50 protein-coding genes, 2 tRNA genes and 1 riboswitch (2 of these 53 cut by a window edge) are annotated in these 57671 nt (G+C 35.1%); of the genes, 13 read left to right on the forward strand and 39 right to left on the reverse strand.

Annotated elements, in window-relative coordinates:
• The 3 genes in view from fusA to rpsL are tightly spaced (at most 21 nt apart) and all read right to left on the reverse strand, a layout consistent with a single transcriptional unit that may run on beyond the window.
• On the reverse strand, nucleotides 1-919 hold the beginning of the coding sequence (gene fusA, locus F5ESL0225_RS06385) for an elongation factor G (RefSeq protein WP_122048092.1). Its footprint begins 1175 nt before the window's first position; 919 of the gene's 2094 nt are visible here — the first part of the coding sequence; its start codon is at nucleotides 917-919; its stop codon lies beyond the left edge, outside the window.
• Nucleotides 920-940: 21 nt separating this feature from the next.
• Nucleotides 941-1411: a 30S ribosomal protein S7 gene (rpsG, locus tag F5ESL0225_RS06390; RefSeq protein ID WP_090092325.1), complete on the reverse strand. Its 471-nt coding sequence runs from the start codon at nucleotides 1409-1411 to the stop codon at nucleotides 941-943.
• 14 nt (nucleotides 1412-1425) lie between these two features.
• Nucleotides 1426-1833, reverse strand: coding sequence for a 30S ribosomal protein S12 (gene rpsL / locus F5ESL0225_RS06395; protein ID WP_090092326.1), 408 nt, complete (start codon nucleotides 1831-1833; stop codon nucleotides 1426-1428).
• Nucleotides 1834-2013: 180 nt separating this feature from the next.
• Between rpsL and F5ESL0225_RS06400 the strand changes: the two genes are divergently transcribed.
• On the forward strand, nucleotides 2014-2700 hold the full coding sequence (locus F5ESL0225_RS06400; RefSeq protein WP_122022140.1) for an A24 family peptidase: 687 nt from the start codon (nucleotides 2014-2016) through the stop codon (nucleotides 2698-2700).
• Between the two features lie 48 nt (nucleotides 2701-2748).
• Here the strand turns inward: F5ESL0225_RS06400 and rpoC are convergent, their stop codons facing one another.
• The 5 genes from rpoC to F5ESL0225_RS06425 form a co-directional block, all read right to left on the reverse strand.
• On the reverse strand, nucleotides 2749-6411 hold the full coding sequence (rpoC, locus tag F5ESL0225_RS06405) for a DNA-directed RNA polymerase subunit beta' (RefSeq protein WP_122048093.1): 3663 nt from the start codon (nucleotides 6409-6411) through the stop codon (nucleotides 2749-2751).
• Between the two features lie 15 nt (nucleotides 6412-6426).
• Nucleotides 6427-10068, reverse strand: a complete 3642-nt coding sequence (locus F5ESL0225_RS06410; RefSeq protein ID WP_122048094.1) for a DNA-directed RNA polymerase subunit beta — start codon at nucleotides 10066-10068, stop codon at nucleotides 6427-6429.
• 209 nt (nucleotides 10069-10277) lie between these two features.
• A complete protein-coding gene (locus F5ESL0225_RS06415; RefSeq protein ID WP_122022143.1) occupies nucleotides 10278-12773 on the reverse strand; it encodes an ATP-dependent Clp protease ATP-binding subunit in 2496 nt (831 codons plus the stop codon).
• Between the two features lie 583 nt (nucleotides 12774-13356).
• A tRNA-Pro gene (locus F5ESL0225_RS06420) sits at nucleotides 13357-13430 on the reverse strand.
• Between the two features lie 43 nt (nucleotides 13431-13473).
• A tRNA-Gly gene (locus F5ESL0225_RS06425) sits at nucleotides 13474-13545 on the reverse strand.
• 155 nt (nucleotides 13546-13700) lie between these two features.
• Between F5ESL0225_RS06425 and F5ESL0225_RS06430 the strand changes: the two genes are divergently transcribed.
• Nucleotides 13701-14513, forward strand: a complete 813-nt coding sequence (locus F5ESL0225_RS06430; RefSeq protein ID WP_122048095.1) for a DUF2785 domain-containing protein — start codon at nucleotides 13701-13703, stop codon at nucleotides 14511-14513.
• 144 nt (nucleotides 14514-14657) lie between these two features.
• Here F5ESL0225_RS06430 and F5ESL0225_RS08455 read toward each other — a convergent pair whose 3' ends face one another.
• The 16 genes from F5ESL0225_RS08455 to pth form a co-directional block, all read right to left on the reverse strand.
• Nucleotides 14658-14792 carry a site-specific integrase gene (locus F5ESL0225_RS08455; RefSeq protein ID WP_233551660.1) on the reverse strand — a complete coding sequence of 45 codons (135 nt, stop codon included), beginning with the start codon at nucleotides 14790-14792 and terminating at the stop codon, nucleotides 14658-14660.
• A gap of 190 nt (nucleotides 14793-14982) precedes the next feature.
• Nucleotides 14983-15147: a hypothetical protein gene (locus F5ESL0225_RS08365; protein ID WP_158592404.1), complete on the reverse strand. Its 165-nt coding sequence runs from the start codon at nucleotides 15145-15147 to the stop codon at nucleotides 14983-14985.
• Nucleotides 15148-15168: 21 nt separating this feature from the next.
• A complete protein-coding gene (locus F5ESL0225_RS06440; RefSeq protein WP_233554106.1) occupies nucleotides 15169-15936 on the reverse strand; it encodes an ABC-2 family transporter protein in 768 nt (255 codons plus the stop codon).
• A complete protein-coding gene (locus tag F5ESL0225_RS06445) occupies nucleotides 15933-16688 on the reverse strand; it encodes an ABC-2 family transporter protein (RefSeq protein ID WP_122048096.1) in 756 nt (251 codons plus the stop codon). The genes F5ESL0225_RS06440 and F5ESL0225_RS06445 overlap by 4 nt, the downstream gene beginning before the upstream one ends.
• Nucleotides 16675-17622, reverse strand: coding sequence for an ATP-binding cassette domain-containing protein (locus tag F5ESL0225_RS06450; RefSeq protein ID WP_122022148.1), 948 nt, complete (start codon nucleotides 17620-17622; stop codon nucleotides 16675-16677). The genes F5ESL0225_RS06445 and F5ESL0225_RS06450 overlap by 14 nt, the downstream gene beginning before the upstream one ends.
• A gap of 641 nt (nucleotides 17623-18263) precedes the next feature.
• Complete coding sequence (lysS, locus tag F5ESL0225_RS06460; RefSeq protein ID WP_122022149.1) at nucleotides 18264-19802, reverse strand: lysine--tRNA ligase; 1539 nt, start codon at nucleotides 19800-19802, stop codon at nucleotides 18264-18266.
• A gap of 20 nt (nucleotides 19803-19822) precedes the next feature.
• A complete protein-coding gene (dusB, locus tag F5ESL0225_RS06465) occupies nucleotides 19823-20845 on the reverse strand; it encodes a tRNA dihydrouridine synthase DusB (protein WP_122048097.1) in 1023 nt (340 codons plus the stop codon).
• Nucleotides 20846-20951: 106 nt separating this feature from the next.
• Nucleotides 20952-21575 (reverse strand): histidine phosphatase family protein, encoded by a 624-nt coding sequence (locus tag F5ESL0225_RS06470; protein WP_122048098.1) that lies wholly within the window; start codon nucleotides 21573-21575, stop codon nucleotides 20952-20954.
• A gap of 117 nt (nucleotides 21576-21692) precedes the next feature.
• Complete coding sequence (gene hslO / locus F5ESL0225_RS06475; RefSeq protein ID WP_122048099.1) at nucleotides 21693-22559, reverse strand: Hsp33 family molecular chaperone HslO; 867 nt, start codon at nucleotides 22557-22559, stop codon at nucleotides 21693-21695.
• Between the two features lie 45 nt (nucleotides 22560-22604).
• Nucleotides 22605-24785, reverse strand: a complete 2181-nt coding sequence (gene ftsH, locus F5ESL0225_RS06480) for an ATP-dependent zinc metalloprotease FtsH (RefSeq protein WP_122048100.1) — start codon at nucleotides 24783-24785, stop codon at nucleotides 22605-22607.
• A gap of 86 nt (nucleotides 24786-24871) precedes the next feature.
• Nucleotides 24872-26131, reverse strand: a complete 1260-nt coding sequence (gene tilS, locus F5ESL0225_RS06485) for a tRNA lysidine(34) synthetase TilS (RefSeq protein ID WP_122022153.1) — start codon at nucleotides 26129-26131, stop codon at nucleotides 24872-24874.
• A complete protein-coding gene (locus tag F5ESL0225_RS06490) occupies nucleotides 26121-26486 on the reverse strand; it encodes a S1 RNA-binding domain-containing protein (RefSeq protein ID WP_122022154.1) in 366 nt (121 codons plus the stop codon). Before F5ESL0225_RS06490 ends, tilS begins: the two co-directional genes overlap by 11 nt.
• Nucleotides 26483-26869 carry a septum formation initiator family protein gene (locus tag F5ESL0225_RS06495; protein WP_122022155.1) on the reverse strand — a complete coding sequence of 129 codons (387 nt, stop codon included), beginning with the start codon at nucleotides 26867-26869 and terminating at the stop codon, nucleotides 26483-26485. Before F5ESL0225_RS06495 ends, F5ESL0225_RS06490 begins: the two co-directional genes overlap by 4 nt.
• A gap of 79 nt (nucleotides 26870-26948) precedes the next feature.
• Nucleotides 26949-27191, reverse strand: coding sequence for an RNA-binding S4 domain-containing protein (locus tag F5ESL0225_RS06500; RefSeq protein WP_118896006.1), 243 nt, complete (start codon nucleotides 27189-27191; stop codon nucleotides 26949-26951).
• Between the two features lie 16 nt (nucleotides 27192-27207).
• Entirely contained in the window at nucleotides 27208-30699 is a 3492-nt protein-coding gene (gene mfd, locus F5ESL0225_RS06505) for a transcription-repair coupling factor (RefSeq protein WP_122048101.1), read from the reverse strand.
• Between the two features lies 1 nt (nucleotide 30700).
• Nucleotides 30701-31267 carry an aminoacyl-tRNA hydrolase gene (pth, locus tag F5ESL0225_RS06510; protein ID WP_090092376.1) on the reverse strand — a complete coding sequence of 189 codons (567 nt, stop codon included), beginning with the start codon at nucleotides 31265-31267 and terminating at the stop codon, nucleotides 30701-30703.
• Nucleotides 31268-31495: 228 nt separating this feature from the next.
• On the opposite strand from pth, the gene cbpA reads away from it, so the two are divergent.
• Complete coding sequence (cbpA, locus tag F5ESL0225_RS06515; protein WP_090092378.1) at nucleotides 31496-32203, forward strand: cyclic di-AMP binding protein CbpA; 708 nt, start codon at nucleotides 31496-31498, stop codon at nucleotides 32201-32203.
• Between the two features lie 45 nt (nucleotides 32204-32248).
• Here the strand turns inward: cbpA and alr are convergent, their stop codons facing one another.
• The 7 genes from alr to rbsK all read right to left on the reverse strand — a co-directional run bounded on the left by alr (nucleotide 32249) and on the right by rbsK (nucleotide 39108).
• On the reverse strand, nucleotides 32249-33394 hold the full coding sequence (gene alr / locus F5ESL0225_RS06520) for an alanine racemase (protein WP_122022158.1): 1146 nt from the start codon (nucleotides 33392-33394) through the stop codon (nucleotides 32249-32251).
• Nucleotide 33395: 1 nt separating this feature from the next.
• Complete coding sequence (acpS, locus tag F5ESL0225_RS06525; protein WP_122022159.1) at nucleotides 33396-33749, reverse strand: holo-ACP synthase; 354 nt, start codon at nucleotides 33747-33749, stop codon at nucleotides 33396-33398.
• A gap of 75 nt (nucleotides 33750-33824) precedes the next feature.
• Complete coding sequence (locus F5ESL0225_RS06530) at nucleotides 33825-35324, reverse strand: DEAD/DEAH box helicase (RefSeq protein ID WP_122022160.1); 1500 nt, start codon at nucleotides 35322-35324, stop codon at nucleotides 33825-33827.
• A gap of 9 nt (nucleotides 35325-35333) precedes the next feature.
• Nucleotides 35334-36701 carry a UDP-N-acetylmuramoyl-tripeptide--D-alanyl-D-alanine ligase gene (gene murF / locus F5ESL0225_RS06535; RefSeq protein WP_122048102.1) on the reverse strand — a complete coding sequence of 456 codons (1368 nt, stop codon included), beginning with the start codon at nucleotides 36699-36701 and terminating at the stop codon, nucleotides 35334-35336.
• Nucleotides 36702-36821: 120 nt separating this feature from the next.
• Complete coding sequence (locus F5ESL0225_RS06540; protein WP_090092385.1) at nucleotides 36822-37070, reverse strand: type B 50S ribosomal protein L31; 249 nt, start codon at nucleotides 37068-37070, stop codon at nucleotides 36822-36824.
• A 181-nt stretch (nucleotides 37071-37251) separates the two neighbouring features.
• On the reverse strand, nucleotides 37252-38160 hold the full coding sequence (locus F5ESL0225_RS06545; protein ID WP_122022162.1) for an L-lactate dehydrogenase: 909 nt from the start codon (nucleotides 38158-38160) through the stop codon (nucleotides 37252-37254).
• A 36-nt stretch (nucleotides 38161-38196) separates the two neighbouring features.
• Nucleotides 38197-39108 carry a ribokinase gene (gene rbsK, locus F5ESL0225_RS06550; protein ID WP_122048212.1) on the reverse strand — a complete coding sequence of 304 codons (912 nt, stop codon included), beginning with the start codon at nucleotides 39106-39108 and terminating at the stop codon, nucleotides 38197-38199.
• A 210-nt stretch (nucleotides 39109-39318) separates the two neighbouring features.
• Here rbsK and F5ESL0225_RS06555 point away from each other — a divergent pair, with 210 nt between their 5' ends.
• Nucleotides 39319-40620: an APC family permease gene (locus F5ESL0225_RS06555; RefSeq protein ID WP_122048103.1), complete on the forward strand. Its 1302-nt coding sequence runs from the start codon at nucleotides 39319-39321 to the stop codon at nucleotides 40618-40620.
• Nucleotides 40621-40811: 191 nt separating this feature from the next.
• On the forward strand, nucleotides 40812-41435 hold the full coding sequence (locus tag F5ESL0225_RS06560) for a hypothetical protein (RefSeq protein WP_122048104.1): 624 nt from the start codon (nucleotides 40812-40814) through the stop codon (nucleotides 41433-41435).
• Nucleotides 41436-41700: 265 nt separating this feature from the next.
• Here F5ESL0225_RS06560 and F5ESL0225_RS06565 read toward each other — a convergent pair whose 3' ends face one another.
• From F5ESL0225_RS06565 to F5ESL0225_RS06580, 4 genes are read right to left on the reverse strand one after another with little or no spacing between them, the layout of a single operon-like run.
• Entirely contained in the window at nucleotides 41701-42186 is a 486-nt protein-coding gene (locus F5ESL0225_RS06565) for a PTS glucose transporter subunit IIA (RefSeq protein ID WP_122022166.1), read from the reverse strand.
• A gap of 15 nt (nucleotides 42187-42201) precedes the next feature.
• Nucleotides 42202-42993, reverse strand: a complete 792-nt coding sequence (locus F5ESL0225_RS06570) for a DeoR/GlpR family DNA-binding transcription regulator (protein ID WP_147440877.1) — start codon at nucleotides 42991-42993, stop codon at nucleotides 42202-42204.
• A gap of 29 nt (nucleotides 42994-43022) precedes the next feature.
• A complete protein-coding gene (locus F5ESL0225_RS06575) occupies nucleotides 43023-44396 on the reverse strand; it encodes a PTS transporter subunit EIIC (protein WP_122048105.1) in 1374 nt (457 codons plus the stop codon).
• Between the two features lie 33 nt (nucleotides 44397-44429).
• Complete coding sequence (locus F5ESL0225_RS06580; protein WP_233551944.1) at nucleotides 44430-45383, reverse strand: sugar phosphate isomerase/epimerase; 954 nt, start codon at nucleotides 45381-45383, stop codon at nucleotides 44430-44432.
• Nucleotides 45384-45749: 366 nt separating this feature from the next.
• Here F5ESL0225_RS06580 and rpe point away from each other — a divergent pair, with 366 nt between their 5' ends.
• The 5 genes from rpe (at nucleotide 45750) to F5ESL0225_RS06605 (ending at nucleotide 50159) form a co-directional block, all read left to right on the forward strand.
• The gene (rpe, locus tag F5ESL0225_RS06585) at nucleotides 45750-46400 is read left to right on the forward strand and encodes a ribulose-phosphate 3-epimerase (RefSeq protein WP_122022170.1); all 651 of its coding nucleotides are present in this window, start codon (nucleotides 45750-45752) and stop codon (nucleotides 46398-46400) included.
• 2 nt (nucleotides 46401-46402) lie between these two features.
• The gene (rpiB, locus tag F5ESL0225_RS06590; RefSeq protein WP_122048106.1) at nucleotides 46403-46897 is read left to right on the forward strand and encodes a ribose 5-phosphate isomerase B; all 495 of its coding nucleotides are present in this window, start codon (nucleotides 46403-46405) and stop codon (nucleotides 46895-46897) included.
• 67 nt (nucleotides 46898-46964) lie between these two features.
• Nucleotides 46965-47981, forward strand: a complete 1017-nt coding sequence (locus tag F5ESL0225_RS06595) for a LacI family DNA-binding transcriptional regulator (RefSeq protein WP_122048107.1) — start codon at nucleotides 46965-46967, stop codon at nucleotides 47979-47981.
• 504 nt (nucleotides 47982-48485) lie between these two features.
• The gene (locus tag F5ESL0225_RS06600) at nucleotides 48486-49355 is read left to right on the forward strand and encodes a hypothetical protein (protein WP_122048108.1); all 870 of its coding nucleotides are present in this window, start codon (nucleotides 48486-48488) and stop codon (nucleotides 49353-49355) included.
• 21 nt (nucleotides 49356-49376) lie between these two features.
• A complete protein-coding gene (locus F5ESL0225_RS06605; RefSeq protein ID WP_122048109.1) occupies nucleotides 49377-50159 on the forward strand; it encodes a helix-turn-helix domain-containing protein in 783 nt (260 codons plus the stop codon).
• 154 nt (nucleotides 50160-50313) lie between these two features.
• Here F5ESL0225_RS06605 and guaA read toward each other — a convergent pair whose 3' ends face one another.
• Nucleotides 50314-51870: a glutamine-hydrolyzing GMP synthase gene (gene guaA, locus F5ESL0225_RS06610; RefSeq protein WP_199716452.1), complete on the reverse strand. Its 1557-nt coding sequence runs from the start codon at nucleotides 51868-51870 to the stop codon at nucleotides 50314-50316.
• 181 nt (nucleotides 51871-52051) lie between these two features.
• A riboswitch (purine riboswitch) is annotated at nucleotides 52052-52149 on the forward strand.
• Nucleotides 52150-52223: 74 nt separating this feature from the next.
• Between guaA and F5ESL0225_RS06615 the strand changes: the two genes are divergently transcribed.
• Complete coding sequence (locus F5ESL0225_RS06615) at nucleotides 52224-52802, forward strand: xanthine phosphoribosyltransferase (RefSeq protein ID WP_118896033.1); 579 nt, start codon at nucleotides 52224-52226, stop codon at nucleotides 52800-52802.
• Nucleotides 52802-54091, forward strand: coding sequence for a nucleobase:cation symporter-2 family protein (locus F5ESL0225_RS06620; protein WP_122048110.1), 1290 nt, complete (start codon nucleotides 52802-52804; stop codon nucleotides 54089-54091). The genes F5ESL0225_RS06615 and F5ESL0225_RS06620 overlap by 1 nt, the downstream gene beginning before the upstream one ends.
• A 175-nt stretch (nucleotides 54092-54266) precedes the next feature.
• Here F5ESL0225_RS06620 and F5ESL0225_RS06625 read toward each other — a convergent pair whose 3' ends face one another.
• From F5ESL0225_RS06625 to F5ESL0225_RS06630, 3 genes are all read right to left on the reverse strand, one after another.
• Nucleotides 54267-55844 (reverse strand): ABC transporter ATP-binding protein, encoded by a 1578-nt coding sequence (locus tag F5ESL0225_RS06625; protein WP_122048111.1) that lies wholly within the window; start codon nucleotides 55842-55844, stop codon nucleotides 54267-54269.
• Nucleotides 55845-56081: 237 nt separating this feature from the next.
• Nucleotides 56082-56255: a hypothetical protein gene (locus tag F5ESL0225_RS08370; protein WP_158592405.1), complete on the reverse strand. Its 174-nt coding sequence runs from the start codon at nucleotides 56253-56255 to the stop codon at nucleotides 56082-56084.
• A gap of 60 nt (nucleotides 56256-56315) precedes the next feature.
• Nucleotides 56316-56876 carry a hypothetical protein gene (locus F5ESL0225_RS06630; RefSeq protein ID WP_122048112.1) on the reverse strand — a complete coding sequence of 187 codons (561 nt, stop codon included), beginning with the start codon at nucleotides 56874-56876 and terminating at the stop codon, nucleotides 56316-56318.
• A gap of 117 nt (nucleotides 56877-56993) precedes the next feature.
• Between F5ESL0225_RS06630 and F5ESL0225_RS06635 the strand changes: the two genes are divergently transcribed.
• Nucleotides 56994-57671: the 5' portion of a C69 family dipeptidase gene (locus F5ESL0225_RS06635; protein ID WP_122048113.1), read on the forward strand. The gene runs 738 nt beyond the window's last position; the window shows 678 of its 1416 coding nt (coding positions 1-678); its start codon is at nucleotides 56994-56996; its stop codon lies off the right edge, out of view.

Genomic DNA, 57671 nt, shown 5'->3' on the forward strand with positions numbered 1-57671 from the left:
CACCAGCAATTAATTCAACTTCTTCACCAGATTTAGGATCATGAGCAACATAAGGTTTTACATCTAGTGGTGATGGCAAGTAATCAACAACACCATCAAGCATCATTTGTACACCCTTGTTCTTAAATGCTGAACCGGCAAATACTGGGAAAGCTTTCAAATCTAGCGTTGCCTTACGAATAGCATCTTTTAATTCTTCAATGGAAATTTCTTCACCATTAAGGTATTTATCCATGATGTCGTCATCAACATCAGCTACTTGTTCAATTAATTCAGCACGACGCTTTTCTGCTTCTTCTTTGTATTCATCTGGAACTGGAATTGTTTCCCATTTAGCCCCAAGCTTGTCTTCATCATAAACATCAGCTACCATGTCGATTAAATCAATGACGCCTTCAAATGTTTCAGCAGAACCAATCGGCATCTGCACAGCTAAAGCATTGGCGTTTAAACGTTCATGTAAAGATTTTACAGACTTATCAAAGTCCGCACCAATCTTGTCCATCTTGTTAATGAAAACAATTCGAGGAACACCGTAAGTTTCAGCTTGGCGCCAAACATTTTCAGTTTGTGGCTCAACACCAGCTTGAGCATCAAGAACAGTTACCGCACCATCAAGAACCCGAAGGGAACGCTCAACTTCAATTGTAAAGTCAACGTGTCCTGGGGTATCAATAATGTTAATTCTGTAGTCATTCCATTGAGCAGTTGTGGCCGCGGACGTAATGGTAATACCACGTTCTTTTTCTTCTTCCATCCAGTCCATTTGGGAATCACCTTCATGTGTTTCACCAATTTTATGGATTTTACCAGTGTAGTAAAGTATACGCTCGGTAGTGGTGGTTTTACCCGCATCAATGTGGGCCATAATACCAATATTACGTGTTTTTTCTAATGGAAATTCACGTTTATTAGCCATAAATTCTCTCTCCTTAAAAAATTAGAAACGATAATGAGCAAAGGCACGGTTAGCTTCTGCCATGCGATGAACATCTTCACGCTTCTTAACTGCTGAACCAGTGTTATTTGAAGCATCAATAATTTCATTAGCTAAACGCTCATCCATTGTGTGCTCATTACGCAAACGGGCATATGAAACCAACCATCTTAAGCCTAAAGTTGTTCTTCTTTCTGGACGAACTTCAACTGGAATTTGATAATTTGATCCACCAATACGACGAGCTCTAACTTCCAAAACTGGCATAATGTTATTCATTGCTTCTTCAAAAACATCAAGTGGCTCTTTGTCAGTCTTTTCTTTAACAATATTAAAAGCGTCATAAAGGATTGCAGATGCCTTAGCTCTTTTACCATCAATCATCAAGTGATTAATTAACTTGGTAACAAGCTTTGAGTTGTATACTGGATCTGCTAAGATATCTCTTTTAGCTACATGTCCTTTTCTAGGCATTATTTAACTCCTCCTTAATCTTTCTTGGCACCATACTTAGAGCGACCTTGTTTTCTGCCATCAACACCAGCAGTATCAAGAGCACCACGAATAATATGGTAACGCACACCAGGAAGGTCCTTTACACGACCACCACGAATTAAAACAACCGAGTGCTCTTGTAAGTTGTGACCTTCACCAGGAATATAAGCAGTTACTTCAATTAAGTTAGAAAGACGTACACGAGCATACTTTCGTAAAGCTGAGTTTGGTTTCTTTGGCGTCATAGTACCCACACGAGTAGCAACTCCACGCATTTGTGGTGCTGGGTTAGATACTAATTCTTTTTTCATACTGTTATAGCCGTAGCTTAAAGCTGGGGACTTTGACTTAGTCGTCTTAGTCCGACGACCTTTTCTTACCAATTGATTAATGGTTGGCATTAACTTTTTCCTCCTATAAATCGTTTATTTTGTTCACACATCCAGGAGTTTCTTTTTTATCCTGAACATTACTTCAAAATGCACACAGATTATTTTACACGCTTCTAATTAAAAATCAATCCATTCTATTAAGAAATTTCACTTATTTTTACGTATTATTAATTGAGGTGAATTTATAAAATGATTTATTTATTAACCAATTTTATAATTGGAAGTTGCTTAGCTTCTCATGCAGCTGTAATTTGTGAGCATTATAACCAAAGTGACTTTATCTTCACTAGATCACACTGCACCATTTGCCACAGTGAATTAAGCTTACTAGATGAACTTCCTATTATTTCTTACATTTTTTTACGTGGCAGATGTCGTTATTGTCATGGACAAATTTCTGCCCATCTTTTTTTAATCGAAGTTATTGGTGGTTTTGCCTATATTCAGATTGACTTTAGTAAAGTTGAAGGACAGCTAACAGCTATTTTAATTTTTAGCTTATTGCTTGTTGCGATTTATGATGCGACACATTCTGAGTTTCACCTCGTCATGCTTTTACCAGCCCTTTTTTCTATAAGCTATCATATTAACAATTTATTTAAAGCTGAATTATTAGATTATATCGAGGCATTCCCAATTTTAATTTTACTTGTTATCTATATTTTTCAGAAAAAACTTGGTAGCGGCGATTTAATTATCTATTTAATTTTAATACTATATTTTAATGCGCATTTTGCTAATCAAGTTTTTTTATTCGGTTCTATTTTTTTACTTTCACAATTCATCCTTGAAAAGAAAAATTTTTCAAAAAAACAAGCTATACCTTTTATTCCCTATCTTTTTTTAGGTTTAGTTATACAGTTGATTCTTAACTAAAAAGAGCTTAATTTCTTATAATAAGAAATTAAGCTCTTTTAAAATTTATTATTGTGGATCCTTTAGCTTGTCAGCTTCCTTCATTTGTTTTTCAATATCAGCAATTGAATAAACAGACTTTGGCTTAGCTACATCTGCTTCAGGTTCCATATTACGATAAACTGGGAGACCAGTACCAGCAGGTATAATTTTACCAATAATAACGTTCTCTTTCAAACCAAGAAGTGGGTCATTTTTACCCCTGATTGAAGCATCGGTAAGAACACGAGTGGTTTCTTGGAATGATGCAGCTGACAAGAAACTATTAGTTTCTAATGCTGCCTTAGTAATTCCCAAAATCACACTTTGAGCGGTTGCAGGGATGCCACCAGAAATAATTACTGACGTGTTACGTTCCTTAAATTGGCCAATATCCATAATTTCACCTGGTAACAAGTTAGTTTCACCAGGATCAAGAACTCTAACTTTTTGAAGCATTTGTCTAGTTAAAACTTCAACGTGCTTATCAGAAATATCAACCCCCTGCATTCTATAAGCTTTTTGAACTTCAACTAAAATATATTCTTCAGTTGTTAAAGTATCTGTAACTTGGATTAATTCTTTCGGATCAATTGAACCAAGGGTCAGCTTAGCTCCTCGTTTCACTTCATCACCTTCAGCAACTGCAACAGATGCTGTGTATGGTACGCTGTAACTTCTGGTATCAATTTTACCTTTAACTGTGATTTCACGAGTGTGTTCTGCTGGATTTTCTTGAATTGAATCAATTATTCCATCAACTTCAGAAATAACAGCCCGACCTTTAGGATTACGCGCTTCAAACAATTCTTGCACACGAGGAAGACCCTGTGTAATATCTTCGGCACCAGCAACACCACCATTGTGGAAAGTACGTAGAGTTAGCTGAGTACCCGGTTCACCAATTGATTGCGCCGCAACAGTACCAACCGCTTCACCAACTTCAACCGCTTCACCAGTTGCCAAATTCATACCATAGCATCTGCGGCAAACACCATGTGATGTATCACAAGTTAAAATTGAACGAATTTTAACATTAGTAACTCCTGCAGCACAAATTTGGTGCGCCAGATTTTCATCCATCATTACATTTGGCCCTACAATTGCTTCACCAGTTTGTGGATCTTTAACCGTTTCGGCAGTGAATCGACCAAGTAAACGATCATAGAGTGGTTCTATTAATTCATCGCCTTCCATAATAGCATGAACATCAATTCCACGATCAGTACCACAATCTTCTTCACGAATAATCACATCTTGCGCAACATCTACTAAACGTCTAGTCAAATAACCTGACTGAGCCGTCTTCAACGCTGTATCGGTCATTCCTTTACGTGCACCGTGAGTTGACATGAACAGTTCTAGTACAGATAGCCCTTCTTTAAAGTTTGAAGTAACTGGAATTTCAAATAGTCCACCGTTAGGTGTGGCCATTAACCCCCGCATTCCAGCAAGCTGTGTAAAGTTAGAAATATTACCACGAGCACCTGAGTCAGCCATAATTGTAATTGGGTTACGTGGATCATATATTTGGGCAATTTCATTTTGAACTTGATCTTTACATTCATTCCAGATACTAATCACACGATCATGTCGTTCTTGTTCCGTAATTAGCCCACGTCTAAATTGCTTAGAAACAACATCAACTTGCTTGTGCGCTTTGGCTACCTTTTCATCTTTATCATCAATTTCCGGAACATCAGTCATTCCAATAGTAATACCAGAAGTGGTTGAACTTGTATAACCAAGAGTCTTTAAGTCATCAAGATACTCTGAAGTTCTTTGAACCCGATAATACTTGTAAATTGTTGCAATCGAATCTGATAAAAATGACTTCTTAAATGGTGTAGAAATTAATTCATCAGCAATATCATCGATTTTTTGATTGATGTCTTCGCCTGAATGTAAGAAATACTTTTCTGCTAAAGGATTATTTAAATTCTCTTTAGTTGGTTCATTGATATAGAAGTAATCCTTTGGAAAAATTTGGTTAAAAATTACCCGACCATATGTCGTAATAAAAATACCGTGTTCACAGCCCTTCGGCCATGCTTTTTCCGGCATTGAATCAGCAGCCATACCAATAATTGTATGGTAATGAATATCACCATTATTGTAAGCAATAGTTGCTTCATCTGGGGAATTGAAAATCATTCCCTCGCCTTCACGACCTTTTTCAGCTTGTGTTAACCAATAGTTACCTAAAACTATATCCTGCGAAGGTGTAACAATCGGTTTACCATCTTTAGGTGCCAAGATATGATGCGCTGCTAGCATTAATAATCTTGATTCCGCAACTGCTTCATCAGATAGTGGAACATGAATAGCCATCTGGTCACCATCAAAGTCAGCATTATAAGCTTCACAAGTTAATGGATGTAAGCGAATAGATTTACCTGGCACTAATACAGGTTCAAATGCCTGAATACTTAAACGGTGCAAGGTAGGAGCACGGTTCAGTAGAACTGTTCTTTCCTTGATTACATCTTCAAGTACATCCCAAACCTCATCATCTTCACGATCAATTTTGCGTTTTGCACTCTTAATATTGGATGCAATCTTGCGTTTAACTAGTTCGTGCATCACAAATGGCTTAAATAATTCAAGTGCCATTGGCCGTGGAACACCACACTGATAAAATTTCAATTTTGGTGAAACATCGATAACTGAACGACCAGAATAATCAACACGTTTACCAAGTAAGTTTTGACGAAAACGTCCTTGTTTACCTTTCAGCATGTGTGATAAAGACTTCAATGGTCGATTGCCTGGACCGACAACTGAGCGACCACGACGACCATTATCAATCAAAGCATCAACAGCTTCTTGCAACATCCGCTTTTCATTTTGTACGATAATGTTAGGAGCATTAAGGTCAAGTAATCTCTTTAACCGGTTATTCCGATTAATTACTCGACGATAAAGATCGTTTAAGTCAGAAGTAGCAAAGCGACCACCTTCTAGTTGAACCATTGGACGCAAGTCCGGTGGAATAACTGGTACGGCATCAATAACCATCCATTCTGGTTTATTACCAGAATCTTTAAAAGCATCTAAAATATCTAGTCTTCTAATTGCACGAACACGTTTTTGACCAGTAGCAGTCGCCAATTCTTTCTTTAAATCAGTAACTTCTTTGGCCAAATCAACTTTACGTAGCAGATCACGAATTGCTTCTGCCCCCATCTTAGCTTCAAATCGACTACCATATTTAGCTTTTTGTTCTCGATATTCAACTTCTGTTAGCAATTGTTTGAATTCAAGGTCGGTATCACCCGGATCAATTACAATATAAGCAGCAAAATAAATTACTTCTTCTAATAACCTTGGTGACATATCAAGAATTAATCCCATTCTTGATGGTATTCCCTTAAAGTACCAAATATGAGTAACTGGAGCAGCCAATTCAATATGACCCATCCGTTCTCTTCTTACTTTAGATGAAGTAACCTCAACCCCACAGCGATCACAAACGATACCACGATATCTTACGCCTTTGTACTTACCACATGCACAAGCCCAATCTTTAGTTGGCCCGAAAATTCTTTCATCAAATAAACCATCTTTTTCGGGTTTTAAAGTACGATAATTAATCGTTTCGGGTTTTTTAACTTCGCCGTATGACCAACTCCGAATTTTATTCGGGGATGCAAGACCAATCTGCATACTTTCAAATTTATTAACGTCAATCAAAAGTTTGACCTCCTACTATTTAGAAATCTTGTGATCATCATCGGACTCATCAACCAGAGTTTCACTCTTAGTTGGTATTTCAGTTGTTTCTGCTCCAGACTTCACCGCTTCCTCAGCTAGTTTTTTCTTTTGCTGTTCTTCTGCCATCTTGGATAAAGTATCAATATTTAAATGCTCACTTGAATCATCATCCATGTCGCGCAATTCAATTTCATTATGATCCATATCAAGCACACGGATGTCCAATCCTAATGATTGCAGCTCTTTGACAAGAACACGGAAAGATTCAGGAACACCTGGCTTAGGAATTCTTTCACCCTTAACTATCGCTTCATAGGCTTTAACACGCCCCACAACGTCATCTGACTTATAAGTCAAAATTTCTTGAAGTGTGTATGCCGCACCATAGGCTTCAAGTGCCCAAACTTCCATTTCACCAAAACGCTGTCCACCAAACTGTGCTTTACCACCAAGTGGCTGTTGAGTAACTAAAGAGTATGGTCCAATTGAACGAGCGTGAATTTTATCATCAACCATGTGCGTTAATTTCAAGTAGTGCATAATACCCACAGATACACGGTTGTGGAATGGCTCACCTGTGCGCCCATCATAAAGAACAGTCTTACCATCTTTATCAATACCAGCTTCATGCACAGTATCCCAAACATCGTCTTCACTTGCACCATCAAATACAGGCGTAGCAACATGTATACCTAACTTATTAGCTGCCCAACCTAAGTGTAGCTCTAATAGCTGACCGATATTCATACGTGAAGGAACACCCATTGGATTCAAACATATATCTACTGGTGTACCGTCTGGCAAGTATGGCATATCTTCCTCTGGAACAACAGCGGCAACCGTACCTTTATTACCATGACGACCAGACATTTTGTCCCCAACTTGGATTTTTCTCTTCTGCGCAATATAAACGCGAACTAAAGTATTTACGCCTGGCGAAAGCTCATCACCATTTTCTCGTGTATAAACTTTAACATCACGCACAATTCCGCCGCCACCATGTGGCACACGCAAAGAAGTATCGCGAACTTCACGTGCCTTTTCTCCAAAGATTGCATGAAGTAATCTTTCTTCAGCGGATAATTCAGTCACACCCTTAGGCGTTACCTTACCTACCAAGATATCACCATCATGAACTTCAGCGCCAATCCGAACAATACCTTGTTTATCAAGATCTTTAAGGGCATCTTCACCAACATTAGGCAATTCTCGCGTAATTTCCTCAGGTCCTAGTTTAGTATCCCGAGCTTCAGATTCATAATCTTCTATACTAATTGAAGTATAGACATCTTCTTTAACTAAACGTTCTGAAAGCATAATTGCGTCTTCATAGTTATACATATTCCAAGTCATGAAAGCAATCACTGGGTTTTGACCTAAAGCTAGCTCACCATGATCCATAGTTGGACCATTTACAATTACTTCCCCTTCTTCAACCTTGTCACCTAAATTAACATTCGGTGTTTGATTATAGGACTTAGAATTATTCGAACGACGATATTTTTCAAGCGTATATTTATCTAAAGTATTATCATTACGTCTTATTTTAATTGTGTTAGCATCAACATATTCAACTGTTCCAGCTGCTTTGGCTACAATAGCAGCACCAGAATCATGCGCAGCACGATATTCCATACCAGTTCCAACTAAAGAACTATGCGGATTAATCAGTGGTGCAGCTTGGCGCTGCTGGTTAGCACCCATCAAAGCCCGGTTAGAGTCATCATTTTCTAAAAATGGAATACATGCTGATGCCACAGAAACGACTTGCTTTGGAATAACATCCATATAATCAATTTTATCTGGACTAACTTCAACATTATCTTCCTTATGACGAGCCAAAATCAGATTGTCTTTAAACGAACCGTCTGGATTTAAGTGAGTATTAGCACCAGCTATAATGTAATTATCTTCAACATCAGCAGTTAAATAATCAATTTTATCCGTAACTTTATGGGTCTTCCAAGAAACACGCCGGTAAGGTGTTTCAATGAACCCATATTTGTTAATAACAGCATAACTTGCTAAGGAGTTAATCAATCCAATATTAGGACCTTCTGGGGTTTCAATTGGACATAAACGACCATATTGCGTATAGTGCACATCACGAACTTCATATCCAGCACGATCACGAGTCAGTCCACCAGGTCCTAAAGCAGACATGCGCCGCTTATGAGTTAATTCACCCAATGGATTGTGCTGATCCATAAATTGTGATAATTGCGATGAACCAAAAAATTCTTTCAAACTAGCTACAATTGGCCGTATATTGATTAACTGTTGTGGTGTTACGGTTGACGGATCTTGAATTGACATTCTTTCACGCACAACACGTTCCATTCGGGCTAAACCTATTCTAAATTGATTTTGTAATAACTCACCAACCCGGCGAATTCGCCGGTTGCCCAAGTGATCAATATCATCAATATTACCGATTTCATCTTGTAACAAAAAGAAATAATTAATTGATGCCAATACATCTGCAGGAGTTAAATATTTAACATCTTTGTCAATATGACCATTAGAAATGATTTTAACTATTCGTTCAGGATTAACTTTTGAGTATACTTTTACTTCTTGAACAGTAATCGGATCTGGTAAAACACCTTCTTTTGAAGGTTGATAAGTAACCATCTTGAAATCATCACGATCAAGATAATTTTCTAAAGTATCCATTACTTCGTGGGTAACTATGGTACCTTTTTTAGCAACAATTTCGCCCGTATCAGGATCAGCTAAAGTTTCAGCTAAAGTTTGCCCATATAACCGACTCTTCAAAGATAATTTTTTATTAACCTTATAGCGACCAACGGCTGCTAAATCGTATCGGCGTGGATCAAAAAAGCGCGCATATAGCAAGGAGCGTGAAGAATCAGTTGTTTTAGGTTCACCAGGACGTAAGCGTTCATAAACATCTTTCAAGGCTTCTGCAACCCGCGAATCAGCTGGATTCTTGTGTACATCTTTTTCTAAAGTAAACTGTAAAGTATCACTTTGACCAAAAAGATCAATGATTTCATCATCTGAACCAATACCTAAAGCCCTAATAATTACCGTCAATGGCAATTTACGTGTCCGATCAACACGAACATATGATACATTCTTGGCATCAGTTTCATACTCAAGCCAGGCACCACGATTAGGAATAACTGTCGTGCCAAAAATCTGACGCCCATTTTTATCATAATCACCAGAATAATAAACACTAGGTGATCTAACTAATTGGGCAACAATAACCCGCTCAGCTCCATTAATAATAAAAGAGCCAGATTCTGTCATTAATGGCAGATCGCCAAAAAATACATCTTGAGTCTTAATTTCACCAGTTTTTTGATTAGTTAACTTTAAGGTAACATGCATTGGTGCAGCGTAAGTCGCATCATGATCTCGTGCTTCATCAACAGTATACTTTGGATTCTGGAGTTTATAACCCAAATATTCCAAAGAAAGCTTGCCTGAAAAGTCACTAATTGGCATAATGTCGTCAAAAACTTCTTTAATACCTTCATCCAAAAACCATTTATATGATTCAGTTTGGACATCAGTCAAGTTAGGTAATTTTAGCACTTCTTTAATGCGTGAAAAACTACGTCTTGTTCGATGTTTACCAAAATTCACTACGTGTCCATTTAACAAGGAGAAAACATCCTTTCTGTCAGAGAAAGCTAGTATTACATTTTGATTACAATTTCAAAAAGCTAGAATTTTAAGCATAAAAAAGACAAAAACGACTACTGTCATTTTTGTCCTTATTATTTTGCTGGACAATATATCAGCAAAATTCTGAAAATCAGCTTTTTAATCACGATTAAGTATAGCGAACAAATAATTAGATGTCAATGTTATTACTTAACATTGGCCAAATTATCTTTTGTTGTCCTAATTAAATCAAACTTCAATTTTTTCCTATTACATCCTATTTTCAAAGTATCACCACTTTGCAAGTCTCCCTCAATTAGCATTGAAGCAACTTGATCTTCAATATCTTTTTGAATTGCTCGCCGCAATGGTCTAGCACCCATTTCTGGATCATAACCATCTTGAGCAATTTTATCAAGAGCCGCAGGCGATATTTTAAGTTGAATCCCCTGTTTATTCAAACGTTCAATTAATTTACGCGTAAGTAAAGTTACCACTTGCCTTAATTGTTTTTGATCAAGTTCGTCAAAGATAATACTTTCATCAATTCGATTCAAAAATTCTGGTCTAAAAAATTGTTTTAGTGCTTCTTTTACCCGATCTTGACGTAATTTTACCTGGTTAGAATTATCAGCACTAAAACCAACAGCCTTGGTTTCAAAGATTGAGCGTGAACCCAGATTGGAGGTCATAATAATAATGGTATTTTTAAAATCAACTTTACGTCCCTTTGAATCGGTTAAAAAGCCATCATCAAGGACTTGCAATAGCAAATTAAATACATCAGGGTGCGCCTTTTCAACTTCATCTAATAAAACTACAGAATAAGGATGACGCCGAACTTGTTCAGACAACTGCCCACCTTCATCATAACCGACATACCCAGGAGCTGAACCAATCAATTTGCTACTAGCAATTTGATCCATATATTCTGACATATCGATTCGGATTAAATTGTTTTCTGAGCCAAAAACGGTAGCAGCAATAGCTTTAGCAAGTTCGGTTTTGCCTACACCAGTTGGCCCTAAGAAAAGAAATGAACCAATTGGACGATTCTCATCTTTAATACCACTACGGCTACGACGAACTGCCTTACTAATTGCCGAAACAGCCTTATCTTGACCAATAATTCGTTGGTGTAAATTATTTTCAAGATTAGCTAATTGTTTGGTTTCATTTCGACTCATTTGTGTTACTGGAACACCTGTCCAATTAGATACCACCTTGGCAATATCTTCGGGATGAACAATTGCCCCATTTTTCTCTGATTTTTTCATACGACTATAAATTTGATCTTGCCTTACTTGCAGACTATTTTGTCGTTCTTGTAATTGCGCTGCCTTCACAAAGTTTTGATTAACTGCAGCCTGATTCTTTTGTTCAATTACTTTTTTAAGTTGATCACTAATTTGAACTAATTGATTATTTGTACCTGTACCAGCTTTGATTTTAACAGATGCACTAGCTTCATCAATTAGATCAATTGCTTTATCAGGCAGATAACGATTAGAAATGTATCGACTAGACAAGTCAATTGCATTTTCTAACGCTGCCTTATCAATTTTAACATGATGAAATTTTTCATATTTAGGTTTTAACCCGGATAAAATAGCGAAAGTTTCTTGGCGTGATGGTTCAGTTAAACGTACAATCTGAAAGCGCCGAGCTAATGCTTGATCTTTTTCAACGTATTTTTGATATTCGTCAAAAGTTGTAGCACCAATCATTTGTAAATCACCGCGGGCCAACGATGGCTTTAAAATATTAGCAGCATCAATTGAACCTTCAGCACCACCTGCACCAATTAAGGTATGCATTTCATCCACAAAAAGAATGATTGTACCATCATTAGTAATTTCCTTAATAATTCTTTTGAGGCGGTCTTCAAATTCACCCCGATACTTCGTTCCAGCAACTAAGCCACCCAAATCTAAAGAAATCACTTGTTTATCCAATAAGTCATGCGGTACTTGCTTACTTACAATTGCAGTTGCGATTGCTTCTGCCACAGCCGTTTTCCCCACTCCTGGTTCACCAATCAAGACTGGATTATTTTTATTACGCCGGGACAAGATTTCGATTACGCGAGCAACTTCCCGATCACGCCCAATAACTGGATCAATTTGACCATTTTTTGCGCGCTCATTTAGATTTACTGATACTTGATCTAAGGTTGGAGTAGTACTGTTAGTTTTATCATTAGCCTCTACATTACCATAATTTGACCAGCCCTTGTCATCATTTTCATTCAAATCAAGCAGTTGGTCGTCTTCCCCTAAACTATGTAAAATATCATTTTTTAAGCCATCAATATCTACATTTAGATTGCGTAAAATTACTGACGCTAAAACTTGTTCATTAAAGACAAGTGCTAAAAGAATATGGCTAGTTTTAATTTTAGTAGCCCCTTCACGTCCTGCTAACGTAGCGGCATAGGCTAAAACCATAGTTAATCTAGGCGACATTTCCATATAAGTAGCTTTACCAGCTGAACCATAACCAGTATAGCGTTCGATTTCTTCACGAACTGCTGTTGAAGTTATTCCCCAAGATCTTAAGTCCTTGCCAGCTTCACCATCAGACTCAATTACCATCGCCAATAGCACATGTTCAGTACCAATTAAGCGATGGTGAAAATTTTGTGCTTGTTCACGTGCAATTTCTAAAACTTGATTTGCACTGTTAGTATAAGTTTTTTTCATCATAGCACCACCTTTATAAATGACGTGTATTCACTATATACTCTTTTGCTGAATTGTAAATTTTTTTGTTTCAAGAATATATTAGTTCACGTTAAACATCGCAATTATTATAGCAAAGACTGTACTGTGATGCTAACTTTCCTATCTCTTTCATTATGTTTACCATGTGTCTTACCGTAATCTTAAACAAATCGCTAACTATTCCTTTATAAGTCTTTTCCCGTGTTTGTTCTAGTGGCAAGAAAACAGCTTCACTAATTTATTTCAGTTTCTGTTAAACAAACAAAATTGAGCTCATATAACTTTAAAAATTATTCCAGAAGATAAATAAGCTTAGTCTGGTTCCACTGTTAAATTAACCCTTATTTAAATAAAAATTTAAACAATACAAACTAATAATCAACCTGTTAATAACTAAAAAAAACAGATACATGATAGCGGCCTATTTTAGGTAATTTTGTATCTTTATAAAATATGAAGTCTTTTAGCCTAATTTCAGGTAATTTCAAAAAAATCAGAAAAAAATAAAAATGCCTTAGAATCAACATTTGAAGCCAATTGAAACTAAGACAAATCTTCATTATCGGGAAAACAGGATTCGAACCTGCGACCTCTACGTCCCGAACGTAGCGCTCTACCAAACTGAGCTATTTCCCGTTTAATAAAAAAACTCACCTAAAGTGGTGAGTCTTTATTATAGAGCGGAAGACGGGATTCGAACCCGCGACCCCCACCATGGCAAGGTGATGTTCTACCACTGAACTACTTCCGCAAGACATCTATTATTATAGCAGACAGATATAGTTTTGCAACCCTTTTTTAAAAAATCTAACTAGCTAATTACTTTATAAAACAAAAGATTATTATATATTAGTAAAAATTAGGTATACTTTTTACCAAGTAATAATTAAAAAAGGGGGAAAAGCCATGCAAAATGAACTAGAAAATTTATTGCACTTACCAAAAAATCAACTATCCTTTACTGATCAACATGTATATATACTCTTAAATAATCTTGGTAGTATTGATCCACATCTTCGCGATAACCTTAGTTACAGTCTTTTAGCACGTGGTTTTCAGGAAAATTCCTTTAACAAAGAGCAACTTAGAATAATTATCGATTTTTTTATTAATAAAAAGACCTTGTTTCATCAAATTACTGAACCTGAGAATGATGCTGTTTTTTTGCGCACATTCACTGCCCTATTGGGAGCACTAATTTTGGCAATGGATAGCGACCAGACGGTTTTAACCAACGATGAACGGCAAACAATGTTCAACTGGAGTATTACATATTTAGAATTAGAAAAGGATTATCGCAGCTTTGTCAAAAATAAAGGTTGGGCGCATAGTATCGCACATGGTAGTGACTTTTTAGCTGCAACATTGCAACATCCCAAATTTATCATTCAAGACCAAATAGATCTTTTAAATTTAATCCGAACAATTTTTAACAATATGCAAACTACCTTTGTTGATGATGAAGAGAAACGCTTGGCTTATGCTTTTTTTCAAGGGCTTAAGACTCAAAAATTTTCTACTTCTACTTTTATTGAATTCATTAATGAATTTAATACTGAACGCTACCAAAAATTAGCCAATGACAATTTACTCGGCTGGCATCAATTGAGTACTTGGTTAGCAATGCTTCAAAGTTGGTATTTTCTCCTAGAAAAAAGGCCTGAATTACAAGTGCCAATTGCTAATTTAATTAAAAAATATTATGATGCTTATAAATAAACCTTGACCTATCAAAAAAACAGGTATGACAATGTCATATCTGTTTTTTGATAGGCTTATTTTAGCTAAGTTTTCTTCAACTTAACGTTAAATATCTTCAAGATGCTCTGGAAACATTATTAGGAAGAGTTTTTAGCCTGCTCATTAATCTTCAAACTGTATGAGCTGTTCTGGTTTCAGATCCTTAGTTACATCAACATATATACCTAAATTTGTTTGAATGTCCAAATGTCCTAAAGCTTCTTGAATAACTTTTATATTTATTCCAAATTCAATCAATCTAGTAGTAAATATATGCCGTAATGTATGACAACTAAAGTTAAGTAATAAATTTTTTACTTTATTTAATAGGATTTTTACTTAAAGCGTTGAAATTAGCATCCCTAATAAGGTGTATTAATACCATATCCAGTTTTGCCTAGCTTTTGAACAATCATAGAACACAAGTGCTTGACTACAGGCTCTTTATTTAAACTCTAACATTTTCACCTAATTCAGGATTACCTGACTTACATGACTTACGAATATAAGTTAGCTTTTCTTCTACATGATTAAAGAAAGCCAATTCATCTTTATTAAAAATAAACGATGGGGTTACATCTAGCTTAGTATGCTGTAATCTTGTACGTCCCATGTCACTCACTTACTTTAAAATTTAATTAGCCGAAACATACTTTTTTATTCCTAATCTCCATAAAAATCTAGAAATTACATAAAAAAGGACCAATAAAATCAAATAATAAATAAAATATGACTGTATTCCATATTTCAAAAATTCATTAGTGATATTCGTTGCTAATAATATAGGTATCACGAATACAAAAATATTTTGTATTATTTTAGGAAATATTTTTGTAGGCCGTGATGCAAAATTGAATAAATCTTCAACAACTCCACCTAATCCTACTAATCCGTTAAACCAAAATAAAAAAGTTAAACATATTTGATTCAAGACAAAAATCATCAAAGCAGTTGTAATTATTAAAATATTAACAACTATAAATTGAAATTGTGTTATTACTTCTTTATTTAGAAAAATGATTAGCAAAATATACGTAATTATAAAATTAAAAATACTTGGAATATCTATACCTCTAATTGCAGATAGCCAATACGAAGAACTAGGTCTGATTAGAATATAATCTAAATTACCTTCTAAGATATCATCATTTAGTTCTTCATGTCCTAATATAAAAAATATATTATAGACATATGTAGAAGAGTTAACAAAAGTTATTAAAATAAAATATTGATTTTCAGTCCAACCGGGAATACTCCGATTATCAGCATAATAAATATTTCCTGTTACTAATTCAATAATCAAAAATATCAAGGCTAAAACAAAAGTTATAATACTTGCTGTTCTATAAATCAAGAATTCTTCAATACTTTTTTTCCAGATTGTTTTACCAATTCTTATCATGCACCTACACCTTCATACTTTTTAATTCCTATTTTAAAAATATATTTTCTAAGGAAATTAAAACCAACTAGCCATAAAAAAACTACAAAAAAATATTTAATAATCGCATTATTATTGCCCCCACTAATTATCAACCTTGCAGGTACATCAGTAACCAAAGAAAAGGGATTATATTGCAGCCAACTATAAATTCTTTTATCCAGCATATTTAAGGGAAAGTACAATCCGCCCAGAAGTAAGTAAATTGCGTTTATGCCGTTACGTAAGGGCCACATATTAATAATCCAAAAACTTAATTCTCCAAGTAACAACATCAAGTTAAAAAACATAAAATTTGCAACTATAAAATAGAAAAACAAAAAAACAATTATAAGAAAATTGTTAGAGAGTATTACTAGTAAGACCAAATAGAATATTAGTATATAAAATTGCCTGCCAAAGCTATACAAAAAAATATACCAAAAAAGTGATATAGGTTTAGTTATATACATTGATAATCTTCCAGAACTGATTAAACCCGCTAAATAATAAAGTGGAGTAGTTGTAAATATCAAGGCAGTTGTATTAGTAAGAATCAAATATCTGGCCATGTTTATAAAATCAGAATGTGGTAGTAATAAATTCCATATCCATAAAGATACTGCCAAGTTAGCTACCTGTAATATTATTGTAAGGATTATATTAGAGCGAAAGACCAAATTATCCTTCATCCCTAAATATAAAACAGGCATATATTTTTCAATTTTTTTCATTAGCTTTATCCCATTCTTTATATATTGATAAAACCAAATCTTCGATTGTCATTCCTTGCCGATTAATAGATATTATGTTTTGCTCTCCTACACTATCAATTTCATTCTGTAATTCTGAAATTGATAGTACTTTTTCTTTAGAAACCATATTGTTATTTGGATCCAAGAATTTAACTTTAAATTTTTGATGATCGTTTATATCCACTGGTAACGAATTTAAAGATCCATCAAAAATAATGTGTCCTTGAGCTAAAATAAGTAATCGCTTAGAAATCGCTTCAATATCACGTAAATTATGTGACGTAAATATAATCGTAGTTTGATTTACCCTATTTTCTTCAAGTAAAAAATCATATATATTTTTTTGAGTCCCTATATCCAAGCCTAAAGTAGGTTCATCTAAAAATAAGTATTTAGGTGAATGAATAAGTGTACATAGCAACTCACATTTTACCCGCTGACCTAAAGATAATTTTCGAACAGGGATTTTAATGATATCTTTTAAATTCAACACTTTTATTAAATAATTTAATCTTTTTTCATAATCTTCATCATTTAATTGATAAATCGCACTGAGCATATTAAAAGTATCTATAGGTGGCAAGTTCCAAGAAAGCTGGGTCTTTTGGCCAAACATTACACCAATATTTTGATAAAATGATCTCCGGTGCAAAGCTGGATTCATATTATCAACCCTAATATCGCCTTCAGTTGGTTCTATTATCCCCGTTAATAATTTTGCAAAAGTAGTTTTCCCTGCCCCGTTAGGTCCAATCAATCCTATTAATTCACCATCAGGAATGTTTAAATTTAATGTATCAATTGCCCGCTTTTTTTGATTCTTGCGTTTAAAAAAGTCGTGCACTGAACCCATTAACCCAGGATTTTTTTCAAATGTTACATAATCGAATGAAACATTATCTAGTCTGATCATTTTTCCTCACTCATTTCATCAATAATTAATATTATACTCATATTATTCTTAATGTGAACATTTTAGATAGCCTATTTTTAAAAATTACTTTTTATTTCACAAAAAGTGAACATAAAGCCCACCATTAAGCCTTTTTGGCACTCTCAAAATCTTAATTTCAACTACTAAAATCACTTTGTGTGCCTATTTAAAATAATTTTTTGTTTAAAAACGAGTAAAAAGCCTATCAAATTAATCCTTTTAAGTACTAATCTGATAGGCTTCAATTAATTTTAAGCATAAAAATATGATGGAAAAACGAAATCATCTACATGAGTTGATTCTATCTTATATACTTTTTCCCGTAATCTTTTCTTCTTCATCATCACCAAATAAAGAAAGCTGTTGATTAACGACTGGACTTGAATCATGGCTTGTAGCAATTAATTTCTTTAAGACATAATCGTTAAAGTTAAACTACAAAATATTTAAAGAAATTACTCTCAAACGGATCATCTATCAAATCAATCCTCTTTGGCCTTTTTTTGCATTTGTTATGCACTGTTTTGCTATTTAAACACCTTATAAAATTATTGTAATTATATTTTATAAAAAAATCTCATATCTATGTTTAAAAACATAAATATGAGATTTGATTTTCGTCAGCCTTTTTTAGCTAAATCAGCCTTAACTTCTGCTTCGACGCTTTCAATATGCTCTGGACGCATTGTTGGGAAGAGTAGTACATCCCTAATTGCTGGAGCATCAGTTAAAAGCATTACTAAGCGATCAATCCCGATACCTAGACCACCAGTTGGTGGCATACCATATTCCATAGCTCGCAAGTAGTCCTCATCAATCATATCAGCTTCATCATTACCGGCTTCTCGCTCAGCCATTTGGGCTTCAAATCTTTCTCTTTGATCATCAGGATCATTTAATTCTGAAAAGGCATTACCATATTCTTCACCCATAATGTAAATTTCAAAACGATCAGTAAAACGAGGATCATCGGCATTCTTCTTGGCAAGTGGCGATATTTCAACTGGATGACCATAAACAAAAGTTGGATCAACAATTGTTTCTTCACAGTATTTTTCAAAGAAGGCATTAATAATGTGACCAACTTTCCAAAAACTTTCAACCTGAATGTTATGCTCATTAGCTATTTGAATAGCATCTTCAATGCTCATCTTTTGCCAGAAGTCAACTCCAGTTTTTTCTTTAATTAAATCAACCATGTGAACCCGACGGAATGGCTTACCTAAGTCAATCTCAGTTCCCTGATAAGTAACCTTACCGTCATCTGTAACCACATTAGCAGCCGCACGAATAATTCCTTCTGCTTCATCCATCACATCATGAAAATCCCAATATGCGGCGTACGTTTCCAGTTCAGTAAATTCTGGATTATGATGGGTATCTAAACCTTCATTTCTAAATACACGGCCAATTTCATAAACTCGCTCCATATCACCAACAATTAAACGTTTAAGTGGTAATTCAAGCGCGATTCTCATATATAAATCAATATCTAATGCATTGTGATGTGAAATAAATGGACGCGCTTCAGCACCGCCAGGAATATTATGTAAAACTGGCGTTTCAACTTCTAAAAATTCTTTTTGGTTTAAGAAATCGCGAATTGCTTGAATAATCTTAGTCCGGTTAACAAAACGTTCATAACTTGCACGATTAGAAATAAGATCAAGATAACGCTGACGATAAATTTGCTCAACGTCTTTTAAGCCATGATATTTATCTGGTAATGGTCTTAGTGCCTTAGATAAGAAGGTAATATGCGTGGCACGGATTGTTAATTCACCGGTGTCAGTCTTCATAACTTCACCGTCAATGCCTAAGAAATCACCAATATCTGACTTTTTAAATATTTGATAATTTTCTTCACCAACTGCATCTTTACGTACATAAATTTGAATTTTACCAGTTCGATCGTACAAATCTGCAAAACCAACTTTACCTTTTCCTCTTTTAGCCAACATACGACCTGCAATTTTAGTCTTTGGCAATTCAGCATTTAATTCGTCTTTGTCAGTATTAGCATACTTTTCATTCAAAGTTCGGGCTAAATCTGCTCGAGCAAATTTTCTCATACCAAATGGTTCAATCCCATTATCACGTAGCTCTTCCATTTTTTGGCGACGAACAATTAACTGATCATTCATTTCATTTTTAGCCAATTACTTTTCCTCCATTATATTTATAGCTTAATTTCATTTTTGACCGCTTTTTGCGCATGCCATTTTTCATATTCTGTCACAAAATTATCAAGCAAATCATAGACTTCTTGGGCAGTCCAAACTTCATTTATTTTAGCACGAGTTCGGGCTGAACGGGGAACTCCTTTTAGATAATAGGCAGCTTGCTGTCTAAATTCTGGAACTGCAATTTTTTCTCCCTTTAGTTCGACTAACCCCTTAAGCTGATGCTTAGCTGTCTCAACACGCTCTCCTACTGTCTGTTCGGATAGTTTTTCACCCGTTTCTAAGTAATGCACCATATCTTTTAGAATCCAAGGATTACCAAGTGCTGCTCGTCCGACCATGACCGCAGTACAACCAATTTCATTCAGGGCTTTTTGAGCTAACTCAGGTGTAGTAATGTCACCATTAGCTACAAAGGGTACATCTAGTACCTGAGCTACATCATGCAAAGTCTCCCAGTCTGCTTCACCTGCATACATCTGCTTGCGGGTCCGACCATGCATCGCAATCATACTGGCACCAGCTTCTTGGGCAGCTAAAGCATTTTCAACCGCAAAAATATGCTTCCGATCCCAACCAATTCTCATTTTAATTGAAACTGGTTTAGAAACAATTTGCACAACTTTATGCACCATTTGATAAATTTTATTGGCATCAAGCAACCATTTTGATCCAGCATCAGTTTTAGTTACCTTAGGTACCGGACACCCCATATTAATATCAATAATGTCAGCAGCAGTGTGTTGGTCAATATACTGCGCTGCTTCCAGGAGTGTTGCTTCAGTACCGCCAAAAATCTGAATACTCATCGGATGTTCACGCGGATCAACTTTCATCATCGACATCGTCTTTTTATTACGATAAATTATACCGTGATCAGAAATCATTTCACATACAACTAGTCCTGCCCCAAATTCTTTACAAATCATTCTGAAGGCAGAATTAGAAACTCCTGCCATTGGAGCGACTACCACGCGGTTGGGAATGGTTAAATCACCAATTTTCCAGCTATTGTCCACACAATCATCCTTTCAAATACTCTAATATCATAACAAAAACAAACCCCTAAAGAAAATTTCATTGTAGCATTAATTAAAAAATACTATAGAAGGGCTTTTTTACCAATTAATCAGAGAAGAAATCACTTGGTGCCACCCGATTATAATAACGTAAAAAGGGCTGCTTACTATGATCAGCAACAGAAATTCTGGTAACACTTGCATTTTTAGCTTCACCAATTATTGCAATGTTAGGCGTATGCAATATGTTTTGAACTAATGCCCTTGAAGCTGTGCCATGAAATACCAAAAGTACTGTTTCATTGACATGTCTGTGTACAAGATCTTGCCAAAATTCCATCAAGCGCTCATTTAAATGCTGATAGCTTTCACCCGAACAGAAATTAGTATAATTTTCTGTAAAATAGCCTAACTCGTCAAATGCTTCGGGGTACTTGGCAAGTAGTTCTTGAGCTGGTTTCCCATCCCAATTGCCGTAGTCAATCTCTTTTAAGCGGTCATCGTAAATAATATCGTGCTTGCCACAATCTAAAATTTCAGCTGTCTGCTTTGCACGAATTAAAGGGCTAGCATAGACGTAGTCAATTTTTTCTATATCAAAACTATCTCCTAAAGCTGTAACTTGTTTAATTCCTGTTTCATTCAGAGGTAAATTAGTACCGGCACCATTAATGGCAAAAGTTTTATTAGTATCAGTTTGGCCATGCCGTACAATATAAACATTTAGCATTGGGCTGATCCTCGCTTTCTTATTTAGATTAACTCTTTTATTATAATAAAAACCATACGATATCGCATCTCTATTTTTATTAACATGCAACTATACTTTAAAATATTGTGCTTTTATTTATTGAATAATATCCCTTAATTCTTTTTCAGTAAATTGATATTTATTGCCGCAAAAATTGCACGTTAATTCAGCACCATGGTCTTCTTTAATCATCGTTTCAATTTGACTTGTTTTTAATGTTGCCAGAATCTGACGATATTTTTCCTTTGAGCAGTCACATTTATAAGTAACATTTTCCCTAGTCAATATTTTACAATCATTCCCTAAAATTGATTCTGCCAATTCCTCTGGTGTCATTCCAGCCAAAAAAGCGGTTGACAAAGCTGGTAAATGATCAATTCGCTCAATAGTTTTTGTAATCAGACTATCACTTGCCCCAGGCAATGCTTGAAGCATAAATCCACTTGCTTCACCAATTGTATTATTAGGATTAACAAAAACTGAAAGCCCTACTGCAGAAGGAATTTGTTCTGACTTGGTTAAATAATAGGCAATATCTTCCGCAATTTCACCAGATACAATAGGAACTTGCCCAGTATAGGGTTCTTTTAACCCTAAGTCCTTTGTCACTTCAAGCCATCCTTGACCAACTGCCTTTTTAACATCAATATGCCCACCCTCTTTAGCAGGCAAAGCGATATGCGGATTTTTTACATACCCCTTAACAGTTAAGTCAGATTTAGCTGTAACAATTGTAGGCCCAACGGGACCATTGCCAAGTAAGCGAATTGTTAGTTCTTCCTGATCCGTTAATTGAGCTCCTGCAAGTAATTCACCTGCAAGTAAAGTTCGTCCTAAAACAGCAGAAGCGGCTGACCAAGTATTATGTCTAGTCTGTGCTTCTTGCACTAAATTTTTAGCCGAAATGGTTAATAACCGTAGATTTTTTGTTTTGTCAATTGCTTTAATTAAATAATCGCTCATTGTATTCTCCTAAAAAAATAGAGCCTAACTAGGCCCTATTTGTAATTAGTCTTGCGGATGATCATCCGAAGCCTTTTTATTTTCATTTTTATCAGTTTTTGCAACTGACTCAGACTTATTAGAATCAGACTCCTTAGACTCAAGTGAAGATTTGGCTTTCACCGGATTTTCAGGATTTCTTGCTTCTACTTCTTGGTTTTTTTGTGCGGGAGTTTCCGACTTACCATCAGCCATAATTTCCTTATGATTGTCTTTCTTCTCAGCCGCAGCTTTAGCTTCCTCATAAGTTAAAACTTTAGATTCGCTAGGATATTCTTGCTCAGTCTTTTCTGGCATCTTACCAGTGGTATAGAGTGCCATAATTTGCTTTTCATCTAACGTTTCATATTTAAGTAATGCTTCAGCAATAATGCGGTGTTTTTCACGATTATTCTTTACAATCTCAACCGCCTGAGTATGAGCTTCATCAAGTATTTCTCTGACTGCTTCATCAATTTTAGCCGAAGTAGCCTCACTATACGGCTTTAAGCCATATGGATTGGTTTCACCCTCTTTTTCTAATTCAACCATTCCTAAAGAATCAGTCATACCATAATTAACTACCATACTATGAGCAATTGCAGTTGCTTGTTCAAAGTCATTCGATGCTCCAGTTGATTGATCACCTACAACAACTTCTTCACCGGCACGTCCACCCATTAAACCAACAATTTGTTCCATTAATTGCTTTTTAGTCAGAAGGAATTGATCATCTTTAGGCATCATTAAATTATAACCACCAGTACGACCATGGGGAACAATAGTAACCTTGCGTACAGTACGTGAATCGCTTAAAACCAAACCACAAATTGAGTGCCCCGCTTCATGAAAGGCAACTCGTTGTCTTTCTTTTTGTGAAATCATACTATTACGCTTAGCTGGACCAGCAATAACACGATCTTCAGCTTCATCTAAATCAAGAGCAGTAATTTCTGATCCATTACGTCTAGCAGCTAATAAAGCAGCTTCATTTAATAGGTTAGCTAAATCAGCACCAACAAAACCTGGGGTTTGCCGGGCGATTTCTTTTAAATCAACATCATCTGCAAGTGGCATGTTTTTAGCATGTACCCGCAAAATTGCTTCACGTCCACGTACATCTGGTGAACCCACTAAAATCTTACGGTCAAAACGACCAGGTCGCAATAACGCTGGGTCTAAAACATCTGACCGGTTAGTGGCAGCAATAACAATTACGCCTTCATTTCCTTCGAAACCATCCATTTCCACTAACAACTGGTTTAAAGTCTGTTCGCGTTCATCATTACCACCACCACTGGCATTACTACCACGGCGACGACCAATCGCATCAATTTCATCAATAAAAATGATACTTGGGGCATTCTTTTTCGCATTAGTAAATAAATCACGCACACGACTGGCCCCAACCCCAACAAACATTTCCACAAAATCAGAACCTGAAATTGAAAAGAACGGCACATTGGCTTCACCCGCTACAGCACGGGCTAACAAAGTTTTACCCGTACCTGGAGGACCCTCTAATAAAACTCCAGATGGGATTTTTGCTCCAAGTTTAGTGAACTTAGCTGGATTTTTTAAAAATTCAACTACTTCAACTAACTCTTGCTTTTCTTCTTCTTCACCTGCAACGTCAGAGAAACGAATTTTATTTTTCTTTGGATCCTCTGGTTTAACATGTGAGCGACCGAAATTCATAATTCCGCCATTGCCACCTCGACCACCGCCACTTTGGCTAATCATCATCCAAAGTAAAACGATAAAGAGAATTGTCGGCACTAGCATTACAATAGTAGAAATCCAGTTACCAGATTGTGACTCACCCTGAGTGGTCATTTTTGTACCATTTTGTTGAGCTAAATCTTGTATTTTAGACACACTTGAATCATTCTGAAGCATAGTTGTAGAAAAGTGATCTACTTTTGCAACAGATTTATCATTAAAAAAATCAAAACTTGATTTTTCTTTACTATTTTGTGCTTCCTTATAGCTTCCTGAAATCGTATACACACCATTGGCAGGCTGAACGTTAAAACTTTTAACTTTACCTTGATCTAAATCTTTTACAAATTCTGAATAGCTAATATTTTCACTACCACCAGAACTATTAGATCCACCAAGTGCCCAGTTGATTCCTGCTACTAACAAAAGGAAAACAACTAAATAGAACAAACCATTTGAAAACAGCCGATTCCGGTTATTCTTCATAAAAAACCTCCGCAAAGTTTCTATAGATACACGAATAAAAGTTTATCACAAATTTCACTAATGCTCTATCTTTTTAAAATTTCTTATCAATTGATCGCATATATGTAATATTTTTGTTCATTTTCACTAACCAACTGATTGTGATACGTATGTTCCACGTATACAGTAACACCATTTGCATATACGCTTAAACAATATGGCCGTAATAAGTTAGGGATACTGTTTTCCGCAAACTTTTTTTTACTTAGCACATGATGGCCATTCTTTAAAGGCAATTTTTTACCTTGAGCTAAAAGTCCTACACTAAATTTAGCTTTAGCTGGCGCTTTAAAGCAATCAATTAAAGTTCCATGTTCCGGTTTGCTTCTACTAATTATGAAGCGGCGCTGATTAAAGGAAAACTCATAATCGATCTTAATCGATTTGCTCTTTTCTAATACTGGTAGCTTGTTTTTGCATAAATAAAAATAGCCTTGGTAACTAATAAGTTTAAAGCCAGATAAGTTTTCATTAACACGTCTATGCCAAGTGCGCCAAATAAAATATTGCCAATAAGAAATTTGTTCTGCCCTAGACAAAGTGGATAAAGTACTTATCGGTAAGCGATATGATACCCCAACAAAAGGTTCTGGCTGTACTAATTGATCAAATCGATGGGCAACTAATGAAAGCAATAAATTAATTTGGTTACTAAATCGCAACGCATTACGTCCAATTAATGGATTCTCTTTTTTTAAAAGCGGAACAACATTATGACGTAAGCGATTCCGTAAAACATCATCCTGGTCATTAGTTTGATCAATCACAAAAGGAATATGATTAGCCTTATCATAGGCGAATAAAGCCGCCTTTTCCATTGATAACAAGGGCCTCAATAACAGAAATTCTTGAAAATGACTTATAGCCTGCAAATTATTCATTTCACTTGGATTCCCTGAACGAATAAATTTAAGCAAAATATTTTCTATTAAATCGTCCAAATGATGCGCTGTTAGCAAATAATCAGCATGTCTAGCCCTAGCTGTTCGTAACAAAAATGAATAGCGGTACGCACGGGCAGCTGCCTCTATGCCTTTTTCCGGATGCATTTCAACTGGCCAATACTCATTTACTACTGCAATTTCTTTATTTTGGCAATAGTTATTAATTACCTCAATTTCACGATGAGCATCAGGTCTTAATTGGTGGTCTAGATGTGCCGCAACTAATCTAAAATTATACTTACCCCTTAATTTATAGAGCATATCCAGTAATGCCATTGAATCTGGCCCACCACTTGTGGCGACAACTAAAGTTTTAGCAGATAAAGAAATTTTTCTTTGATTAAAAAAATTTTCAATTTGCATAGATAACCAGTTCTTGTTCTAATTTTTTGATTTCTGTCTGGCTATTACTTACGGTCTCAGCCAAAACAGATAAAAAATTTTCCTTTTTTGTTTGCAAAAAATCATTGGTCTGATCAATCAGCTGTGAATCATTTACCCGCATTTTTGACAGACTTATTTTCCCGCGATAATTGTGGATAACAACCACCCTTATAGCTTGACCACTGTGATAATTTTGCCGTTCGTGTAACCAGTTAGCCCCAAAATCTTTATGATGAATCAGTCCAAACTTGTTTTTGGGTAGTGTCACAAATATACCCAAATCTGTAATTTTATTGATCACACCTGTAATACGCTGTCCTACTTGATACTTCATTGATCCTTATTTTTTTCCTCAGGTAAATTATAAATTGTTTCATTTGGCTTAGAGTATAAAAATTTAAAACGAACCAATTTAGCTACATAATCTGAATCTTTCAAGTTATCTCGTTTAATCGATAAACTACGTTTTTGCTCATTAAGTTCGCTAAGTGTTTGCTTAGAGGTCTGCACTTGATCATTTATTTGCTTTGTTTGCATATACGTATGCATTATTTGCATACCCAACAACACAAATAAAATCACAAAACCACCAGCAATTAGCCTACGCCGAACTCGATGAACATGTTTTATATATTTTTCACGCTGCCGCTGCTTTTTTACTAGAAGAGCTAGTTGCTCCTTTTCACCTGGCGAATTGTAAATACGTGGTCCTTTCATGGCTTTCCCCTATATAAATTAAATTGATCCTAATTCAATTATAACAATGACTAAAATAAATGTCATATATCTAAGTTGCTTAATCAACTAATTCATAAAGTTCACTTGCTTCAGCTTTTTTAGTTGTTTCTCGAATAGCACACACTTTTGCTTTAACTGTTCTGGAACCATAACCAACCTCAATCAGGTCACCAAGTTTTACCTCGTAACTTGACTTCACTACTTTATCGTTTACCCTAATTCGTCCTTGATCAGCCATTTCTTTAGCAATTGGCCGTCTTTTAACTAAACGGGAAACTTTCAAAAATTTATCAATTCTCATTGTTCTGCCTCAATTCTTATCTTTGAATAATATCACTTGCTGCACTCATAAATTTAATTAGTTCATTAATCAACTGTCTCTTAGACATATTATCTAAAAGCGTCAACAGCACAACCAAGTGCTTTTGTGGATTTAAATTAATTTTGACTTTTAAGGAAACATGTTCTAAAGCTTTAAAAATATTAGGTCCAGTCAATTCTTTACTAGCTGAAACATCAAATTCAACTTTTATTTGTTGCTTTACTCTAATAATACTCAACACTTGGGCTAAGTCAGCTTCAAGTTTTAAATTTGAAATTGCCAAAAGATTTTCAACTGGTTCAGGATAATCACCAAAACGATCAATTAATTCATCCTGGATTTCCTGAATTTCATCAAAATTAGCAGCCTTGATTTTTTTATAAAATTCGATTTTTTCTTCTTGGTCACTAATATAACTTTCGGGAATATAAGCTTCAAAATCTAGCTCAATTTCCGCATTACTCTTTTTGACTTTATGCTTACCCCTGCGGTTATCAATTGCATCGCTGAGCATCTGTGAATATAAATCATACCCTACGCTGTCAATAAAGCCATGTTGCTGTGCTCCAAGCATATTGCCAGCACCCCGAATTGACAAATCACGCATTGCTATTTTAAAGCCTGAACCTAATTCAGTAAAATCACGAATCGCTTCTAAGCGCTTTTCACCCACTTCAGTTAACACTCGATTAGGCTGATATAAGAAATAGGCATAAGCCAACCTTGCACTACGCCCGATTCGTCCGCGCAACTGATAAAGCTGACTTAAACCATAATGGTCGGCATTTTCAATGACCATCGTATTTACATTAGGCATATCAATACCTGTTTCAATAATTGTAGTTGTGACCAAAATATCAAATTCGCGATTTAAAAAGCGATATAAAATATCCTCCATCTGATTTTTGCTCATTCGACCATGTACGCTAGCAATTCGAGCCGTAGGCAATAGCTCTTGTAACCTGACTACCACATCATCAATATCACCAATTCGATTGTGTAAATAAAAGACTTGCCCATCGCGTTGCATTTCACGCAAGCAGGCATCCTTGACCACGCTTGGCAATTCCTCCATGACATAAGTTTGAATTGGAAAACGGTTAGAAGGCGGTGTTTCCATCACCGAAAGATCACGTACACCAACCATTGACATATGTAGGGTCCTTGGAATTGGCGTAGCTGTTAGTGTTAATACATCAATATTAGCTTTTAGTTCTTTTAGACGTTCTTTGTGCTTAACGCCAAATCGTTGTTCTTCATCAACAATTAGCAGTCCCAAGTCTTTAAACTGCACATCTTTAGATAAAAGTCGGTGCGTACCTACAACTAAATCAAGCTTACCCGCCTGAAGTTCAGCAATAATTTTTTGGGTTTCACTTGCAGTTTGAAACCTTGATAAGACTGCATAATTAACTGGAAAGTTTTTAAATCGATCTTGAATTGTTTCAAAGTGTTGTTGAGCCAGAATAGTTGTTGGCACTAAAAAAGCCACTTGCTTACCACTTTCAATCGCTTTAAAGGCAGCCCGTAATGCCACTTCAGTTTTACCAAAACCTACATCACCAACTAATAAACGATCCATTGGTTTCTCTTGTTCCATATCATGCTTGATTTCTTTAGTCGAGCGTAACTGGTCAGCTGTTTCAACATAAGGAAAAGCAGCTTCAAACTGCTGTTGTAATTCATCATCCGGAGCAAAAGCAAAACCTTTTTCTGCTTCACGTTTTGCATAAAGTTCAATCAGGTCATCTGCAATATCTTCAACTTTAGACTGAACTTTACGCTTGGTATTAGCCCATTCACTGCCACCTAATTTATTAATATGCGGCTGCTTTCCTTCTGAAGCAACATACTTTTGCACCAACTTTAATTGATCAGCTGGAACAAATAACTGATCACCATGTTGATAAGTTATAGTAATATAATCGCGCTTAATTCCTTGGTTTTCTAGCGTCTTAATTCCTTCAAAACGGCCAATCCCGTGATTGACGTGCACAACATAATCGCCTGGTTTTAACTCAGTATAATTACGTAAACGCTGTGCATTTTCTAATGTTTTAATTTTTGAGGGTTGGTGAGTGGGTTTATTAAATAATTCTTGTTCAGTTAAATAAACTAACTTACTATTAGGTAAAGAAAAGCCACGCATAAATGAGCCAACAATTATTTGCGTTTGTTGCTCAATTAACTGATCAGCTTCAACTATGGGAACATTTAAACCAAATTCAGCTAAAGTCTGCTTAATTTGCTGTGCTCTTTGAATATTATCTGCTTGCAAGATAACCGTTTGTTTCTTTTTTTGATAAGACTCAATTTCAGTTTTCAACAGCGGCATCTGACTAAAGAACTCTTGAGGCTGTCTAGTTTGCCAATCAAGGAGTTGCCCTAACCGAACTCGACCAATACTCCTTTGAAAAGGGGAAAAATATACATGATGGTGCCCGTCTATAGCCCAATTTTTATAAAAATCACTGCGCACTACTTGCCCTGGCAACATTGCACCGGTCTTCAATTCGTCAGCAATAAAGTCTGCATTTTGCTGATCTACTGTTTTAATTGACTGATTAATTAAAGACCAATCATCCAATACAATTAAGCCATCTTTAGTTAGATAATCTAAAATGCTACTTGAATTAGAAAGTAAGAAGTCAATTAGAAAAGAATAGTTCTGGGGTAAATTATTATCATTCAAATTCGCTAAAATTGAAGTAAAATGATTTTCCACTTCTTCTTTCGGTGCTGGAGCATCGGCCATTGCAACTTCAATTTGCTTAACTGCACTTTTAAAGTTATGTGCAGTAAAAACATGATCCTGCGCTGGTCCTACTGTTAAAGCCTTAATTTCTTTTTGACTACGCTGACTAGCTAAATCTAATTCGCGCATAGTATCAATTTGATCACCAAAGAATTCGATTCTAACTGGATTTTCACGATCTAGAGGATAAATATCTAAAATGTCACCTCGTAAAGCAAATTCTCCTGGTTTAGCTACTAAATTTTCCCGTCGATACCCTGAACTAACCAACCAACTTGTTAAATCAGCTAAATCGTACTCAGCTTCAGCCCTAAATTCTTGCCTTACAGCTTGATATTCTTTAGGATTAGACAATTTGTATTGCATCCCTTGTGGGGTAGTTAGCACAATTCCTTGTTCACCAGTTAATAAAAAGTTAAGTGCTTGTATTCGACTACTCAGTTCATCCGGTGAGCTAACTGCTGCTTGGGTAGCAATCGTTGCATTCAATGGAAAAAGCTGTACTCTACCATCTGGCATTAACTGCTTTAATTCACCATAGAGCTTTTGCACCTTGTTTTCATTCTCTTCAATTAAAATTATTGGTCGGTCAAGCTCACTTACTAGCTGACATAAAAGTACACTAAAAGCACCAGCATTGGCACCGGTGATGAGTGAATTTTTCACATTAACTGTTTTAGCTATAAAATTAGTTAATTCTTGATCTTTTTCAATTAAATTAGTTAAACGCATATCAATTATATTTATTCATCAAAAATTGGCAACCCTTACCAGTAATAAAATCAGTAATTACATCACTACTAATTTCAAAAGCATTATCCATTAATTTTTGTTGCTCCATACTAAATTTGGATAAAACCCACGAAATAACACTAGCTTCAGTAACATTAGCTGGATGTTTGATACCGATTTTGAGCCGGTTAAAATCACTAGTGCCAAGATCGCGAATGATACTTTTAATTCCGTTATGCCCACCAGATTTACCAGTTGCCCGAATTCTAATTTTTCCTAATGGTAGATCCATATCATCTTGTATAATCAAAACATCTTGTGCCTTAATTTTAAAAAAGTGGGCAAATTGGGCAACTGAGCGGCCAGATTCATTCATAAAAGTTTGTGGTTCAAGAAAAATAACATCTTCACCCTTAATAACTTGTTTAATATATCTGCCTTCAAACTTTTCGCGCTCAAGCTGAAGGGAACCTTGCTTTAAATAATAATCTAGCGCCATAAAGCCTGTATTATGCTTGGTACCATCATATTTTTTACCTGGATTTCCTAAACCAACAATTAATTTCATTAGTAATTCCCCTTACTTTTAATCGTATTAATGAATAGTATAGCCACCTCATAGGATAATTAATAAGCATACTTACATTTACATGTACATGTGAAATAAAAATCTTTTTTAATTATCCTGTACGTGCTAAACTCTATTTATCCAATATTTTAATTTTAATACTTATCTAATTAATATACTATTTATGTTATAATTATCTAGAACAATTTTTATAATGGAGGCAGTTTCATGCTTATTAAATCTTTAGTTATCAAAAAAGATTATCTAACAACAGTTAACGAACATGCTACATTAGCTGAAGCCCTGGAAACTTTAGAAGATTCGGGCTACAGATGTGTACCTATTTTAGATGATACTGGAACTATTTTTCGTGGAAATATTTATAAGATGCATATTTACCGCCATAAATCCCAAGGAAAAGATATGGATTTACCAGTAACACATCTACTTAAAAACGCAACTAAAACAATTAAAGTTAATTCACCATTTTTTAAAGTATTCTTCACAATAAAAGACCTACCTTACATCTCTGTTCTAGATGAAAGCGGTAAGTTCTATGGTATTTTAACACACTCTCGCTTATTAGACATGTTATCTGATGCATGGAATCTTAAAACCGGTTCGTATGTCCTCACCGTTTTAACCGATAATTCAAATGGTAATTTAGTAAAAATGGCAAAAATTATTAATAAATATTCTAATATCGCTGGAACAATGAGTTTAGATGCATCTACTGCTCAGCAAAGTCATAATTTCGTTCGCCGAATCTTATTTACTCTTCCGGCTGGTGTGAGTGAAGAAACACTGAAAACTATTGTTGGTAAATTAGAACATAAGGGTTACGTAGTTGCAGAAATTGAAGATTTACAAGCTGGCATGACCATTATGAGCGATGAAAATCCAGGAGTTTATCTCAATAAGCCAATTAATGATTAATTTCATTGACAAAAAAGACATTGCTTTTGCAATGTCTTTTTTTGATTAGCAATTCAATTGCCCGTAATATTTACGCGGTAAGCGATCATCTAATAAACAAGCTACTTCATAATGAATTGAATCAACGTAATCAGCTGCCGCCTTAATATTATTAGGAGCTAGTGGGTCATTAGAAATCAGCACTACTTCTGTACCCACGGGCATTTCATGAGGCAATCGCACCATTAATTGATCCATACATATTCGTCCCACAATTGGGCAATATTCGTTTCCTACTTTTATTTTAAAGCCCTGAAACTTACGAATAAAACCGTCAGCATATCCTACTGGTACCGTGCCAATTATTTGGTCACTAGTTGCAACATAAGTTGAACCATAGCCTACCCCCTGATTGGCATGAATGGTGTGCACCTGCACTAGTTCACTTTCAAATGAAAGGGCGGGTTTTAATTTAATTGTTAGTGACAAATCTGGACTAGTAGGATTTGAGGATGGATTCAAACCATAAATTCCAATTCCAAAGCGCACTAAATCGCTATGAACACCCTTATTAAAAACACTAGCTGCCGTATTATCCACGTGAATCCATTTGGGCTTTACTTTAAGCAATTTTTTTAAATGATTAAAGCGCTGAACTTGACTTTTAAAGTAAGTATCATCACTACTATCAGCTGAAGCAAAATGAGTAAATAGTCCTTCAACAAAAAAATTAGGATTATTTAATAAAAAATTATTAGCGTTGAGAAATTCAGCATCCTCACTAAAACCAATTCGCCCCATCCCAGAATCAATCGCCAAATGTATTTTAAGAACTAAATCTGCATTTTCTGCTACTAAGATTTTTTCTGCATCTTCTAACCACGCTAAATTGGGAACTGCTAGGGAAATATCATTAGCAGCAGCTAGCGAAACAAATTTAGGTGGTGTTACACCCAAGACTAGAATTGGCTGAACAATCCCTGCTTGACGTAACTCTAAGGCCTCATCTAAAATAGCCACGCAAAAACCACTCACACCAACTTTTACTGCCTCTTGAGCAACTTGTACAGCCCCATGTCCATACGCATTAGCTTTAACAACCGCAAACAATTTTTGCCCCGGTTCTAAATGTCTTATTTCTTCTTTTATATTTTGCCTAATAGCTGCCAAATCAACACAAACAGCAGCCGGACGATGTATTCCTGGAATCATTTTATTTCTCCAAAACAACTAATGTGACTATTTCATGATTGTCGTGGGTAATACTCGACCAAATTTTACCAGTAAACTTTGGTGAAGTTGTCACCGGATGCCCTACCTTATCCCACAGCGTTTCAACATCTTGTAATCCAATTTCTTTTCCAAGTCCAGTCCCCATGGCCTTAGAAAAAGATTCTTTTATTGAAAAACGACCACCTAAATATTCTACTTTTCGCTTATTAACCATCTTTTGATATTGAGCAAATTCCTTAGGCGTTAAAACTTTTTTTGCAAAAGAATCGCCCTTGGTCACAATTTTTGCCACACGTTCAACTTCAATAGCATCAATACCTACGCCTACAATCATTTTTTTACCTCATATAAAAAAGTATAATACAAAAAAAGAGTTGTACATCAGGCCAACTCATTATTTTGTAAATCATTAATCCTTTTTACTCTTAATCACAAAACTATGACTGCTATTTGCTTTATGTGAACGATCACCGCGATAATTACCATGTCCACGATTACCACCACGATAATTACTATGACCTCGGCTTCCACCACGGTAATTACCACGGCCGCGACTTCTGTTTCCGCTGCGACGCCCGTCGCCACCCTTATATGGTAATGGCTTTTGGGAACTGATTTTGACTTCAACATTAGAAGAATCTTTTGATAAATTCTTAAGTAAGGCACTTGCTAAATCAATAGCCGAATAATTTTCTAATAACTCAGCAGCATCAGCAGCATATTTAGTCAAGTCTTCCTTTAGCAAATCCTCAACCTTAGTCTTAGCAAGTTTCAACTGGCCTCTTAAAGCTTCATCATCTGAAGGTGGAGCAAGCGGGGTCATCTTCTTCTTGGTTAATTGCTCAATTGTTCTCATATAGCCCAATTCATTTGGTGTAACAAAGGTAATAGAGCTCCCATTTTGACCAGCCCGACCCGTACGTCCAATACGGTGGACGTATGAATCTGGATCCTGCGGAATATCATAGTTGTAAACGTGCGTTACGCCTGAAATATCTAACCCACGCGCAGCAACATCGGTAGCAACTAGAATATCAAGTTTACTAGCTCTAAAGCGTTTTAAAACACTTATTCTTCGTGCCTGTGATAAATCGCCATGAATTCCAGCTGCATTATAGCCGCGGGCTTGCAAGCCTCGTGTAACCTCATCAACACGTCGCTTTGTTCGCACAAAAACCACTGCTAAATCAGGACTTTCAACATCAATTAACCGACACATAATGTCAAATTTTTCAGAGTCTTTTGCTCTAACATAATATTGATCAATCAAATCAGCAGTTAGTTCCTTAGTCTTAATTCGGACTATTTCTGGATTATCCATAAACTTTTCACTAATATTCATAATTGGCTTAGGCATAGTTGCACTGAAAAGTAAAGTCTGCTTGCGATTTTTAACATAACTTAAAATGCTTTCAATGTCTTGAATAAAACCCATATCAAGCATTTCGTCAGCTTCATCTAAAACAATAGTGTTAACATCTGCTAAATTAATTGTCTTACGCTTTAAGTGATCGAGTAGTCTTCCGGGGGTACCAACTAAAATCGCTGGTACATGATTCTTAAGTGAACGAATCTGTCTACTAATGTCCGCCCCACCATATACGACCTGCACACGGGCACGTTCATCACGTCCTAAGCGAAAAAGCTCTTCTTGCGTCTGAATTGCCAGTTCACGAGTCGGTTCAATAATTAAGGCTTGAATTACCTTCTTATCTTTGTCTAAATTTTGTAAGATTGGTAAAGCAAAAGCAGCAGTCTTACCTGTTCCTGTTTGTGCTTGACCAATTACATCCTTGCCTGCTAAAGCAAGGGGAATTGTCTCTTCCTGGATTGGTGTCGCTTCTTCAAAGCCTGAACGTTTAATAGCTTTTAAAAGCTCATCATTTAATCCTAATTCCGAAAATTTCACTAAATTCTCCTATCTAAGCCGCTCTAGTACCTTTTCCAGATGCATGCCATGCGATCCCTTAAGAACAACTATATCATGCGGCTTAATATCATTTTTCAAATCAGCAATCATGTGCTGCATCTGATCTTTTGTATAATAATGCAAATGCTCATCGGAATATATTCCCTTGAGAACATTTGCTAAATTCTTCATTTCTGAGCCAAATAAATATACTTCATTTATTACTTGTGGGTCAAGACAATCCGCTAATTTAGCATGGAGACTATCCGACTGTTGCCCCAATTCTAACATATCGCCTAAAACGGCAATCCGTCTGCTATCTTTTGGTACTTCAATTTGACCAAAACTAGTTAAAACAGCACGTACAGCTGTCGGGTTTGAATTATAGACATCGCTCATAATGTCTTCGCCTACATCGCCTTTTTCCCACTCCATTCGGTTAGCAGTAGGCGTAAAGCCAGCCAAAGCAGCTGCAATTTCTTCATCACTTTCACCAAAATAACGCCCTACACACAAAGCCGATAGTGCATTAGAAACATTATGTTTACCAATCATGGGAATAGTAAATTGATTATCAGAATTGTTAACCGTAAATGTAGCATGACGCTTATAACTTCGATAACCTGTCATATAAACTGTATCATTTTTTGCTAGGCCAAAGGTAACTTTTGCTTGGTTAATTTTCTTAGCTCGCGCTTGCAAAAGCGGTTCATCACCGTTATAGATAAGTTCGCCGTCTTCACGCAAAAAATCAGTAATTTCCATCTTCGCATCAGCAATTGCTGCCCGCGAGCCTAAAAATTCAATATGGGCTTCCCCAATCATTGTAATTACAGCAACATCCGGATGAGTAAGCTCACTTAATAAATGTAATTGCCCTGCATGATCCATTCCCATTTCCAAAACCAGAATCTCTGTATTAGGTTTCATTTCCAAAATAGTCATTGGCACACCAATTTCGTTATTAAAGTTCCCATCAGTCTTATGAACGTTAAACCTTTTAGCCAAAACAGCTGAGGTCATATCTTTGGTAGTAGTTTTGCCATTAGAACCAGTTATTCCAACTACAGTTGGATTAACTTTATTAAGATAATACTGTGCTAGCTGTTGCATACTAGTTAAAGGATCTTCAACTTCTAGAATTGCAATATTATTAGGCTTATTGGGGTGACCCTTTTGCCATAAAGTGGCACTGGCCCCATTGTTGATTGCGCTATCAATGAAGTCATGTCCGTCCCTTTCTCCTTTCAATGGGACGAATAAGCCGCCAGCTGTAATTTTTCTTGAATCAAAGACAACAGAAGTAATAACAGTTTGCTCGTTGCCCTCACAAGTTGAATTAATTGCCTTGGCAATTTCTGCCAGTTGCATTTTCATCTATTTTTCTCCTAGCTAAAAAGAAATTTGGGTAAAGCATCCTAATCCAATTTTAAATAAGCCATAGGCTTTACATAAAAAAGCAGCCCCAATGGGACTGCTTCCACCAGATCAAAGATACTACTTCTCTTTCATACCATACTTCTTGTTGAATTTTTCGATTCGACCATCGGCCTGAGCAAACTTTTGCTTGCCAGTGTAAAATGGATGAGAATCTGAAGTGATTTCAACCCGAATTAATGGATAAGTCTTACCTTCGTAATCTACTGTTTCTTTTGACTTTACAGTTGAACCTGCAACAAATTTAGCACCTGTTGCTGAGTCCATAAAGACAACTTCTTGGTAATCTGGATGAATGCCTTGTTTCATGTTTATTACTCCTTTGCCATGGCTTTATTGCAAACCATAGATTAATCGATTAACGCTAAATACAATAACATTTTTAATGTTAAATTTCAAGCCTTAATAATTATAACAGGCTTAGTAATTTAAAACAATGATTCCTAGATTTAGGATCACATAACTATTAGATATTTTTGCTCACTATAAATTATGCTTGCGATTTTTCTTTGATTGTTTCAGCAGATTTTTGTAGCAATTCCTCTTCTGCTGCTGTTAGTTTTAAGTTAATTTTAGCAACTATTCCTTCTCGCCCAACAACAGCTGGATAAGACATATAAGTGTCATATTTTTCTTGAAAACTCGACACTGGTAATTCTGTGCGTGCATCAGTTAAAATTGTCCGAACAATTCTAACAGCCGCAGCTGAAACACCATAATTAGTATAACCCTTACCGTTAAAAACCGTAAAACCCCCTTCTTTAATTTCATTATCAAGATCCTCTACTCGCCAAGATCCATCTTGTGTAAATTCAGAAATTGGTTGCTGCAAAACTTTTACAGTCGACCAAGCTGTAAATTGTGAATTGCCATGCTCACCTAAAGCAAAACCACTTACTGAACGCGGATCAACATCAAATTTTTGCGCTACTACTTTTTTCATACGTGCAGTATCAAGTAAAGTACCTGTTCCAATCACATGTTCTTTAGGTAATCCCGTTAATTGTTGATATAGATTAGTAATTGCATCGACTGGATTAGATATAACTAACAAAATTCCATTGAAGCCACTCTTTTTGATTGCATCAGTAATTGGCTTCAATTGTTTTTTATTGAATTCTAGTTCTTCAAAACGATCGCCTTTAGTTTCAAGCGAAATCCTGCCTAAGGTGCTAATTACAATTTGAGCATCTTTTAAAGCTGAGTAATCATTAACCTTAATATTTACGTGATTGGGCAAGTTAGCCATAGCATCTTCAAAGTCAACTGCATCAGCTTTGACCTTTTTTTCATTAACATCAATCATTACTAAATCATCAACTAGTTCTGAAATGATCAATTGATGTGCTACAGTACAGCCGACATGACCATCACCAATAATTCCAATCTTTGTTGTCATAATACCTACCTCTTTTTCTTTGCTTAATAACTTTACTTAAATTTTTTCGATTTCTTTAAGATAAGGAATTGAAGGCTGTGCACCATATCTTTGAACAGTGAGTGACGAAGCTTTATTAGCAAAATTGATTGCATTACTTAAGTTAACTAAATTGGGTTTAAGAGTACTTGCCAGTGCTCCAATAAAGGTATCACCCGCAGCAGTGGTATCGACAGCCTTGACTTTATATGCTGGAACTAACCCACTCTTAGACTGAAAATCATAAAAAGCTCCCTTGGAGCCAATAGTGATAATGACTGTAGCCACACCTAGCTGATGTAATTTTTCAGCAGCTTTTTTAGCACTAGCTTCATCAACAACCTGTACATTAGTAATTGTAGCAGCTTCTGTTTCATTAGGAATAATTATATCTGTTAATTTAAGCAATTCTGAAGGGATTTCTTCCATTGCAGGAGCAGGATTTAAAATGGTTTTAATCCCAGCTTGATGAGCTATTTCAAAAGCTGTAATAGTGGCCGCAATTGGCGTCTCAAATTGAGCCACAACAAAATCGCTATCAGTGAGTAATGATCTATTCTGACTAACATAATTTTGGTCAAAGCGATAATTGGCACCAGAATATATTGTAATTGAATTCTGCCCAGCATCATCAACAGTAATGTAGGCTTGCCCCGTTGATTCTTGGTCAACTATCATAACTCCACTTGTATCAATCTTTTCCTGTTTAAGTGCGGCAAGCAATTCCTTACCTGGTGCATCATTACCAACAGCACCAATAAATTTCACAGTACAACCAGCTCGAGCTGCTGCAACTGCTTGATTAGCACCCTTCCCACCGGCAGCAGAATAGTGATCTTTAGCATGGATTGTTTCGCCAGGTTTTGCCATCCGCTTTACTCGTAGATTAGTATCAAAATTAAGGCTACCGACTACTGTAACTTTACTCATTTTTTCTCCTTTATACATATAAAAGAAAGATCATCAACATTATTTCCTCCAAATAATAACACGTAATTGCCTTCAAGTATGCAAGAAGTAAATATTTTCTATTTCCTTTAAGTTTATTAATTATCTTTTACAAATAATCTTTTTATTTTGCAAACCTTATCCTATAATTACAATGATAAATTTAATTTTGATTTAATAAGGTATTGAACAATGAAAAGACAATTAAACTTCTTTGCAGCTTTGGCAACCGTCATGGGGACAATGATTGGCGGTGGTGCTTTTTTTAAAATTGCTAATACTTCTACACTTACCCATAACCCTTGGCTGAGTATTCTTGTTTGGCCACTTGCTGGATTTATCACGCTGATGGCGGGCTTAAGCATCGCCGAATTAGCTGCAATTTTCCCTGAAGAAGGTGGTCCGGTTAAATACCTCGAAAAAATTTATGGTCCCAAAGTTGCTTTTTTATTTGGTTGGTCATTAATTATTATCTATTATCCAGCTAACATTGGCGCTTTAACTATCGTTTTTGCAACTCAACTTAAAGCAATTCCTGGCTTTAGTCACCTTTCAATTACAGCAATTGCACTGATTGTCATGCTTATAATTCTTGCTATTAATTGGCTTGGTTCTAAATTAAGTGGACAAGTTCAAAAAATTGCTTTGATAATTAAATTAATTCCCATTCTAGCTATCATTGTATTAGCCGTCATTAGCAATCAAAACCATTTAGTTTCAGCTCCTCGACCACAAATTTCATCTGCAAGTGGTGCTGTTGCCTTTGGCCAAGCTTTGTTAGCAGTTTTATTTGCTTACGACGGTTGGTTAAGCATTGGTAATTTGGCTAGTGAGATTAAAAATCCAGCCAAAACACTTGCTAAAGCAATCATTTGGGGATTATTTGGGGTAACTGTCATTTATACCTTGCTTAATTGGAGCTTCATCAAAATACTTCCTTGGAAACTAATTGTGGGCAATCAAGCAACGGCGCTTTTGACGTCGCAACAGTTGTTCGGCAATTTTGGGAGTATCATTATTAGTTTTGGAATTTTAGTTTCAATTTTCGGAGCAATTAATGGTCACCTGCTGTTAGGATCAAGGATGCCATATGTTCTTGGAAAAGAAAACAAATTACCTGGTGCCAAATTTTTTGGCACCCTAAATCAAAAAACAGCAGTACCCACAAATAGCATGCTGTTTGAGTGTTTGGTCGCGACCATTATGATTTTTTCCGGAACTTTTGACTCACTAACTGATATGCTAGTTTATGTTTCTTGGATTTTCTCAATCCTATTATTTATTGGCGTTATGCTCTTACGAATTAAAAAGCCTAACCTCCAGCGGCCATATAAGACTCCCTGGTATCCACTACCACCTATTCTAGCTATTAGTGGCGCTGGCTTTATCGTCATTAGTACCACCCTTACCCAACCCATTTTAGCTTTAATCGGTATTTTACTCACTCTGAGTGGCTGGCCTGTGTACCTTTATGTCCAGCATCAAAATAAATAGAAGTAATTGGAGCTATTTTTATCTAGTTAATTACTCCCTGTCCGCTAAATTTTATAATTTTACAAAAATTGGTAAGAAATCTTACTTTCTGTAATCATAACTTAACAATTAATTTACAATCCTTAATATGTTCTGTGTTAAAATACATAGGTATTTATACATAGGTATTTATTAATTAGAGAGGTAAAGTTATGAAATTTAATAAAAAAATAGTTACCCTTGCTGTAGCAGGTATTACTGCCGTTTCCCCAATTATTAGTCAATCTGCACTTGTTTTAGCTGATACTACTAATCAAGTAACTAACAATACTGCAAAAACTGATGCCAATACTGCAACTACTGACAATTCAAAGGCTAGTCAAGACAACAAGGTAACTGCACCTAACGCTGATGCACAAAAGCCTAAAGAAGACAACAAAGTTGTTGCGCCAAACCCGAATGCTGATGCACAAAAGCCTAAAGAAGAAGCCAAGACTAAAGAACCAAAGGCTAAGTTAATTAAAACTAATGCCAAATGGTCCAAAAAGCATAAAGCTGCCAATAAATATTACAATGCTGCTATCAAGAAGGGACGCAAACTTTCTAAGTTAAAGCGTTTAAACCTATATACTGATACTTTGAAGCACTTTTCTAAGAATCATGCTAGTTATGCTAAAAAATATCGTGCTTATTTAAAAGCAGAAATTAACTGGTTAAAGCCAATTGTTGAAAAGGAACAACAAGCTAAAATTGTTAATCCACTACCTGATGTACCAACTGATCACCCAGTAGATACACCAAGCAAGACGGACAAAGCTCCTGAAAACAAAAAATAATTTTTTAGTTAAATAGATTTTAGAGCAATATTCTTCATTATGATAATGAAGAATATTGCTTTTTATTATCTTAACAATTCAATTCACATAAAAAAGATAGCTATAAAATAAATTAAAGCTAGCCTCACATTAGTTAGACTTAATATTAGTGACTGCGCTAACTATTTTTATTTATATTTTAAAAAAACAAAAAGCTTAGAAATATTAACAATTTCTAAGCTTTTTATATCTGTTCATTAAAAAAATATTAAGCTTATTATTGATACTATAGTGATTCAAGCACAACTTCGCCTGCATTAATTAGTGAGCCGTACTCAGGAACCGGAACTATTTCTCTGTCAAACCCTTTAGTAAATACAACTATCGTAGTTGGATCATAACCTTGTTTTTCAAAAAAATCTGGTTTAATTTTAATCAAAGGTTGCTTCTTAGTTACTTTATCTCCTTGATTTACAAGTAGCTCAAATCCCTTTCCATTAAGGTTAACAGTATCTAACCCAATGTGTATTAAAATTTCTAATCCTTGTTTACTCTTTAAACCAACTGCATGCTTCGTTTCTGGAATCATAATTATTTCTGCATCAATTGGAGCAACTACTTCAGCTGTATCACCACTAGGGATAACTGCAAAACCATCACCCATCATTTTTTGCGAAAATATATCATCTTTTACATCAGTTATCTTTACTAACTTACCTGAAATTGGAGCAACTATTTCAGCTTTTACTTTTCTGGAAAATAACTTAAACACATTTATCCTCCCTTTTTACGACTTAAAAGTCTTAGGAACTATCATCTGCGTACCCTCAGCAATTTCACTATCAAACTGATCAGAAATCAAAGTTGCCTCCTTTAATTGTAAAGCACTCACTGTTGATGTCACACCAAACTTACTGCTATCGCATAAAATATAAGATTGAATCGACCGTTGACTAATTATTCTTTTTTTAGAAGATTCTTCAATTGATGGTGTCATATAACCTGTTTCAACATTTACACCACTAATGCCAAAAAAGGCTTTGTCAAAATGTAAATCTTTTAAGGTTGCCTCGGTTAAGGAACCAGTCAAAGACGAGGTAAAACCATTATAATTACCGCCAATTAAAACAACATCAGCAACTAAATCACCTAAAATACTACAAACCTGTGTATTAGTAGTATAGATAACAACTTTTCTATTAACTATTTGCTTTAAAAGAAGTGTACACGTCGATCCTGAATCAATATATATCGTGTCATGATCTTGAATAATGCTTGAAGCTAATTTACAAATTTCTTCTTTTTCTTGTAAATGCATCGTTGCTTTTTTTATAAAAGATATTTCACCAATCTTTGATACTAGCTGAATCGCTCCACCAAAAAGGTACTCAATCTTTTCCTTTTTTTCAAGAACTTTAATATCTCTTCTTAACGTAGATAATGATACTTCAGGAATTTGTTGATGCAATTCATCAAGTTTAATCATCTTATTATTTTTTAAAATTGTTAAAATTTTGTTTTGTCTCTCAACAGGTAACAAATATTTTTCTCCATAACTAATACTTAATAACTCTTTCACTTCCTTTCAATTATACTATCAAAAATTTTCTACGCCAATTTTTCTTCTCTACTTGTAACTAAGAACCCTAGAACTATACCTACTACTGTAGAAATCCCAAGTCCAATCATTGCATTAATAAAATTGCCACCTGATTTAGAGATAAATGCTGGAAAAGTAGTTACACTACCAAATACAAATGCCGTAGTAAATACTTTAGTTAAACCAAGATAAGCTCCACCAACTGCTCCAGCTATTATTTGTGCTAACCAAATCTTTCGGTTTTTAACTAACAAACCAAATAAAGTTGGTTCAATAATTGCCGATAAACAAATTGTAATGACACCAGTTATAGAGAAATTTTTTAATTCTTTATCTCTCGTTTTTAACCAAACGCCAAAGGCAGTACCAATAACAGCAAAATTGCAAGCAAACGTCAACGGGCAAATATAATCAAATCCTTTAGTAGCAATATTATTAATCATGATTGGATTAACCGCCCAATGAATACCAAAAGATACTAAGAAACTCCACCCGCCACCAACTACAATGCCACAAAGAATTGGGGCATTTTTAATTAGCCAATTGACAGCATCACCGACAATTTGACCGCCGTATACTCCCAATGGGCCAATAACAATTACTGTTAATGGAACCATTATTAATAAAGAAATTAAAGGTGTAATAACTAACTGTAAATTTTCTGGAACATGCTTTTCCAGCCATTTATATAGGTATGAATATGCCCAAATGGAAATCAAAATTGGCACAACTGTTGAGTTATAATTCATTAAAACTACGGGTATTCCCATAAAAGATGACATCGCACCATTACCATGATTACCCATCAGCTGGATAAAATCTGGGAATAACAAGGCCCCCGCAATTAAAGCACCAATATATGGACTGACTTTAAATCGATTAGATGCGGAAAAAGCTAATAGAATTGGCAAGAAATAGAATACTGCCTTAGAAGCAGCAGTTAAAATCACAAAAGTACCACTTTTTTGACTTACTAATCCTAGCTGGCTACTCAAAAGTAATAATCCATATAAAATTCCTGAACCTGCCAATGCCGGTAATAATGGAGCAAATATTCCCGCAATAGCCGTAAACAAATTATTTATCCAATCTTTTAAACCATGAATTTCTGGTTTAGTTTCAACGTTTGTATTTCCTGAACCGTTCACTAGACTTTCAAAGGCATCGTATACTTTAGGAACATCAAGACCTATTAAAACCTGATATTGACCACCTCCACGGGCAACATTTATTACCCCATCAATTGCTTTAACCTTAGTATCATCTACATTGTCGTTTTTCAAAGTCAATCTTAGTCTGGTAGCGCAATGTGTCATATTTGTGATATTTTTTGATCCACCTACTGCTTGAAGTATTCCCTGCGCAGTTTTTTTATAATCCATAGATTTGCACCTTCTTACTTACAAATTAGAAATCTATTTTTGTAAAAATTCGAGCATTAAATTTCTTGCCTTCACTCCATCATTAGAGTCAATAACCTGCTGAATTTTATCCATACCTATTTGATCAAGTAAATCTAATAAATACTTGAGCATTTCAATATTTGATTTTGTTTCATCTGAAGGATCTTCTCTCACAGGTTCTGTATCAAAGTAAATCATGCCGTCAAAATTATATTTTTTCATATAATATAAAAATTCAAGTGTCTTAAAAGGCGTTACTGTACCAACCATTAATCCGTCATCATGCACTCCGTATCCATCATTTAAGTGGACGCCAAAAAGTTGTTTTCTACTACAGAATAGTGCAGTACCCATTGCTGGATTTTCATGTTTCATCAACATGTGGCAATAATCTAGTAAAACTCCAAAATTTTTGCGGTTAATATCATGGAGCATCATTTCTACTATTCCCATACTATCAACGAAAGCATAGCCACGAGGTTCATATGGCTTATATTCAATACTCCATCTAATGTCAGGAGCATAATCTGCAACTTCTTGACACGCTTTGACAATTCTATTCCAATATTCAACGTAATCTATTTGAAAACTATAATCAAAGCCATCATGCGCACTCCAAATATTAATCATTGATCCACCAATTGCATGGCAATAATCTGCGGCTTCTTTACACATTTTGATGGCATCTTGATAAAGTTTTTCATCTGGATTACCCAAATCTCCAGTCAAATAGTGTGTTTCAAAACGCATCTCCATTCCATTTGGCTGTAGATTATGTTTATCAAGCATCTCTTTCATATGTTCTGGAGTAATGCCAAGAGTTTGTTGTGGAAAATTAATATCAACATAGTTGATACCTACTTTTTCTAATTGTTCAAAGACTTTTTCCAGATCATTATTATAGTGGGGTAGATATGCATTTAATCTTGTAGCTAATTTTAATTCCATGTGATAGATTCCTTTCATTTCATCTTATCCATAATTGTTATCGTTTACATTTTCAATTATAATCAATAATTTTCATATTTCAATAATTATTTTTCATATTTTTTCAAAAAATTACAAAAAAATATCATGAATTGCAAAACAGACACGCTAGTTATTAATTAACTTTTCTTTTTATTTGGTTAATCCTCCTTGATATTTTTTGAGCAAACGTTTTCTCTAATTTAAATGATATATTAGCATGCTTTTTTAATTTGTCAACCATCAACCTAAATAGCAATTATGAATATGCTGATATAACAAACAAAAATGTTCGGGTTGACTATTATTTAATTCAATGTTAAATTCATTTCTGAGAAAACGATTGTTCAAAAAGGAGAATAATTTATGGAACGATTACTATGTCCGTCAATGATGTGCGCTAATCTAGCCAACATTAAATCTGAGGTCTCTAATTTAATTAAAGCTGGCGTTGATATTTTCCATATGGATATTATGGACGGTATTTTTGTACCTAACTTTGCTTTAGGTTTAGAAGACTATAAAGCAATTCGTAGCCTGACCTCCTTACCTATGGATGCTCACTTGATGATTAAAAATCCAAATCAATATATTAACTTATTCAGTAATGCTGGGGCTGATATTATCTATATTCATCCAGAAGCAGATCCAATTCCTACTAGCACATTATTGAAAATAAGAAGTTTAGGTAAGCGTCCCGGGATTGCAATTAATCCTGGTACTTCAATTGAAACAATTAAAGAACTATTACCTCTTGCAGATTATGTAATGGTCATGACTGTCAATCCAGGATTTGCAGGTCAAAAATTTTTAGATTTTGTCATTCCTAAGATTAAAAATCTAGCACAACAAAAGCAAGAAAAAGATTTTACTTTAATGGTTGATGGCGCTATTTCACCAGGAAAAATCAAAGAATTATCAGCTATTGGTGTCGATGGTTTTATTTTGGGAACGTCAACTCTTTTTGGAAAACAAGAAAATTATTCTGAAATTATCAAAAAATTACGAGGAGAATAATTATGAAAAACTTAAAAATTGCATTCGGTTCTGATCATGTTGGCTACGAACTAAAACCTGTAATTATGGAATATGTTAAGTCACTTGGTTATGAAATTTATGATTTTGGTACTTATTCGAATAAACGAACTGATTACCCGCTTTATGGTAAAAAAGTTGGTGAAGAAGTAGCTGCTGGTAATTATGACTTAGGAATTGTCATTTGTGGAACTGGGGTTGGTATTTCAATTGCTGCTAATAAAGTTCCTGGTATTCGTGCGGCATGTGTTAGTGACCCATATTCAGCTGAATTATCAAGACGTCACAATAATTCAAATATTTTAGCTTTTGGTTCACGTGTTGTTGGATCTGAATTAGCAAAAATGATTGTAAAATCTTGGTTAGCTGCAGAATTTGAAGGTGGCAGGCACCAAAGACGAATTGACGAACTAGCTGCAGAAGATGCACACGATAGCAAAAAGTTTGATAAAATAAAAAATAATATTACTGAGATATAAAAAATTAATTAATGATTGGTCATAATAGCTCACATTAATTAATGATTTAGGAGAATTAAAATTAATCGTGAGTAATAAAGTTTCTATCAAAGAAATCGCTAAATTAAGTGGTGTATCAGCTTCAACTGTCTCACGCGTCATTAACAATAATGGGCGCTTTTCTGAAGAGACAAAGCAACGCGTACTTGCAACCATTAAAAAATATAATTATCAAACTAATAGTTTTGCCAAAGGTCTTAGAATGCAACGCTCAAATACAATTGGAATTATTGTGCCAGACTTAGCAAATACTTTCTTTTCTTCACTAGTTGAAAAAATAGAAAACAACTTTTTTTCTAATAATTATTCCACTATTATTTGTGATACTGGACGTAATTCTCAAAAAGAAATGACTTACCTCCAAATGTTAGAATCAAAACAGATTGATGGCTTAATTGTAATTTCTGGTGATAATCCTTTTAATACTAAAATTCTTAGCCGAGATATTCCAGTTGTTTGTATTGACCGTGAACCTAAAAATCAAGATACAATTTATGTGGGATCGGATCATTATACTGGAGCAAAAATAGCTACTAAAGCTCTAATTGAAGCAGGTACCCAACCATTACTATTTACAGTAATTGATGGCTCTTCATCTATTAAGCATCGAATACGGGGCTTTAAAAATACTATTAAATCGCTTAATTTAAACAGTAAAATTGATAATTCAATTTTCTGCCTAAACCCTGCTTATAAACAGGGTTCAGACAAGCGAAGATTAGAAATTAGAACTATCCTACGAAGTTTAGTTCAAAAACAAAAATTACCTTTGGGCATTTTTGCTACAAGCGATACTCTAGCTGCCGATATTCTAGTTTCTGCACGCGACCTTCGCTTAAATATTCCGGGAGATGTAAAAATTATTGGCTTTGATGATGCTCCAATTGCCAAATATTCATTTCCCGAACTTACTACCATTAGACAAAATGTCGTAGAAATTGCCTCACGAGCTAGTCAACATCTAATTAAAGCAATCAAAAGCGGAGATACTAAGTTAGAGCATGATATTATTCCAGTTAGTTTAATCGAACGATCAACGTTATAACTATCAAAATAAAAATAGGTACAAAATATGTATCTATTTTTTATTTTATAATAAATTTTATCAGCCACTTTAAATACATAAATAACAGTTTATACACTTGCCTTACCATTAAATAAGCCACCAATGTATTATTCTTAAAAATTTTCTTAGCATATGATAATCCATTACCACTATTTGCATTTTATCATATAGAGATGTTCCTAAAATTACCTGTACTATTCCATAATTACTACCATCTACTCGTACTTTATAAAATGGATCATCACAAAATGATGGTCAGTACATCTTTAATCATAATGCGTTTAATATTAGGAAAGATTAACATCCTAGGAGTAAGGTTGCTGATATAAAGATTTTATTTATATATTCTGACTACCAACCAAATTATGTTTTTACTTTCCTTAGATTAATTACACATTCATCCGTAATTATTAGTATTCTAATTAGAACAATTATTTAAAACAGTATAGACTTTCATTATCCAATTACTGAAAGGAAAATTCAATGAAAGCAATAATTCAAACAGGATATAATAAAACTCAAATTAAAGAAATGCCATCAATTCCTCTTTCACCAATTTCTATTAAAGTAAAAACAAATTTTGTTCCTTTGCTTAGATATGATTTATTAAAAATTAATGGTCAAGTCCCCACAAAACTACCATCAATTCTTGGCTATGGTGCAACAGGTACAGTAGTAGCAATCGGAAATCTACGTTCATCATCTCTTCTCAATAAACGTGTATTAATTTTAAATCCGTGGGGAACTTTTCAAGAAAAAATAACTTCAAATATCCCACCTTTAACTATTCCAATTTTGGATAATGTTTCAAATGAAGAAGCTACCGGACTAATTGGTGGAGCTGATCTAGCTCTCAGTTTGTTTAAAATCGTTAAAAATACATTTAAACAGATAATTATTTATGGCGCCGATTCGGTGACAGGATTAGTATTAATGCAATTATTAACACGATTCACAAAAGTGCCATTTATCCCCAAGGCAAGAACTTTATCAGCAAACTACCTAAAACAAAAGATTAATGAATATAATATAAAACCAGATATTGAAGCAACAGCGCAAAAGAACAATCTTATTATCGATTTAGTCGGCAGTGATATCAATGACAAACTTTATCAGCATATTCAGAACAATGACGAAGTTATTAGTGTCGCACAAAATGATTTATTGGGTGTTAAATTCATTAGTAAACCAGCTTTACCAAAGGACTATAGTTTCTTGATGAATGAAATTTCAAACAATAGATTATTTATACCTATTAATCAAATTTTTAATTACAAAAATTTTAATGAAGCAATAGAATATCAAACTACAAGCCCAAGCAGAGGAAGAAATTTGATTTCTTTTAAAGATTAATATGCTATAGTAAACAGTACTATGAACAACTTTGAAGAAGTAATTTCTAAAAAAATAAGTAAAACAATTAAACAAGAACGGATAAATAAAAAGCTTTCTCAAAAAGAATTGGCTGAAGGAATTTGCTCACAAGGAATGATAAGTAGTATCGAGCATGGTGACTATATACCAAATACTGCTATTTTTATTGCTATATGTAGCAAACTAAATTTATCTATTGATAAAGCTTTTTTAAAAGAAAAATTAAATTTTAGCAATAATACTTATCTTGCAAATACAACCTTTAAATTATGTAGAGAACATAAATATACTAAGCTTATTAAATATTTGGATGATCAAAATATTATTGCATCTCTTAATACTAATCTAGACTTTCAAACTTATTATTACTATTATAGCTGTTCAATATATCAAGTTAAGCATGATTTATTGGCTTGCCAGCATTACTTTGAGGTGGCAATTTCATACTCTATGAATGTTTCAAAGCCAATTCCTAAAAATCCTATTGAACTACTATTACTTAATTCTTTAGGTGTTATTTACTTTCAGTTAGGAAGAAACAAAGAAGCCTTTAAAATATTTAAAATAGTAAATAAATATTCATCTACCATTAGTGATGCACAGTCTGAAAATCTTAACGTAATTCAATATCAACAAGGTAAGATTTATTTTGATTTAGCAAAATACGCGACTGCTTTAAAATTGTTCTTATCAGGATTAGACAGGATCAATAAAATTCATGGAAATTTCATGTTAGGCAATTATTCTTCAATGATCTTAAAATGCTACCAAAATATCAAATAAATACACAAACTAAAAAGCACTCAATTTTATATTAAGTGCTTTTATATTTAGTAGACTTTGAGCAGACAACCAAATTAATTTTTACCTTTTTCATAAAACTTGTTCTAAATAAGTATTGTTAAATTGAAATTTCCTCATAACTTAACATGACCTTTTATTCCCATTCAATAGTTGAAGGTGGCTTACTCGTTACATCATAAACGACTCGGTTAACGTTATCAACTTCGTTAATAATTCTCGTTGAAACTTTTTGCAAGACATCCCACGGCAAGTGCGCAAAATCAGCTGTCATCCCATCAATCGAAGTTACGGCCCGAATGCCAATCGTATAGTCATAAGTCCGCCCGTCACCCATGACGCCAACTGATTTAATTCCTGGTAAAACCGTGAAATATTGCCAGACGTCTTCTTGTAGACCCGCCTTTTTAATTTCTGCGCGCAAGATGGCATCACTTTCACGCACTAATTCTAATTTAGGTGCAGTAACTTCACCTAACACCCGAATCCCAAGACCGGGACCAGGAAACGGCTGACGCCAAACTAAGTCATGCGGAATCCCTAATTCTTCACCAAGCTGACGCACTTCATCCTTAAATAATTTTCGTAATGGTTCAATTAGTTGAAAGTGCATATCCTGAGGCAGACCGCCGACATTGTGGTGGGACTTAATTGTCTGTGCTGTATTGGTGCCGCTTTCAATTACGTCAGTATAGAGTGTACCCTGCGCCAAAAAATCAACTTCATGCATCTTTTGCGCTTCTTCGTTGAAAACCTCGATGAATTCCTTACCGATGATTTTACGCTTTTGCTCGGGATCAGTTACACCCTTTAATTTAGTTAAAAAGCGCTCTTGGGCATTTACCCGCACAATGTTCACACCTAAATCACGATTCAAGGCGGCCATTACTTCGTCACCTTCATTTTTGCGCAACATCCCGTGATCAACAAAAATGGCAGTTAATTGATCACCAATTGCCCTATGTAACAAAGTAGCCGTCACGCTAGAGTCTACCCCACCAGATAAGCCTAATATTACCTTTTTATCACCAACTGTCTGCTGAATATTGGCAATTTCCAGCTCAATAAAATCAGCCATTGACCAGTTAGCTTTAGCTTTGCAGACTTTAAAAGCAAAATTACGCAAAATATCTAAGCCATATTCAGTATTGCGAACTTCAGCATGAAATTGAATGCCATAAAACTTGCTTTGTTCATTAGCAATCGCCGCAATCGGGCAATTTTTACTTGAAGCAATTGTCTTAAAACCACTTGGTGCCTGCTTAACTAAGTCACCATGACTCATCCAAACAAATTCATCTTTTGGTAAGCCGTCAAATAAAACCGAACTCGCATCTTCTACTTGAATGTCAGCTTTACCATATTCAGAATTATCAGCTTTTTCAACTTTACCGTTTAAATAAGACGACATTAATTGCATGCCATAGCAAATACCTAAAATGGGAATTCCTAATTCAAAAATTTTAGGATCAACCTTTAAAGCATTGTCATCATAAATACTGTTAGGACCACCGGAAAAAATAATGCCCTTAGGATTAATTTGTCTAATTTTTTCTAAGCTAAGATCGTGCGGTAATAGTTCAGAATAAATGCCAAAATCACGCAAGCGCCGCGTGATTAGTTGATTATATTGACTACCAAAGTCTAAAACAATAATTTCATCAAAATCATGAATCTTTTTTCTCACTGACATTCTGGCTCCTTTGCTAATTAAATATCAAATCATCTAAACTGTACTAAGAATTTAAGGTGGGGTCAACTACTTTTTAAGTAAAAATATTTTTCTCAAAAATTATATCGATATATGCTTGAACTAATTTATTTTTAAAATCCCCCTTAATCTTGCACAACTAAATTTACTTTGTTAGAATGCATACACAAGCAAATATTATGTCTATATATTGCCGTAATCTGGTCGGCAGTCTCTACTCAGAACCGTAAATTCTGAACTATGGATCAAGTACAAATAGCGCAGTGTTACTGTCTTATTGGTCTTTTTTACCATAGTTTTGGTAGAAAAGACCTTTTTGTTTTAGGAGGAAAAGTATGAAATTGCTGGAAGATCGTATTCGCAACGATAGCGAAGTTTTACCCGGAAATGTCCTAAAGATTAACTCATTTTTAAATCATCAAGTTGATCCTGAATTAATGATGGCCGTTGGAACAGAATTTGCTCATCTTTTCAAAGATGCCGGTATCACCAAAGTCTTAACTTGTGAAGCTTCAGGAATCGCGCCCGGGGTAATGACTGCCTATGAGTTACACGTACCCATGGTCTTTGCCCGTAAAAAAAAGCCCTCGACACTTAACGATGAAGTATATTGGGCGGATGTTTATTCTTACACCAAGAAAACCACTAACCAAATTTGTGTTGAACAAAAATTTCTCAATCCCAACGACCGTTTATTAATTATTGATGATTTTCTAGCTAATGGTGAAGCCGTTAAGGGCATGATTAATATTGCTCATCAAGCCTATGCGGAAATAGCTGGCGTGGGCGTAGTCGTAGCTAAGTCTTTTCAAGGCGGTAGCACTTGGATTAAAAAACATGGCTATAAACTTGAAGCTTTAGCAAACATTGCTAGTTTAGCTGATAATCAAGTACATTTTGTAGGGGAAAATTAATGCAAAAAGAAGTCAGTCAACAAAAAGCCGCCGTCCTTGGGCTGCAACATCTGTTAGCAATGTATTCTGGTGCAGTCGCAGTACCACTTTTAATTGGGACAGCTCTAAAATTCAACGCTGAACAAATGACCTACTTAGTTTCAATTGATATTTTTATGTGTGGGTTGGCAACTCTTTTACAGTTAATTACTAATCGCTTTTTTGGTATTGGCTTTCCTGTAATTCTTGGCTGCGCTATTCAGGCGGTTGCTCCCTTACAAATGATTGGTCGCAAATTTTCAATTAATGATATGTATGGGGCCATTATTATTGCCGGCATTTTCGTAATTTTAATTGCTGGAGTTTTTGCCAAAATCAAAAAATTCTTTCCCCCTGTTGTCACCGGTACCTTAATTACCACAATTGGTCTAACCTTAATCCCAGTTGCCATTCAAAATATGGGCGGAGGAAATGCTACTGCTAAGGATTTTGGTAGTAGTCAAAATTTATTACTTGCCTTCTGCACTATGTTCATTATTTTAGCTTTAGAAATTTGGACAAAAGGCTTTTTACAATCAGTTTCAGTTTTAATAGGATTAATTAGCGGCACACTTATTGCTGCGTGCCTAGGTCTAGTTTCATTTACCCCAGTAATTACAGCATCCTGGTTTCATTTACCGCAACTTTTTTACTTTGGAGCGCCTCATTTTGAATGGTCTTCCAGTTTAACAATGATCATCATTGCCTTAGTTTCAATGGTTGAATCAACTGGCGTCTTCTTTGCCACGGGTGATTTGATCACGCATCAAGTTTCAGAAGATGATCTTAAAAAAGGCTATCGGGCAGAAGGACTCGCTCAAATCCTAGGTGGTTTATTCAACGCTTTTCCTTACACGACCTTTTCGCAAAATGTTGGACTTTTACAATTGTCAGGCATTAAAACTAAACGCCCCATTTATTGGGCCGCTGGATTGTTGATGACGATGGGACTGTTACCCAAAATTGGCGCTCTCGTCACCATTATTCCAACACCAGTATTAGGTGGGGCCATGCTAGTAATGTTTACCATGATTGCCGTTCAGGGCATTAAAACTTTAGTCCAAGTTGATTTAAGTAATAACAATAATATTTTAATTATTGCTATTTCAATTGGCCTGGGACTAGGTGTTACTATTTATCCACAATTTTTCCACAATTTACCTGCAACAATTCAACTTTTCCTAAATAATGGTATTGTGATTACCAGTTTATCGGCTACTATCTTAAACTTACTACTCAATGGTGCAAATTCTAAAAAAATTAGTAGCTAACCAAATTATAGCTATACTATTATCCATCGCAAAATGGCACTTTTTTTCTATATAAAGAAAAGGAGTGCCATTTTAATAAAAACTATTGCCGTAAATTTTTACATACTCAACTTAATTTGCATCCTAGACTAAGCGGTTACTTCAAAAATTAGTCATACTCGCTGAAACATAGTCGCTACGAAGAAAGGTATGAATTAAAATCAATTACCTGATCATAACGTGCCAGGTCTGCTGGTTTATAATGATGAATTACCTCAATAAAAGTCAAATCAGAAGCGAAGAGGTAATCATGAACCTGCTTGGAGGTTACTTGATCCAAAGAAGCATTGACTTCATCGAGTAAAAGAATCTGACGCTGAGCCAAAATTGCCCGCGCGAGTTCAATCCTAGATAATTGGCCGCCTGACAATTGATCAGCATTATCACCTAGGCCGTAGTTTAGCCCTTTTTCTTGAATTAGCTTAGCTAGACCAACACCCTGACAAACGGCCATTATTTTGTCTGGCGCAATGTCAGCGCCTAAAGTTAAGTTAAAGAGTAAAGTGTCAGCAAAAATTACGGCATTTTGACTTGAGTAAGCAAAAAGATTAGTAAACGCCCCCGCGTCTACTTGCTGGTGATTGAGTAAAATCTTGCTAGCTTGACCATAGTCACCATATAACAAATACTGTAATAAAGTTGACTTACCGGCTCCAGATGGTCCGATAACTGCAATTTTTTGACCATTCTCAATTGTCAAGTCGATATCGCTAGCTAACTGCTGGCCTTGTCGGATTAAAGACAAATCCTTAACCTTCAATTCTACTAAATTTGCTGTCATACTCGTTGTTTGAGGATAAGTAGCAGCCTTTTGACCGAACTGAGTAATGCGCTTAACAATCCCCTTGGTTGTAGATAAATTATTGCGTTCACTAAGAATTTGTAAGATTGGGTTAACAAAAGAATTCGAAAGCTGAATAATGCCAAAAAGTGCACCTAAAGTGGTAAAACCCTTGATTACTAGCATAATCCCTATAGCAAAGGGAACTAAGTAAGAACCACCCATAGCAATGAGATTAAGATAGGCATTCGTATTGTTTTTCAAGATATTCATTCTTGCCAACTTGGTTTCTAATAAATTAATTACTTTTAGGTCTCGCTTAACAGCGTTATTTTGTTGACCATAAAGGTTTAATGTCCTAGTTCCTGCTAGTGTGTTCTTGGTCTGATTAACATATTGATCATTGGCCTTAGTCCATTCATCAGCAGCGGTTTGAATTGGCTTTTGGAGCAGATTAGAAACAAGCATAGGAAGCAATGAACCTGCAAAAAATATGACGGTTAAAATAGGATTTAAGTACAGGGCATATGATAAGGCCAAAATTACTGTATAAAAATAAGTTAAAATAGAAATCTCTGCTTCATAACGATTTGTTTCTAACAACTTAAAATCATTAGTTAAAAAACCTAGGTTGGCAGTATCCTCACTGGGACTAGCAAGCATCCCTTTAAGTGTCTGCCTTCTTAGTTTAATATTAGTTTGCTTAATTGCATCCGCCTTTAAATAGTTAAAGCTTAAGTGAGCCAATAAGACTAAAATTAGTGCAATTAAGACTTGAATAATCAACCAAGGTAACTTAGCAAATTGCTTGGCTGCAGCCATATTGATCAGTGATCCTACCATGTAGGCCATAATGACATTTTCCGTGCTGTAAATAAAACCAAAGACATTAAGTAAAAAGAATTTAAAATGCGAATAGTTTTTAAAGATCATTGCTTCTTTTCTCCTATTAACTATTTTTTAATTAATTTTAATATAAAATTAATAATAATTTATTATATACTCGAATAATAGATTTAACAATATTTTTTTGCTTACATCACAATTTCACTTTTGTCTTGTTTAGATAATTTAATCAAACAAACCCCCATAATTTAGCATCCTAATTATGGGGGTTTTGTTTTCTGCCTCTTAAATAAACTAGTTTTTATTAAAAAATCTAATTAAGCTTTAGAGTAAATCTTCTTCTACTTTTACTAACATCTTTTCCCCAATCTGCTTAAAAGGCTGATCCTCAATTTTGTCAGTATAACTCATAATGCCACAGGCTGTTTTAAAAAGTAAAAAAGCTTGCATTAACTGGCTAATTTTAGGTTCAGGTAACTTGAGTGTATATCCCTCCATAAAAGCGGCCATTAATTCTGGTTGTAGTTTAAAATCCTGATAAAATAGCTTAATAAAATCTTAGTAACTAACACCCAACTGTACTTTTTCATAATCAATTAATACTAGCTGATTAGTGACAAACTGATAATTACGTACACCCACATCACCGTGTAGAACTGTACTAGAATTAAGTAGCTCTGTTTCAATCATAATTTGATTGCGCATAGAACTACTACGCAACTGCTTAATTCTTTGATGAATTTTAATAAAAGGCTCACTATCTTGTCTAATTCCCGCAAAAGGACGCACTTGAGCGTGAAATATGGCTAACTTCTCACCCATTAAAAAGGCCAATGCTTTTGAAACTGGTACGGCAATATCTGCTGGTGCCATATCAGTCATCACTAAAACATACAAGATTGGTTCAACATCAACTTTAAAAGCTGCAAGAACCCTTGAATTAAGTTGTTCGTTAACTGCTTTTTCTGTTAGCCAATTACGCTCTTGTAAAAAGACTTTAACAAAAACTGACTGCTGATACTGCTGACTAAAACCAACAAAAGTGCGATTAAACGACTGATGACTAATTACCCTTAGTTTTGCCTGCAACCTTTGCTCTAACAACCGTTTAATTTCCATTACTAGTTACCCTCGACAAAAACAACTATAATTTCTCCTAAAAATCAACCATTTTTTTGCAATTAATGTCCATTTTTTAATACAATATACCTTAAGAACTTTGAAAGGACAATATTTATGAAAAAAGCAGAATGTACAACCATTCTTGTTGGTAAAAATGCCAGTATTGATGGTTCAACTATGATTGCCCGCAGTGAAGATGGTGGTAGAACCATTATTCCAGAAGGGTTTGAAGTTATTACCCCTGAAAAACAACCTAAACACTATGAAAGTGTCATCAGTCACCAAAAAATTGATGATAAAGATTTAGCTGAAACTCCTATGCGTTATACCAGCGCACCTGATGTTTCTGGTGAAAGTGGTATTTGGGCAGCAGCCGGAATCAACTCCGATAACATTGCGATGACTGCGACTGAAACAATTACAACAAATTCCCGTATTCAGGGAATTGATCCACTAGTTAGTGCAGGCGGACTTGGTGAAGAAGATTTTGTTACCCTAACTTTGCCTTATATCCATAGCGCCCTTGAAGGTGTTAAGCGTGTTGGCTACCTGCTAGAAAAATACGGTACCTATGAAATGAATGGGATGGCTTTTGCTGACCACGATGAAATTTGGTATCTGGAAACAATTGGCGGTCACCACTGGATTGCCCGCCGAATTCCAGATGATGCTTACGTAGTTGCCCCTAACCGCTTAAATATTGACGAATTTCACTTTGGTCAAGATGGCTTTATGGCTGATGCGCAACTAGAAGAATTAATTGACACTTACCACTTAAATCCTGATCATGAC

It is taken from the genome of Lactobacillus sp. ESL0225, from assembly GCF_003692905.1.
GTDB lineage: Bacteria > Bacillota > Bacilli > Lactobacillales > Lactobacillaceae > Lactobacillus > Lactobacillus bombicola.

Excerpts from the sequence above, each read along its gene's own strand:
- rpsG (WP_090092325.1), bottom strand. The coding sequence starts at position 1,411 with ATGCCTAGAAAAGGACATGTAGCTAAAAGAGATATCTTAGCAGATCCA.
- rpsL (WP_090092326.1), bottom strand. The coding sequence starts at position 1,833 with ATGCCAACCATTAATCAATTGGTAAGAAAAGGTCGTCGGACTAAGACG.
- F5ESL0225_RS06400 (WP_122022140.1), top strand. The coding sequence starts at position 2,014 with ATGATTTATTTATTAACCAATTTTATAATTGGAAGTTGCTTAGCTTCT.
- F5ESL0225_RS06415 (WP_122022143.1), bottom strand. The coding sequence starts at position 12,773 with ATGAAAAAAACTTATACTAACAGTGCAAATCAAGTTTTAGAAATTGCA.
- F5ESL0225_RS06430 (WP_122048095.1), top strand. The coding sequence starts at position 13,701 with ATGCAAAATGAACTAGAAAATTTATTGCACTTACCAAAAAATCAACTA.
- F5ESL0225_RS08365 (WP_158592404.1), bottom strand. The coding sequence starts at position 15,147 with ATGGGACGTACAAGATTACAGCATACTAAGCTAGATGTAACCCCATCG.
- F5ESL0225_RS06440 (WP_233554106.1), bottom strand. The coding sequence starts at position 15,936 with ATGATAAGAATTGGTAAAACAATCTGGAAAAAAAGTATTGAAGAATTC.
- F5ESL0225_RS06445 (WP_122048096.1), bottom strand. The coding sequence starts at position 16,688 with ATGAAAAAAATTGAAAAATATATGCCTGTTTTATATTTAGGGATGAAG.
- F5ESL0225_RS06450 (WP_122022148.1), bottom strand. The coding sequence starts at position 17,622 with ATGATCAGACTAGATAATGTTTCATTCGATTATGTAACATTTGAAAAA.
- F5ESL0225_RS06470 (WP_122048098.1), bottom strand. The coding sequence starts at position 21,575 with ATGCTAAATGTTTATATTGTACGGCATGGCCAAACTGATACTAATAAA.
- hslO (WP_122048099.1), bottom strand. The coding sequence starts at position 22,559 with ATGAGCGATTATTTAATTAAAGCAATTGACAAAACAAAAAATCTACGG.
- ftsH (WP_122048100.1), bottom strand. The coding sequence starts at position 24,785 with ATGAAGAATAACCGGAATCGGCTGTTTTCAAATGGTTTGTTCTATTTA.
- tilS (WP_122022153.1), bottom strand. The coding sequence starts at position 26,131 with ATGCAAATTGAAAATTTTTTTAATCAAAGAAAAATTTCTTTATCTGCT.
- F5ESL0225_RS06490 (WP_122022154.1), bottom strand. The coding sequence starts at position 26,486 with ATGAAGTATCAAGTAGGACAGCGTATTACAGGTGTGATCAATAAAATT.
- F5ESL0225_RS06495 (WP_122022155.1), bottom strand. The coding sequence starts at position 26,869 with ATGAAAGGACCACGTATTTACAATTCGCCAGGTGAAAAGGAGCAACTA.
- F5ESL0225_RS06500 (WP_118896006.1), bottom strand. The coding sequence starts at position 27,191 with ATGAGAATTGATAAATTTTTGAAAGTTTCCCGTTTAGTTAAAAGACGG.
- mfd (WP_122048101.1), bottom strand. The coding sequence starts at position 30,699 with ATGCGTTTAACTAATTTAATTGAAAAAGATCAAGAATTAACTAATTTT.
- pth (WP_090092376.1), bottom strand. The coding sequence starts at position 31,267 with ATGAAATTAATTGTTGGTTTAGGAAATCCAGGTAAAAAATATGATGGT.
- cbpA (WP_090092378.1), top strand. The coding sequence starts at position 31,496 with ATGCTTATTAAATCTTTAGTTATCAAAAAAGATTATCTAACAACAGTT.
- alr (WP_122022158.1), bottom strand. The coding sequence starts at position 33,394 with ATGATTCCAGGAATACATCGTCCGGCTGCTGTTTGTGTTGATTTGGCA.
- acpS (WP_122022159.1), bottom strand. The coding sequence starts at position 33,749 with ATGATTGTAGGCGTAGGTATTGATGCTATTGAAGTTGAACGTGTGGCA.
- murF (WP_122048102.1), bottom strand. The coding sequence starts at position 36,701 with ATGAAAATGCAACTGGCAGAAATTGCCAAGGCAATTAATTCAACTTGT.
- F5ESL0225_RS06540 (WP_090092385.1), bottom strand. The coding sequence starts at position 37,070 with ATGAAACAAGGCATTCATCCAGATTACCAAGAAGTTGTCTTTATGGAC.
- F5ESL0225_RS06545 (WP_122022162.1), bottom strand. The coding sequence starts at position 38,160 with ATGACAACAAAGATTGGAATTATTGGTGATGGTCATGTCGGCTGTACT.
- rbsK (WP_122048212.1), bottom strand. The coding sequence starts at position 39,108 with ATGAGTAAAGTTACAGTAGTCGGTAGCCTTAATTTTGATACTAATCTA.
- F5ESL0225_RS06555 (WP_122048103.1), top strand. The coding sequence starts at position 39,319 with ATGAAAAGACAATTAAACTTCTTTGCAGCTTTGGCAACCGTCATGGGG.
- F5ESL0225_RS06560 (WP_122048104.1), top strand. The coding sequence starts at position 40,812 with ATGAAATTTAATAAAAAAATAGTTACCCTTGCTGTAGCAGGTATTACT.
- F5ESL0225_RS06575 (WP_122048105.1), bottom strand. The coding sequence starts at position 44,396 with ATGGATTATAAAAAAACTGCGCAGGGAATACTTCAAGCAGTAGGTGGA.
- F5ESL0225_RS06580 (WP_233551944.1), bottom strand. The coding sequence starts at position 45,383 with ATGAAAGGAATCTATCACATGGAATTAAAATTAGCTACAAGATTAAAT.
- rpe (WP_122022170.1), top strand. The coding sequence starts at position 45,750 with ATGGAACGATTACTATGTCCGTCAATGATGTGCGCTAATCTAGCCAAC.
- rpiB (WP_122048106.1), top strand. The coding sequence starts at position 46,403 with ATGAAAAACTTAAAAATTGCATTCGGTTCTGATCATGTTGGCTACGAA.
- F5ESL0225_RS06600 (WP_122048108.1), top strand. The coding sequence starts at position 48,486 with ATGAAAGCAATAATTCAAACAGGATATAATAAAACTCAAATTAAAGAA.
- F5ESL0225_RS06605 (WP_122048109.1), top strand. The coding sequence starts at position 49,377 with ATGAACAACTTTGAAGAAGTAATTTCTAAAAAAATAAGTAAAACAATT.
- guaA (WP_199716452.1), bottom strand. The coding sequence starts at position 51,870 with ATGTCAGTGAGAAAAAAGATTCATGATTTTGATGAAATTATTGTTTTA.
- F5ESL0225_RS06615 (WP_118896033.1), top strand. The coding sequence starts at position 52,224 with ATGAAATTGCTGGAAGATCGTATTCGCAACGATAGCGAAGTTTTACCC.
- F5ESL0225_RS06620 (WP_122048110.1), top strand. The coding sequence starts at position 52,802 with ATGCAAAAAGAAGTCAGTCAACAAAAAGCCGCCGTCCTTGGGCTGCAA.
- F5ESL0225_RS06625 (WP_122048111.1), bottom strand. The coding sequence starts at position 55,844 with ATGATCTTTAAAAACTATTCGCATTTTAAATTCTTTTTACTTAATGTC.
- F5ESL0225_RS08370 (WP_158592405.1), bottom strand. The coding sequence starts at position 56,255 with ATGGAGGGATATACACTCAAGTTACCTGAACCTAAAATTAGCCAGTTA.
- F5ESL0225_RS06630 (WP_122048112.1), bottom strand. The coding sequence starts at position 56,876 with ATGGAAATTAAACGGTTGTTAGAGCAAAGGTTGCAGGCAAAACTAAGG.